Genomic DNA, 54,029 nt, shown 5'->3' on the forward strand with positions numbered 1-54,029 from the left:
GTTGATTTTTGGCACGCTGTTGAGTTCTCAAGGAACGGACGCTTCCTTCGTACTCACCCTCTCGGGCTTTCCTCCGGGCTTTTCCCTTCGGTCTTGCGTTTCCGACTCTATCAGATCTTTCCGATCCGATTTCCTCGGTGCTTTCCGGTCCCATTCGCTTTCGCTCCGGGCCCTTCCGGCGTGTCCACTACTTTAGCCGAATTCCCCGGCGACTCATAATCGAGTCATTCGAATCCGATTTCGGCATGCCGAAATAGGCCCCGTCAGGGTTCGTCGTAGGTAGTGGATGGCCGCTTCGGAGTGCTCTGAACAAGCACGATCCGTCTCAAGCGGCTCGGGCTACGTTAGGCGTCCGCAGCATCCAAGTCAAGTTGAGTCAAGACCTCCTCTGGCGCGGCGCGTGCGCGCGGTACGGACTCACCGTCGGGTCGTCGTCGATCCAGAACCGCCAGGGGTGCGGGGCCCCGTCGCCGCCGACGCCCGTCCGGGGGCCGCTGCGTACCTGGTCGGGAGCGGGCGGGGTGCCGGCGCGCAGGGAGAGGGGTGCCTCGGTGCCGGCGCAGGCGTCGGTGCCGTTCAGGGACAGGCCCACGTCGAGGGCGGTGGCCAGTCGGGCCGGGCCTTTGGCGAGTTCCTTGTCGTAGCGGGCCGAGAGTCGACGGCGGCGTGCCTCGTCGGCGCCGACGAGGATCTCCCCCGCCCGGAGCAACACGCCGCCGGCGTGGCCCTCCGGTCCGCACACCAGGTTGAGGCAGTGCCACATGCCGTAGGTGAAGTAGACGTACGCGTGTCCGGGTGGACCGAACATGACCGCGTTGCGGGCGGTGCGGCCCCGGAAGGCATGGGAGCCGGGGTCGATCGCTCCGGCGTACGCCTCCACCTCCGTGAGGCGCAGCTCGATGCGGCTCGCGCCCGCCGTCCGTACGAGGGTGCGCCCGAGCAGGTCGGGGGCGACCTCCAGGACGGGTCGGTCGAAGAAGGCCCTCGGGAGCGGCGTACGGTCGGGGCTCTCGCTCATGGCGTCCGAGCGTACTGGGGTGCCCGGCGGGCCCGCGGGAACCGGCTACGGTCGTCGCGCGTATGTAGGGGTCAGGACCAATAAGGAGTGCACATGGGATTCAAGAAGCTGCTCGCGAGCCTGGGCGCCGGCGGCGCGTCCGTGGAGACGGTGCTCACCGAGGAGAACGTCGTCCCCGGCGGAGTCGTCCAGGGCGAGGTGCGGATCCAGGGTGGCTCGGTCGACCAGCAGATCGAGGGGCTGTCCGTCGGGCTGCAGGCGCGGGTCGAGGTCGAGGGCAACGACCAGGAACTCAAGCAGGACATCGAGTTCGTCAAGGTCCGGCTCGGCGGCGCCTTCGAGGTGAAGGCCGGTGCGGTGCACGTCGTGCCGTTCGGGCTGGAGATCCCCTGGGAGACCCCGGTCACGGCGATCGCGGGGCAGCAGCTGCGCGGCATGAACATCGGTGTCACCACCGAGCTGGAGATCGCCCGTGCGGTGGACTCCGGCGATCTGGACCCGATCAACGTGCACCCGCTGCCGGCGCAGCAGGCGATCCTGGACGCGTTCATCCAGCTGGGCTTCCGCTTCAAGAGCGCGGACATGGAGCGCGGGCACATCCGCGGGACCCGGCAGCGGCTGCCGTTCTACCAGGAGATCGAGTTCTTCCCGCCGCAGCAGTACCGGGGGCTGAACCAGGTCGAGGTCAGCTTCGTCGCGGACGACCGCGAGATGGACGTCGTGCTGGAGATGGACAAGAAGCCGGGGCTCTTCAGCGAGGGCAGCGACTCGTTCCGCTCGTTCAAGGTGGGTCTGCAGGACTTCCACAACACCGACTGGGCCGCCTACCTGAACCAGTGGCTGGCCGACGTCGGCGGCAAGCGCAACTGGCTGTAGGGATCGCCCGGGCCGGCCGGCGCCGTGGTGTCGGGCCGGCAGGGTGCCCCAGGACACCCCCTAAGGGCTGTCCCGTAATCCCCGGCGGGCGCACGACGCCGGCTACGGCACTCCCCCAGCCTTCGGCCGGGGGTGCCCCCACGCGGCGTTGTCGGATCGCCCGAATACGCCCGGTATGAGGACGACCTTCCGCCTTGCGATGCACCGCATCCGACGCCGTGCGCCGACCCACCGCGGATTACGGGACACCCCCTAGGCTCGCCCCGTACGGAACGTATTCAGTCGATACGGAGGTTCAGACGTGGCCGAGGGGAAGAGGGCGCCGCTCCCTCACGACTTCCATCCGCCGGTGGCGGCGTTCACCGTGGTGAGCGACGACATCGTGCCGGGCGGGGTGCTGAAGGACGCTCAGGTGTACGCGGAGGGGAACCTCTCGCCGCAGCTGAGCTGGGAGGGCTTCCCGGCGGGGACGAAGAGCTTCGCCGTCACCTGCTTCGACCCGGACGCCCCGACGGGCAGCGGTTTCTGGCACTGGGTGTTGTTCGACATCCCTGCGTCGGTCACCGAGTTGCCCGCGGGTGCGGGCTCGGGGTCCTTCGAGGGGCTGCCCGCCGGGGCGGTGCAGGTCCGTAACGACTACGGGTCGAAGGACTTCGGCGGGGCCGCTCCGCCGGCCGGCGAGAACCACCGGTACGTGTTCACGGTGTACGCGGTGGATCAGGAGAAGCTCGGCCCGGACGCGGACGCGTCGGCCGCGGCGGTGGGCTTCAACCTGCGGTTCCATTCGTTGGGGCGGGCCCAGTTGCTCGCCGAGTACACCGCTCCCGCGGGGAGCTGAGCGTTCGTTTGTTGTTTGCCCGCTTCTGGTCTTGGAGAGATCAGAAGCGGGCATCTTTTCGTTCCGCACGGATATTGCGTTGTCCAACCCGGCGCGCCCGGCCAGAGTTGATCCAAGCCCGGAAGCCCTGCCACGGGGGCTGGGCCGCACACGGGAGGTGGGCACAATGCGGGACACGCTGGTTCTGAACGCGAGCTTCGAGCCGCTTTCTACGGTCACACTCAACCGTGCGGTGGTGCTTGTCCTGCAGGACAAGGCCGTCGTCGAGCAGGAGCATCCCGGTCTGCGCATGCGGGGTGCCGCCGTCGATCTGCCGGTGCCCCGCGTGATCAGGCTGTGCCGGTACGTGCGGGTGCCCTTCCGAAGACAGGCTCCGTGGTCGAGGCGGGGTGTCCTGGTACGGGACCAGCACCGGTGCGCGTACTGCGGGAGGCGCGCGACGACCGTGGACCACGTGGTGCCGCGGGCGCAGGGGGGCGGGGACAGCTGGCTGAACACGGTCGCGTCCTGCGCCGAGGACAACCACCGCAAGGCGGACCGGACGCCGGAGCAGGCGGGGATGCCGCTGCTGCACGAGCCGTTCGTGCCGACGCCGGCGGACGCGATGCTGCTGGCGATGCGGGCCGGTGAGCGGTCCGATCTGCCGCAGTGGCTGTCGGCCGCGGCTTCGGCGGCGTAGCCGGCGCGCGGTGCGGTGGAGGTGTGTGGGCCCGCTTCCCTTCGGGGAGACGGGCCCTCGTCGTGCGCGGGCCGGGTGCGGGACGCCTCAGCGGAGCAGGAGTTGCACGATGGCGACGGTGCCGACGGCGACGATGAACCCGCGCAGGGCGGCGGGCGGCAGGCGGCGTCCGACCTTGGCTCCTATCTGGCCGCCGATGGCGGAGCCGACGGCGATGAGGACGACGGCGGTCCAGTCGAATTCGGCGACGAAGAGGAAGAAGAGCGCGGCGATGCTGTTGACGATCGCGGCGAGGACGTTCTTGACGGCGTTCAGGCGCTGGAGGGTGTCCGCGAGGAGCATGCCCATCAGGGAGAGGTAGATGATCCCCTGGGCCGCGGTGAAGTAGCCGCCGTAGACGCTGGCGAGGAGGAGTCCGGTCAGCAGCAGGGGGCCGCCGTCGGGGTCGCCCGTGCTGCCGGTGCGTTCGCGGCGGGCTTGGACGGTTTTGGAGAGCCGTGGTTGGAGGATGACGAGGACCAGGGCGAGGGCGACGAGGACGGGGACGATCGTCTCGAAGGCCCGGGGCGGCAGCATGAGCAGGAGGCCGGCGCCGGCGAGCCCGCCGATCGCGGCGACGCTGCCGAGGCGCAGGATCCGGCGGCGCTGTCCCTTGAGCTCCTCGCGGTAGCCGATGGCGCCGCTGATGGAACCGGGGATCAGGCCGAGGGCGTTGGAGACGGTGGCCGTCACCGGGGGGAGTCCGGTGAGGAGCAGGACGGGGAACGTGATCAGCGTTCCCGATCCGACGATCGTGTTGATGGTGCCGGCTCCGACGCCGGCCGCGAAGACTGCCAGGATCTCCCAGATGGACAACGCCATCTCCTTACATGGTCAGTGAGTCGCCTCCCCGCCCGTGAGGGTCGAGGGGCTCGCACCGATCATGCACGACTGCGTGTATGTGTCAGTCAACGGGGGGCTGTTCGCGGCGTTCGGTCTCGGTGCCGGTGCGGCTGCCGGGTACGGCGCCGGTGTTGAAGCCGGGGGCGCCGCCGCCGAGGTTGCCGAAGGCGCCGGAGAGGCCCTTGAGGGCGTCGCCGATCTCGCTGGGGACGATCCAGAGCTTGTTGGCGTCGCCCTCGGCGATCTTCGGGAGCATCTGGAGGTACTGGTAGGAGAGCAGCTTCTGGTCGGGGTCGCCGGCGTGGATGGCCTCGAAGACCGTGCGGACGGCCTGGGCCTCGCCCTCGGCGCGCAGGGCGGCGGCCTTGGCCTCACCCTCGGCGCGGAGGATCGCGGACTGCTTCTCGCCCTCGGCGGTGAGGATCTGGGACTGGCGGATGCCCTCGGCGGTGAGGATCGCGGCGCGCTTGTCGCGGTCGGCGCGCATCTGCTTCTCCATCGAGTCCTGGATCGAGGTCGGCGGCTCGATCGCCTTGAGCTCGACGCGGTTGACGCGGATGCCCCACTTGCCGGTGGCCTCGTCGAGGACACCGCGCAGGGCGGCGTTGATCTCCTCGCGGGAGGTGAGGGTCCGCTCCAGGTCCATGCCGCCGATGATGTTGCGGAGGGTGGTGACGGTGAGCTGCTCGATGGCCTGGATGTAGCTGGCGACCTCGTAGGTCGCGGCCCGGGCGTCGGTCACCTGGTAGTAGATGACGGTGTCGATGTTGACGACCAGGTTGTCCTGGGTGATCACCGGCTGCGGCGGGAAGGGGACGACCTGTTCACGCAGGTCGATCCGGTTGCGGATCGAGTCGATGAACGGGACGACGATGTTCAGTCCGGCGTTGAGCGTGCGGGTGTAGCGTCCGAAGCGCTCCACGATGGCGGCGCTCGCCTGCGGGATGACCTGGATCGTCTTGATCAGGGCGATGAAGACAAGCACCACCAGAATGATCAGGACGATGATGACTGCTGACATCGTGTTCCCCGTGCCCTTCGCTACCGGTTGACTGCCGGGTTGTTTCCGATGATCGAGTTTCCCAGACCACGCGCCGTCGCGTGGGGGGTTCGGTCACATGACCACGGCGGTCGCCCCGTCGATGTCGACGACGTCGACCTGTTCACCGGCCTCGAAGGCCTGTCCGGCGTCGAGCGTCCGGGCGGACCAGACCTCACCGGCGAGTTTGATGCGGCCGCCGCTGCCGTCGACCCGTTCCAGGACGACGGCCTGACGGCCTTTCAGGGCGTCGATGCCGCTGGCGTGCCGGGGCGGCCCGTTGCGATGGCGGGCCGCGACGGGGCGGACGACCGCGAGGAGCGCCACCGACACCACGACGAAGACGATCACCTGCGCGACGATGCCGAAGCCGAGACCGGCGGTCACGGCTCCGGCGATCGCGCCGACGGAGAACATGCCGAATTCGGGCATCGCGGTCAGGACGAGCGGAATGCCCAGTCCCACCGCGCCGATCAGCCACCAGACCCACGCGTCGATGTCCACGTGGTCATCGTAGGGCGGCGGGAGGGCCGGGGACAGGGCGCGGCGCTGTGCGGGGACGCGACGCCCGGCGCAACCGGCTGTCGGGAGGGGCTACTTGAGCGGGAGACCCTGGGCGGTGTAGCGGTCGCCGACGTGCTCGACGACGAGCGGCAGGCCGAAGCAGAGCGACAGGTTGCGCGAGGTCAGCTCGGTCTCCATCGGTCCGGCGGCGAGCACCTTGCCCTGACGGATCATCAGGACGTGGGTGAAGCCGGGCGCGATCTCCTCGACATGGTGGGTGACCATGATCATGGAGGGCGCGTACGGGTCCCGGGCCAGGCGGCCGAGGCGGCGGACCAGGTCCTCGCGGCCGCCGAGGTCGAGGCCGGCGGCGGGCTCGTCCAGGAGGAGGAGCTCGGGGTCGGTCATCATGGCGCGGGCGATGAGGGTGCGCTTGCGCTCGCCCTCGGAGAGGGTGCCGAACCTGCGGTCGAGGTACTCGGTCATGCCGAGGCGGTCGAGGAAGGCGCGGGCGCGCTCCTCGTCGACGGCGTCGTAGTCCTCGTGCCAGGTGGCGGTCATGCCGTAGGCGGCGGTGAGGACGGTCTCCAGGACGGTCTGGCGCTTGGGGAGCTTCTCCGCCATGGCGATGCCGGCCATGCCGATCCGGGGGCGGAGGTCGAAGACGTCCGTGCCGACGCCGCCGAGCTGCTCGCCGAGGATCCGGGCGGTGCCGGAGGACGGGAAGAGGTAGCTGGAGGCGATGTTGAGCAGGGTGGTCTTGCCGGCGCCGTTGGGGCCGAGGATGACCCAGCGCTCACCCTCCTTGACCGACCAGGAGACCTCGTCCACCAGAGCCCGTCCGTCGCGGACCACGGATACGTCCACCAGCTCCAGTACATCGCTCATGAGCGCGTTGTCTCCCCTTGCGGTCGAGTCGTGTCGTCGCCTTGCGCCTGCGGGCGCGGCGTCCAGGGAAAACCTACGCCACTGACGGAGCGGGGCGGTCCTCAGGTCGTCTCTTGGGTCCGGCGCTCCCCTCTTTTCGGCGCCGGGCACCGCGAAGAGGGTGCGCCCCCGGACGGGCCGGGTCGGGGAGCGGTGTCCGGTGCCGTGGATCGCAAGGCGGAGGAGGGATCCACGGCGGAGCCATGACGGCCGACGACAACGCCGCGAGGCGCGGTGCCGGACACCGCGAGCCCGGCGACGGACGGTGGGGCGGCCTCTAATCTGGGGGCATGCTTTCGGAACCACGCTCAGGACGTCTGGCCGCCTGGGGCAATGCCCTGTCGGCCGGGGCGGTGTCGCCGGACGAGGCGGCGCTGGCCATTGTCGGGGAGGACGCGGTGCACCGCGTCGAGGGGCTGCCGGGCGAGGCGGGGCCGGTCGGGCTGACGCTGGCGCTGGGACGGCTGCGGGTGCTCGGGGTGACCGGGTGGCGGGTGGCGCTGCCCGCGCCGGGGCATCCGCTGGGTCTGAGCGGGCCGCCGGAGTTCAACGCGCGGGCGCTGGAGGCGGAGGAGGCGGCGGTCGGTTTCGGGGCGCCGTACGGTCTGGTGCCGGCGGTCACGGAGGCGGGCCCGGCAGGGGACGTGCACGTGGAGGTCGTGTGGCACTGCCTGCCGGTGCGGGAGGCGCCGCCCGCGGATGTGCCGTCCCTGAGTGAGGCGGAGCGCGAGCTGGCGGAGGCGCTGCGCGACGCGACGGCGGTGCTGACGAAGCTGGACGTGGCGGCCTCCGGTCCGGTGGCGGACGCGGCGCGGGAGGCGTACCGGGCGCGGGCGGAGGCGGGCCGGGAGGTCCTGGCCCCTGGTTATCCGCCGCGTGCGGTGCGGGTCCTGGAGCTGGCGCAGCGGATCGGTCTGCTGGTCGGTCTGGCGTACGGCGGGGGGCACGGGGGCGCGGTGAGCGCTTCGGAGATGGCCGCGCGGGGTGCCGCGCTGCGGCCGGTGGAGCGGGTCGCGCGCCGGGCGCAGGTCGCGGCGTACAACGCGTACGTGGAGGAGCGGGAACGGGATCGGGAGTTCTGAGGCGCGGGGTCGGGGCGGTTCGGTTCCTCGACGGGGAGCGCCGAGGCTCGGTCCCGGGCGGGCCGGTCCCGGCGCGGCGGGCCGCCCGGGTGGCCGGCGCGGTCGTGGGCGGGTACGGCGAAGCCCGGCCTCCGGGGGGATCGTCCGGGGGCCGGGCCGTTTCGGGTGGCGTCAGCCGTTGACGGCGCTGTTGCCGAAGGCCGGGTTGAGCAGGCCGATCACGTTGATCGTGTTGCCGGAGACGTTCACGGGAACGTGGACCGGGACCTGCACCAGGTTGCCGGAGGCGACGCCCGGCGAGTTGAGGGCCTGGCCGTGGGCGTCCGCGTCGGCGGAGGCCACACCCGCACCGGCGGCGACGATGCCGCCGGCGACCATGGTCAGGGCTGCGGCCTTCTTGAGCTTGTTCACTTTCAGGATCCTCCTGGTATTCGCTGCGACCGGGCCGTCGCAGCACGCCATGGAGAACGCCGCCACCCCCGCCGGGTTGCGCCGAACGGGGGACATACACCCGACGGTATGAAGAAGGGAACGGAAGTACCTCTCCCGATCTCCGTTCCCTCCCTGTGGGTCAGGTGGTGTGGCCGTGCCGGACCGCCCACAGCGCGGCCTGGGTCCGGTCCGCCAGATCGAGCTTCATGAGGATGTTCGAGACGTGCGTCTTGACCGTCTTCTCGGAGAGGACGAGGGCGCGCGCGATCTCCCGGTTGGACCTGCCGTCCGCGATCAGGCCGAGCACCTCCCGCTCACGTTCCGTGAGGGTCGACCCGCGGCCGGTACCGCTCGGCGCCTCGTCCTGCGAGAGCAGCGCCCCCGCCACCTCCGGCTGCAGCAGCACGTGCCCGGCGTGCACGGAGCGGATGGCGCCGGCCAGCGCGTCGGGGTCCACGTCCTTGTAGACGTATCCCGAGGCGCCCGCGCGCAGCGCGGGGATCACCGTGCGCTGCTCGGTGAAGCTGGTGACGATCAGCACACGGGCCGGGTTGGCCAGCTCGCGCAGCTTCCGCAGCGCCTCGATGCCGTCCATGCCGGGCATCTTGACGTCCATCAGGACGACATCGGGCCGCAGCTCCTCCGCCCGGGCGACGCCCTCGGCCCCGTCGGCGGCCTCGCCGACGACCTCTATGTCGTCCTGGACCTCCAGGAAGGTCCGCAGGCCGCGGCGGACGACCTGGTGGTCGTCGACCAGCAGGACGCGAATGGTCTTGTCAGCCACCGGGGACCTCCATCTCGATCGTGGTGCCTCGGCCGGGCGCCGATGTCACGGTGAGCCGGCCGCCGACACCGCCGGCCCGGTCCCGCATGGAGACCAGTCCGAGGTGGCGCCCGGCACTGCGGACCGTGCGGGGGTCGAAGCCCTTGCCGTCGTCCCGGACGGTGAGCAGGGCGCCCGGACCCCGCCGGACGAGGGAGACCGTGACGACGGCGGGCTCGGCGTGCCGCAGCGCGTTGTGCAGGGCCTCCTGCGCGACCCGGAGGACGGCCTCCTCCTGGGCGGCGGGCAGGGCGCGCATGCCGGGGCTGTCGAAGGTGACCCGCGCGCTGTGGGCCCGGTCCAGGACCTGGATCTGCGTCCGCAGGGTGTGCACGAGGCCGTCCTCGTCCAGTGCGGCGGGGCGCAGCTCCACGACGGCGGCGCGCAGCTCGTCGGCGGCCTCCGCGGCGAGCTCGGCGACCTGCTGGAGCTCGCCCTTGGCGCGGGCCGGGTCGCGGTCGACGAGGGCGGCGGCGGCCTGGGCGGTGAGCCGGAGCGAGAAGAGCTTCTGGCTGACGGCGTCGTGCAGCTCGTGGGCCAGGCGCGAGCGCTCCTCGGCGATGGTGAGCTCGCGGCTGCGTTCGTACAGGCGGGCGTTGGTCAGGGCGATCGCGGCGTGCTGGGCGAGGATCGAGAGCAGTTCCTCGTCCTCCGCGGTGAAGCCGCACCCGCCGTCGCCCGCGGGGGCGGCCGCGCGGCAGCGCTTGTTCGCCAGGAAGAGGGCGCCGATCGTCTCCTCGCCGTCCTGTACGGGCAGGCCGAGGAAGTCGGACATCTCGGGGTGCGCGGCCGGCCAGCCCTCGAAGCGCGGGTCCTCGCGGACGTCGGCGAGCCGCTCGGGCTCGGCCTTGTGGAGCATGGCGGCGAGGATGCCGTGCTGGCGGGGCAGGGGGCCGATGGCCCGCCACTGCTCGTCGCTGACGCCGTCGACCACGAACTGGGCGAAGCCGCCGTGGTCGTCCGGCACGCCCAGGGCCGCGTACTCGGCGTCGAGCAGCTCGCGCGCGGAGGCGACGATCGTCTTGAGGACGTCGCGCACCTCCAGGTGGCGGCTCATCGCCAGCAGCGCGGTGCTCACGGCGGCGAGGCCGGAGCTCGGTCGGTGACTCATGAACTCACCGTACCGGTGAGGTGTGACGGTGCGTATCCGCCCGGGGACGGCTCCGGCCCCCGACCACCGGCCTAGGTCGAAGTGCCGTGCCCGGTCCGGGCCCGCGGACGAGGCGGCGGGCGGGGGCGCGGCCGGAGGCTGGGGGCATCGAGGCGGAAGCCGGTACCCGAGGGGATGGACGTCATGAGTGTCGCGATCGTTACGGGAGCGTCGAAGGGGCTGGGGCGGGCGCTGGCCGGCGCGCTGGCCGAGCGGGGCTGGGACCTGGTGCTGGACGCCCGGACGGCACGGGTACTGGAGGAGAGCGCCCGGGCCGCTCGGGCGCGGGGAGGCCGGGTGGTGGCGCTGGCCGGGGATGTCACGGACCCGGCGCACCGCCGGGACCTGGTGGCGGCGGCCCGGGAGCTGGGCGGTCTCGACCTGCTGGTGAGCAACGCGAGCGCGCTGGGCGCGGAGCCGCTGGTGCGGCTGGCGGAGCAGCCGCTGGACGGACTGCGGGCGGCGCTGGAGACGAACGTGGTGGCGGCGCTGGGTCTCGTGCAGGAGGGGTTGCCGCTGCTGCGGGCGAGCGGGGCCGGGGCGGTGATCGCGGTCGGTTCGGACGCGGCGGTGGAGGCGTACGAGACGTGGGGCGGGTACGGGGCCTCGAAGGCGGCGTTGGAGCGGCTGGCGGCGGTGCTGGCGGTGGAGGAGCCGGGACTGCGGGTGTGGGCGGTGGACCCGGGGGACATGGCCACGGACCTGTACGCGGCGGCGGTGCCGGACGACACGGACGCGCGGCCGGATCCGGAGTCGGTGGTGCCCGCCCTCCTCTCTCTTCTGGAGCGCAGGCCGCCGAGTGGGCGGTACCTCGCGGGCGAGCCGGTGGGGGTCGCGGAATGAAGGGGGACGTGCTGGAGGCGCTGCGGGTGCCGGCGGAGCTGTCGGCGCGGGTGCCCGCGGAGCAGCGCGGGCCGGGGCGCGGGCGGGAGGACGTGCGGTTGCTGGTGTCGCGCGGCACGGAGGTGTCGCATCACGCCTTCCCCGCGCTGCCGGGGCTGCTGCGGGCCGGGGACGTGCTGGTGGTCAACACCTCGGCCACGCTCGCGGCCGCCGTGACGGGGCGGCTGGGCGGGGACACGGCCGGGCCGCCGGTCGTCGTCCACTTCTCCACCCGGGGCGACGACGGCCGGTGGGTGGTGGAGCTGCGGGACCCGGACGGGCGGGGCAGCAGCACGGCGCGGCCGGGCGGTCCGGCGGGGGCGGCGGTGCGGCTGCCGGGCGGGGCGCGGCTGGTGCTGGAGGAGCCGCTGGTGCCCGGCGCGGCCCGGCTGTGGTGGGGGCGGGCGGACTCGCCCGTGCCGGAGCTGCTCGCGCGGTACGGGCGGCCGATCCGTTACGGGTACACGGAGCGGGACCAGCCGCTGGCCGCGTACCAGACGGTCTTCGCCCTGCCCTCCCCCGACGGCACGGGGTCGGCGGAGATGCCGAGCGCGGGCCGGCCCTTCACGGCGCGGCTGGTGGCGGAGCTGGTGCGCCGGGGGGTGCAGTTCGCGCCGGTCATCCTGCACACGGGGGTGGCGTCGGCGGAGGCCCACGAGCCGCCGTACCCGGAGCGTTTCGAGGTGCCGGCGGCGTCGGCCCGGCTGGTGAACGCGGCGCGGGCGGGCGGGGGCCGTGTCGTGGCGGTCGGTACGACGGCCGTGCGGGCGCTGGAGTCCGCGGCGGACGGGGCGGGGGTGGTGCGGGCGGCGGCGGGGTGGACGGACCTGGTGGTGACCCCGGCGCGCGGGGTGCGGGCGGTGGACGGGCTGCTGACCGGGCTGCACGAGCCGGAGGCCTCGCATCTGCTGATGCTGGAGGCGGTCGCGGGGCGGCCCGCGCTGCGGCGGGCCTACGCCCAGGCGCTGCAAGGGCGCTACCTCTGGCACGAGTTCGGGGACCTGCACCTCCTCCTCCCGGCGGACCCGCTCACCATGCGCGTTGCGCCAGCAACGCCTGGTCAGGTTGTTACCAGGCCGATGTGAGCCCGCACATAGGACCCAGGTCACTTACTAAGGGTCGTAGTGGCTACATAAGGGACAGAACGGGACGGTAAAAACGGGCATTGCAGGGGTTTCGGGGCGTCGGTCCGGCGCCCCTGATCCACTACCCGGGATCGTAGGTCACACCTTTGCCAGGGGATTTTGCTGGCGCTAAGAATTGCAGCCGTCGCCGCCGAGGAAGGCGCAGCGCCGCCCCCGGCCTGAGCGACCCCCTGCTATTCGAAGAGGTAGTCCTGCATGTCTGCGAACACTTCTCGCCGCCGTCTGACCAAGACCCACAAGGCCTCGATCGCCGGTGTCGCCACGCTTGGCGCCGCAGCTCTCGCCTTCTCTCTCGTCCCGGGCAACGCCGCCGCCGAGGTCGAGCCTCAGGCGCTGGCCAACACCCAGCAGGCCGCCTGGGCGTACAACGCCGACAGCACCCAGGCCAAGGCGCTGCACTCGAGCCTTACCGACCAGCACACGACGCTCGGCCTCAAGGCCAAGCAGCAGGCCGAGGCCGCCGCCAAGGCCAAGGCGAACGCCGTCGCCGCCGCGAAGGCCAAGGCCGACGCCGCCGCCAAGGCCAAGGCGAAGGCCGCTGCCGCCGCCGCGAAGGCGAAGGCCGACGCCAAGAAGCGCGCCGCCGTGAAGGCCGCCGCGAGCCGCGCCGCCGCCCGCAAGCCCGTCTTCGCGAACAACCTCGACGGCTGGATCCGCGAGGCGCTGTTCATCATGGACAAGCACAACATTCCGGGCAGCTACAACGGCCTGCACAAGAACATCATGCGTGAGTCCAGCGGTAACCCGCGGGCCATCAACAACTGGGACATCAACGCCATCAACGGCGTCCCGTCCAAGGGTCTGCTGCAGGTCATCTACCCGACCTTCAAGGCCTACCACGTGCCCGGCACCGCGTTCGACCAGTACGACCCGGTCGCCAACATCGTCGCCGCCGCCAACTACGCGGCCGACCGCTACGGCTCGATCGACAACGTCAACAGCGCCTACTGATCGCGCTGAGGCAGCAACGCCGGAGGGCGGCACCCCATGGGGTGCCGCCCTCGGCGTCGTCCGGCGCGCGTGACGCCGGTCGCTTCCGCTACTTCCGCATGACCTCGGGCTCGTGGCGCCGCAGCAGGCGCGCCACGGCGAAGCCGCAGACGATGCCGATGATCAGCAGGACCGAGAGGTTGAAGCCCCACTGGCCGGCCGTGTGGTCCCACAGCGGGTCCAGGTTGGTCGGGTCCTTGTGGTCCCACGGCGGCATGAGGTGCGCGAGGTCGAGGGTCGAACCCGCGGCGGCGATGGCCCAGCGCGAGGGCATCAGCCAGGCGAACTGCTCCAGGCCCGGCGAACCGTACACCTGGAAGAGGATGCCGGTGAAGACGACCTGGACGATCGCGAACATGACGAGCAGCGGCATCGTCTTCTCGGCGGTCTTCACCAGCGAGGAGATGACCAGGCCGAACATCATCGAGGTGAAGCCGAGCGCGATGATCGTGACGCACAGCTCGACGGCCGGCGGCAGGACCAGGCCCTCCGCGGGCAGCTCGCGGGTGGCGAAGCCGATGCCGCAGATGATGACGCCCTGGATGGCGGTGATCACGCCGAGGACGATGACCTTGGACATCAGGTACGCCGAGCGGGACAGGCCGGTGGCCCGCTCCCGTTCGTAGATGACCCGCTCCTTGATCAGCTCACGGACGGAGTTGGCGGCGCCGGAGAAGCACATGCCGACCGCGAGGATCAGCATGATCGTGCCGGCGTCACCGTTGAATCGGGACGGCGGCTTCGGCGGCGCGAGGCCGAAGTCGGCGGGGATGACGACCGAGACCACGCCGAGGACGGCCGGCAGGATCACCATCAGGCCCAGGAAGCCCTTGTCGGACGCGATCACCGACGAGTAGCGGCGGATCAGGGTCCACAGCTGGGAGCCCCAGCCCTGCGGCTTCGGCGGCCGGGCCATCGCCTGCTGCGGCATCTGCACCGGTTGCGCGGCCACGGCGTCGATGTCCGCGGCGTACATCTGGTAGTGCTGCGAGCCCTTCCAGCGGCCCGCCCAGTCGTAGTCGCGGTAGTTCTCGAAGGCGGAGAAGACGTCGGCCCAGGTGCTGTAGCCGAAGAAGTTCAGTGCCTCCTCCGGCGGACCGAAGTACGCCACCGAACCGCCGGGCGCCATCACCAGGAGCTTGTCGCACAGGCCCAGCTCGGCGACGGAGTGGGTGACGACCAGGACGGTGCGGCCGTCGTCGGCGAGGCCGCGGAGCAGCTGCATGACGTCGCGGTCCATGCCCGGGTCGAGACCGGAGGTCGGCTCGTCCAGGAAGATCAGCGACGGCTTGGTGAGGAGCTCCAGGGCGACGGAGACGCGCTTGCGCTGGCCACCGGAGAGGGAGGTGACCTTCTTCTCCTTGTGGATGTCGAGCTTGAGCTCGCGCAGCACCTCGTCGATCCGGGCCTCGCGCTCGGCCGGGGCGGTGTCGCCGGGGAAGCGGAGCTTGGCCGCGTAGCGCAGCGCCTTCTGGACGGTCAGCTCCTTGTGCAGGATGTCGTCCTGCGGGACCAGACCGATGCGCTGGCGCAGCTCGGCGAACTGCTTGTAGAGGCTCCGGTTGTCGTAGAGGACGTCGCCCTCGTTGGCCGGGCGGTAGCCGGTGAGCGCCTTGAGCAGCGTGGACTTTCCGGAACCGGACGGGCCGATGACGCCGATCAGCGACTTCTCCGGGACGCCGAAGGAGACGTCCTTGAGGATCTGCTTGCCGCCGTCGACGGTCACGGTGAGGTGGCGGGCCGAGAAGGAGACCTCGCCGGTGTCGACGAACTCCTCCAGCTGACCGCCGACGATCCGGAAGGTCGAGTGGCCGACGCCGACGATGTCGTTCGGGCCGATGAAGACCGAGCCGCTCTTGGCGATCGGCTGGCCGTTGACGTACGTGCCGTTGTGGGAGCCGAGGTCCTTGATCTGGAAACGCCCGTCGGGCGTCGCGTGGAACTCGGCGTGGTGGCGCGAGACCTGGAGGTCGGAGACGACCAGTTCGTTCTCGAGCGCACGGCCGATCCGCATCACGTGGCCGAGGGCCAGCTGGTAGAACGTCGTGGGGCTGCGGTCCCCGTAGACCGGCGGCGCCCCCGCGGCGCCACCGCCCTGGCCCGGCACGTTCGGTGCCGACTGCGCGGCCTGGCCGCCCTGCTGCTGCGGGAACTGCGGCTGCCCGGCGGGCTGCTGCCAGCCCTGCTGCTGCGGCGGCGGGGCCTGGTGGGTCGCCCAGTCGGCCGGGGCGCCGGCCTGCTGCTGTGCGGGCTGCTGCGCCTGCGCCGCGGCCTGGTGGGCCGGGGCGCCGGTGGCGGCGAGGTTCAGCCGCGGGCCGTCGGTGGCGTTGCCGAGGTTCACGGCGGAGCCGGGGCCGATCTCCATCTGATGGATCCGCTGCCCCTGCACGAACGTGCCGTTGGTGGAGCCGTGGTCCTCGATGACCCAACTCCGGCCGCCCCAGCTGATGGTGGCGTGGCGCCACGAGACCCTGGCGTCGTCGATCACCAGGTCGCCCTGCGGATCACGTCCGAGGGTGTACGACCTGGACGGATCGAGAGTCCAGGTCCTTCCGTTCAATTCCAGTACGAGTTCTGGCACTCCATGCCCCACTACTTGTCCCCCGATGTACCCCCGTCGCAGGGAGTCTAGGGATGGCGAACATCGGGGGGAACTATTTCAGGCCCGGTCCCCGATCCGAAAGTCGGGCGGTGTGAAGACCCGGCGCAGGCGTGCTCCGGGCGCCCTCCGATGCTCCGTGCACGGGCCGTTGACGGAAGGAGAAAACACCCCGGAGAGTGGTAAGCGCCCATGAGTGCGTACGGATCATGCATCAAGGGGACAACTCGGCGCGAATCAGGGGGGTCTGATGGAGGCGAGGGGCGACCGCGGACGCATGTCCCCGACCGATGTGATCCTGGCCTCGGTCGCGGCCGTGGGCTGGGCGCTGGTGGGGATGGCGGGCGCCGCCGCGCTCGGGCTCCATCTCCTCGGCGCGGACGCGGCGGGCGGCCTCGGCCCGATGACGGCGGCCGTGGTGGTGCTGGCCGTGGGCGGGTCGGTGACACCGACGGGTGACGTGTCGGCGTACGGACTGGGGGCCGCGGCGCGGACCGCCGTCGACTTCGCCCCACTCGGGGTCGCCCTGGTGGGGGCGCTGCTCCTCGGGGGCTTCTTCCTGCGCTCGCTGCGGGGCGCCGGGCCGCACCTCCCGGCGCGGGAACTCGCCTTCCGGGTGACGGCCCTGGTGACGGTCTTCGTGGCCGCGGTGGGCGGGCTGGCCTGGGCCGGGCACGACGTGGTGACGATCGACGGCGACACCCTGGGGATCGAGGGAGTGCCGGGTACGGGCGGGGACGGGGGGCTGCGTGTGCCGGGCCTCGGGGATCTCGGGGACCTCGGCGGGCTGCTGCCGGACCGGCTCGGGGACCTGGTGGAGGCGAAGGCGTCGGTGGGCTTCTCGGTGGACACCGTGGACTCGCTGGCGGGCGCGGCACTCTGGGCGTTCGGGGTGGTGCTGCTCGCCCTGCTCGCCTCGCGGCGGGCTCCGCTGCCGCCGGGGCGGTTCGGCGACGGTCTGCGGAGGGTGGTGCGGCCGGCGGCCTCGGCGCTGGTGACGGTGGGGCTGGTGGCGGTGGCCGCCGGATACGCGGCGGCGGGGTACGCGGCCGTCGCCGACGACCGTCCCCGCCGGGTGCTGGGCGCCGCGCTCCTCGGGACGCCGAACGGCGTGGGCGTCGGGGTGCCGCTCGGGCTGTTCGTGCCGTGGCGCGGTGGTGCGCGGGGGTCGCTGACGGAGGTGCTGCCCGATCCGCTGGACGCGCTGCTGGGCGGCGGCGCGATGGACCGGCCGGTGACGGTGGCCCGGCTCGCCGAGCTGGACGGGGCGGTGTGGCTGCTCGCGGTGGCCGCGGCCGCGATGATGCTGGGCGCCGGTGTGCTGGCGGCGTCCCGGACGCCGCGTGACGGGCTCGGGCGGGCGGCGTTCGCCGCGCGGTGCGGGCTGCGGCTCGGAGCCGTGACGGCGCCGGCGCTGGCCCTGGTGGTCGTGCTCGCCGGGGTGTCGGTGGACGCCTCGCTGTCCGTCCTCGGGGTCGACGCCTTCGACGCGGGGGTGGAGCTGCACGGCGACGCGGCGGTCGCGCTGCTGCTGGGGGCGCTGTGGGGCGCGGGTACGGGAGCGGTGGGCGGCCTCCTGGTGGGGGCACGGCGGCGCGCGGGCGCCGGAGCGGGTGATGCGGACGGGGTGACGGCGCCCGGCGGGCGTACGTATGTCGACCTGGCCTATCTGCCGGGGCCGTACATCCCCTCGAAGCCGTACCGGCCACCGGGCGGGGAGACGAACCCCTACGCGGACGGGGACGAGGCCGGCCGGGACGGGCCCGGCGGGTCCGGTCCGGTGGACGGCCGCCGGGGCGAGTCCGCGGGCGGGAGCGGCGCGGGGGACGGCGGGAGCGGTGCCGGCGGCGCGGGGAGCGGGCTGCACGCGGCCCCGACCGTGGCGGGCCCGCTCCGCGGCCCCGGTCCGGGCGGCCGGGGCCGGGGGCCACGGCGTGGCCGCGACCTCGGCCCCGTCGTCCCTCCTCCGCCCGCTCCCCCGCCGGACCCGCCGGGCCCGCCGGACGCGCCGCCCCCGCCCGGTCAGCCGCGCCGGCGCGGCTGACCCGCCGGCGGGCAGGGCCGGCGCCGAAGCGGTGCCGGCACGGCGGCGCGGGGGGCGCCGGTGTCCGGCACTCGGGACGGGGGAGCTGGTGGCACCCGGTGCCCGATACGGTGGAAGCACCATGAGCGCATCGCAGACCTCAGACGTTCCCACTCTTCTCGTCAAGATCTTCGGGAAGGACCGTCCCGGGATCACCGCCGGACTCTTCGACACCCTCGCCGCCTACTCCGTCGACGTCGTGGACATCGAGCAGGTCGTGTCCCGCGGCCGCCTCGTCCTGTGCGCGCTCGTCACCGAGCCGACCGTCGCCTCTCAGGGCGAGCTGCGCGCCACCGTGCACAGCTGGGCGGAGTCGCTGAAGCTCCAGGCCGAGATCATCTCCGGCACCGGCGACAACCGTCCGCGTGGCAGCGGCCGTTCGCACGTCACCGTCCTGGGGCACCCGCTGACCGCCGAGTCGACGGCGGCCATAGCGGCGAAGATCACCGGAACCGGTGGCAACATCGACCGCATCTTCCGCCTCGCGAAGTACCCGGTGACGGCCGTCGAGTTCGCCGTCTCGGGCTGCGAGACCGAACCGCTGCGCACCGCGCTGGCCCCCTCGGCCTCGGAGATCGGCGTCGACGTGGCGGTCGTCTCCGCCGGGCTGCACCGCCGCGCCCAGCGGCTCGTGGTCATGGACGTCGACTCGACGCTCATCCAGGACGAGGTCATCGAGCTGTTCGCCGGCCACGCCGGCTGCGAGCGCGAGGTCGCCGAGGTCACCGCGGCGGCGATGCGCGGCGAGCTGGACTTCGAGCAGTCGCTGCACGCCCGCGTGGCGCTGCTCGCCGGGCTCGACGCCTCCGTGGTGGACAAGGTCCGCGCCGAGGTACGCCTCACTCCCGGCGCCCGCACCCTGATCCGGACCCTGAAGCGGCTCGGCTACCAGGTCGGTGTCGTCTCCGGCGGCTTCACCCAGGTCACGGACGACCTGCAGGAGAAGCTGGGCCTGGACTTCGCCTCGGCCAACACGCTGGAGATCGTCGACGGCAGGCTCACCGGCCGGGTCACCGGCGAGATCGTGGACCGGGCCGGCAAGGCGCGGCTGCTGCGCCGCTTCGCCACCGAGGCGGGGGTGCCGCTGGCCCAGACGGTGGCGATCGGCGACGGCGCCAACGACCTCGACATGCTGAACACCGCCGGGCTCGGCGTGGCCTTCAACGCCAAGCCGGTGGTGCGCGAGGCCGCGCACACCGCGGTGAACGTCCCCTTCCTCGACGCCGTCCTCTATCTGCTCGGGATCACCCGCGAGGAGGTCGAGGCCGCGGACGGCGGCGAGGACCTGCTGCACTGACGGACGTCGAGAAGGCCCGGCCACCGAGAGCGGTGGCCGGGCCTTCTGTCGTGGGTGCGCGGGCGGCTCAGTCGTGCGGGGCCCAGTAGTCGAGCAGCGTGCCCACACCGTGCTCCACCGACTTCCACGAGCCGTTGAAGCCGATGACGGAGAAGGCCGCCGTGGGGAAGCCACCGCGGTTCATCCGGGTCTGCGTGTCGCCCTCGGCCGAGCCCGCGAGGGCGTCGGAGAGCGCGTGCATGCCGGGGTTGTGGCCGATCACGAGCAGGTCGGCCACCTCGTCGGAGGTCTCGTTGAGCAGGGCGATGAGCTCGCCGAGCGAGGCCTCGTAGAGTCGATCCTCGTACACGGTCCTGGGGCGGTGCGGCAGCTCCTGCACAGCCAGTTTCCAGGTCTCACGCGTCCTGGCGGCGGTCGAGCAGAGGGCCAGATCGAAGGTGATCCCGGTCTCGGCGAGCCTGCGGCCGGCCACGGGCGCGTCCGTGCGGCCTCGCTCGGCGAGCGGACGCTCGTGGTCGGACACCTGGGGCCAGTCGGCCTTGGCATGCCGGAGCAGCACGATCCTGCGGGGTGTATCGACGCTCATGGGTTCCAGCTTCGCATGAAACCGACCGTCGGGCGCAGGGTGTTGAGTCAGTGGGGCAGCGTCTGCCGGATCTGCTCCAGGAGCCGGCCGACCCCCGGGTCGCCACCGGCGGCCTGCGCCCCGCCCGGCGCCGTGACGAGCACGAAGAGGGCGACGAAGGCGGCCACCGGAAGGGCGAGCGCCCACCAGGGCAGCCGGGCGTCCACACCCCTGGCGGACGGGGCACCGGCGGACGGAGCAGGGGTCCGGGTGTGCGTGTGGGCCGCCATGGCCGCCTCCGTGGGATGGGTGATCCAGTGCGTGTCTCCAACGTACGGAGCACGGGCCGGCGGGCCCATCCGGAGATCCACCCACTTCACCCTGACACTCGCCCCCTAGGGGTTGCGGGGGCTACCCCCACCCCGGGGCGGCGCGGGTCACCGGGGCGCGGGCCGCCGGTGCGCCGGGGTCACCGGCTCACGGAGAGGCGATCGTGGCGAGGACGGCGATGACGACCGAGATCCCGAGCATCGCGCCGAGCACGAGCAGGAGCTTCTTCTGGCCGTTCTGAGGATTCGGATCGAGCACTGGCATGGCACCAGTCTCGCATCTCAGCATTCGTCCTCGACCGTCCGGTCCCTGCCGGCGAGGGTTCCGACGATCATCTGGGGCACCATCAGTCCCGCCATCAGCGCGATGGGCAGGCCCCAGCCGCCGCTGTGCTGGTAGAGGACGCCGACCAGGAGCGGTCCGGGGATGGAGATGAGGTAGCCGACGCTCTGCGCGAAGGCGGAGAGCCGGACCACGCCGGCACCGGTCCGCGAGCGCATGCCGATCATGGTGAGGGCGAGCGGGAAGGCGCAGTTCGAGACGCCCAGGAGCAGGGCCCAGGCCCAGGCTCCGTCGGCGGGGGCGAAGTAGAGGCCGGTGTAGCCGGCGAGTCCGCAGAGGCCGAGGACGACGGCGATGGGGCCCTGGTTCCGCAGGCGGGTGGCGAGGCGCGGGATGACGAAGGCGAGCGGCACGCCCATCACCATGGTGACGGCGAGGAGCACGCCGGCGGTGCCGGCCGGGACGCCGGCGTCCCGGAAGATCTGCGGCATCCAGCCCATGGTGATGTACGCGCCGGTGGCCTGGAGGCCGAAGAAGCAGCCGAGGGCCCAGGCCGTGCGGCTGCGGGTGATCCGCAGCGGGGCGGCCTGCGGGGCCGCGGCCGCGGCCCCGGCGGGTCCGGCCGCCCCCCGGGCCCCGCGGTCGCGGACCAGCGGGATCCAGGGCAGCACGGCGAGGGCGGCGAGGACGGCCCAGACGCCGAGCCCGGTGCGCCAACTTCCGCCCATGGCCTCGGTCATGGGCACGGTCGCCGCCGCGGCGAGCGAGGTGCCGAGGGCCAGTGCCATGGAGTAGAGGCCGGTCATGGTGCCGATGCGGTCGGGGAAGTACCGCTTGACGATGACGGGCATGAGGACGTTGCTGACGGCGATGCCCATCAGGGCGAGGGCGCTGGCGGCGAGGAAGCCGACGGTGCCGGAGGCGAAGGGCCGTACGGCGAGGCCCGCGAAGATCGCGGCCATGCCGGCGCAGACGACGGCGGCGGGTCCGAAGCGGCGGGCGAGGCGCGGGGCGGTGATGCCGAAGACCGCGAAGCAGAGGGGCGGCACCGAGGTGAGCACGCCGGCCACGCTGCCGCTCATGTGGAGGCCGTCGCGGACCTCCTCGAGGAGGGCGCCCAGGCTCGTGATGGCGGGGCGGAGGTTGAGCGCGGCGAGCACGATCCCGACGACGACGAGCCGGACGACCCAGACGCCGTGGCGGCCCGGTGCGGAAGAATCGGCCGCGAGGGCGCCGGCCGATGCGGCGGTACGGGCACGGGCGGCCGACGGGGCGGCGGGGTCGAGGGTCTGCGGCTCGTCAGGCATGGCGCCATCATAGAATCATGGGATGATTGGTTGTCCAATCCGGAACCAACGAGAAAGGCGGACCATGGCGCTCGGCACTCCCCGGCGTTCCGGGCTCTCCGATCAGGTGATCAGCGAGCTGCGGAACCAGATCACCTCCGGCGAGTGGCCGGTCGGCTCACGGATCCCGACGGAGCCGGAGCTGGTCGAGCAGCTGGGCGTGGCCCGCAACACCGTGCGCGAGGCGGTGCGCGCGCTCGCGCACAACGGCCTGCTCGACATCCGGCAGGGCTCGGGCACGTACGTCCTGGCGACGAGCGAGCTGGCGGGCGTGATGCACCGGCGGTTCGCGCACTCCGACCCCCGGCACGTGGCGGAGCTGCGCTCCACGCTGGAGTCCTCGGCCGCGCGGCTCGCGGCGCTGCGGCGCACCGAGCGGGACCTGAAGCAGCTGGAGACGCTGCTCGACCGGCGCGAGGAGGCGTGGGAGACGGGCGACGCGGAGCGCTTCGTGACCGCGGACGCGGCCTTCCACCACGCGGTGGTGGCGGCCTCCGGGAACGAGGTGCTGACCGAGGTGTACGCGGACCTGGGCGATGTGCTGCGGGACTGGCTGCGCGACGACGTCGGCCAGGAGCTGCGGCCGGAGCACCACATGGACCACGCGCGACTGGTGGACGCGATCCGGGCCGGGGACGCGGAGACGGCGGCGGCCGAGGCGGCCGGCTACCCGTTCCTGTGCCTCAGGAGCCCCGAGGCACCGAAGCCCTGAGCCCCGGACCTCAGGAGCCCTGGACCGACGGGGCGGAGCCGGCCGGCTGGTGGGTGATCCAGGCGGCGCGGACCTCTTTCCAGCAGCGGCCGGTCACCTGGGCGTAGGCGGTCGGGTCGACGTCGACGGGGGCGCTGTCGGTGTCCACGTCCCACCAACGGTCGCATTCGACGTGCAGGCTGACCCGGTCCGTGTCGGGGTAGGGGTTGTGGCAGTAGGCGGTGACGCGGGAGCCCTCGACGACGGTGCGGCAGGAGGCACCGAAGTCCTCGGGCTGTTCGGCGGCGGTGGCCGGGGACGGGACGTCCTCGGCGGGAGCGGGAGCGGCGCGCACCTCGGCGGCGACGGCGATCCCGGCGAAGAGAGCGGCGGTCGAGGCCAGAGCGGCGAACCTGCGGTGGAGCGCACGCATGCCCGTACCTCCTCCCCATCAGTAGCCGGAATGTCACGCTCCGACCAGTCTGGGGTGATTCGCCAGACTTTTCGACTCGGGAGGGTGCCGGTACGGCGAAGGCCGGGCCCCGCCCCTCTCGGGGACGGCCACCCGGCCTTCGCCGTACGGTGCGCGCCGAAGCGCGACCGGCGCGTGCTCAGGCGCCGATCGCGTGCAGACCGCCGTCGACGTGGACGATCTCGCCCGTCGTCTTCGGGAACCAGTCGCTCAGGAGGGCCACGACGCCACGGCCGGCCGGCTCCGGGTCGGCGAGGTTCCACTCCAGCGGGGAACGGCTGTCCCAGACCGCCGCCAGCTCGGAGAAGCCGGGGATGGACTTCGCGGCCATCGAACCGATCGGGCCCGCCGAGATCAGGTTGCAGCGGATGTCGTGCTTGCCCAGGTCACGGGCCATGTAGCGGTTGGTGGCCTCCAGGGCCGCCTTCGCCGGGCCCATCCAGTCGTACTGCGGCCACGCGAACTGCGCGTCGAAGGTCAGGCCGACGACCGAACCGCCCTCCGTCATCAGCGGGAGCAGCGCCATCGTCAGGGACTTCAGCGAGAAGGCCGAGACGTGCATCGCCGTGGCGACGGACTCGAAGGGCGTGTTGAGGAAGTTGCCGCCGAGGGCGTCCTGCGGGGCGAAACCGATCGAGTGCACGACGCCGTCGAGGCGGTCGCCCAGGTGCTCGCGGACCTGGGCCTCCAGGCGGGCGAGGTGCGTGTCGTCGGAGACGTCGAGCTCCAGGACCTTGACCTTCTCGGGCCGGGGCAGCTTCTTGGCGATGCGCTCGGTCAGCGACGGCCGCGGCCAAGCGGTGAGGATGATCTCCGCGCCCTGCTCCTGCGCCAGCTTCGCGGTGTGGAAGGCGATGGAGGACTCCATCAGCACACCGGTGATCAGGATGCGCTTGCCCTCGAGAATTCCGCCAGTGTTAGTCATCGTGCTCAGTGACCCATGCCCAATCCGCCGTCAACCGGGATGACGGCTCCAGTGATGTACGAGGCGTCGTCCGAAGCCAGGAACCGCACCGTGGCGGCGATCTCCTCCGGCTGCGCGTACCGGCCCAGCGGCACCTGGGACACGATGCCCTTGCGCTGCTCCTCGGTGAGCACCTTGGTCATGTCGGTGTCGACAAAACCGGGCGCGACGACATTGAACGTGATGTTGCGCGATCCGAGCTCGCGGGCGAGGGACCGGGCGAAGCCGACCAGGCCGGCCTTGGAGGCGGCGTAGTTGGCCTGACCGGCCGAGCCGAGGAGGCCGACGACGGAGGAGATCAGGACGACGCGGCCCTTCTTGGCCCGCAGCATGCCGCGGTTGGCGCGCTTGACGACCCGGAAGGTGCCCGTGAGGTTGGTGTCGAGGACGGCGGTGAAGTCCTCCTCGGACATCCGCATGAGCAGCTGGTCCTTGGTGACACCGGCGTTGGCGACCAGCACCTCGACGGGACCGTGCTTCTCCTCGATCTCCTTGTACGCCTGCTCCACCTGCTCGGCGTCGGTGATGTCGCACTTGACGGCGAGGAAGCCGGCCGGCGGCTCACCGGACCGGTAGGTGACGGCGACCTTGTCGCCGGCGTCGACGAACGCCTGGGCGATGGCGAGGCCGATGCCCCGGTTTCCTCCGGTGACGAGAACCGAGCGGCTCAACGGATCACCCTTTCGATAGCGGTCTTGGTTACCGAAAACCTATCGGTCCGGTCCCTCGGCCGGGGAATCGACCCCTGACAGTGGCGTACGGATGTCACTGTCGGGTCCCTACAGAAAGACGTGGGCATCGCGGCCGAAAGCGCGACATGATCGGGGCGACCGGTCTCACACGACAGGAGACAGCTGTGCCATCTGGCATCCATACCCTCGACGCAGCCTTCACGGCTCTGCCGCTGCGGGCGCTCGCCGACGCGGCGCTCGCACGCGCGCGGGCGCTCGGCTCCGAGCACGCCGACTTCCGCCTGGAGCGGGTCCGCAGCGCCTCCTGGCGGCTCCGGGACGCCAAGCCCTCCGGCTCCTCGGACACCACGGACCTCGGATACGCGGTGCGGGTGGTGCACGGCGGGGCCTGGGGCTTCGCCTCCGGTGTCGACCTGACCATGGACGGCGCCGCCCGGGTCGCCGCGCAGGCGGTCGCCATGGCCAAGCTGTCCGCGAAGGTCATCGCGGCGGCCGGGTCCGACGAGCGGGTGGAGCTCGCCGACGAACCGGTGCACGCCGACAGGACGTGGATCTCCTCGTACGAGATCAACCCCTTCGACATCCCCGGCGCCGAGAAGAGCGCGCTGCTCGCGGACTGGAGTGCGCGGCTGCTGCGGGCCGAGGGCGTGGCGCACGTGGACGCCTCGCTGATGACCGTCCAGGAGAACAAGTTCTACGCGGACACGGCGGGCACCGTCACCACCCAGCAGCGGGTCCGGCTGCACCCGCAGCTGACCGCCGTCGCCGTCGACGAGACGACCGGTGAGTTCGACTCGATGCGGACGATCGCGCCGCCGGTCGGACGGGGCTGGGAGTACCTGACCGGCACCGGCTGGGACTGGGACGCGGAGCTGGAGCGGATCCCCGGACTGCTGGCCGAGAAGATGCGGGCACCGAGCGTGGAGGCGGGGACGTACGACCTGGTCGTCGACCCGTCGAACCTGTGGCTGACGATCCACGAGTCGATCGGCCACGCCACCGAGCTGGACCGGGCCCTGGGCTACGAGGCCGCGTACGCCGGGACCTCGTTCGCCACCTTCGACCAGCTGGGGAAGCTGACCTACGGGTCGTCGATCATGAACGTGACCGGCGACCGCACCGCCGAGCACGGGCTCGCCACCGTCGGGTACGACGACGAGGGCGTCGAGGGCCAGAGCTGGGACCTGGTGAAGGACGGCACCCTGGTCGGCTACCAGCTGGACCGCCGGATCGCGAAGCTCACCGGGCTCGGCCGGTCCAACGGCTGCGCGTTCGCGGACTCGCCCGGCCACGTGCCGGTGCAGCGGATGGCGAACGTCTCCCTGCAGCCCGACCCGGGCGGCCTCTCGACCGAGGACCTGATCGGCGGCGTGGAGCGCGGCATCTACGTGGTCGGCGACCGGTCCTGGTCGATCGACATGCAGCGCTACAACTTCCAGTTCACCGGTCAGCGCTTCTTCCGCATCGAGAACGGCCGGCTCGCCGGGCAGCTGCGCGACGTCGCGTACCAGGCGACGACCACCGACTTCTGGGGCTCGATGGAGCAGGTCGGCGGCCCGCAGACCTACGTCCTGGGGGGCGCGTTCAACTGCGGCAAGGCCCAGCCGGGCCAGGTCGCGGCGGTCTCCCACGGCTGCCCCTCCGCCCTCTTCCGGGGCGTCAACATCCTCAACACGACGCAGGAGGCCGGTCGATGAGCCGCGTCAGCAAGCCGTACGAGATCGTCGAGCGGGCCCTGGAGCTGTCCCGTGCGGACGGGTGCGTCGTCCTCGCCGACGAGGAGTCCTCGGCCAACCTGCGCTGGGCCGGCAACGCGCTGACCACGAACGGCGTCACCCGCGGCCGGACCCTCACCATCATCGCGACCGTCGACGGCGCGCAGGGCACCGCCTCCGGTGTCGTCTCGCGGTCCGCGGTGACCGCCGACGACCTGGAGCCGCTGGTCCGGGCCGCCGAGGAGGCCGCCCGGGCCGCCGGCCCGGCCGAGGACGCGCAGCCGCTGGTCGAGGGCATCGACCCCTCCCCCGACTTCACGGACGCCCCCGCCGAGACCTCGTCCGCCGTCTTCACGGACTTCGCGCCGGCGCTCGGCGAGGCCTTCGCCCGCGCCCGGGCCGGCGGGCGGGAGCTGTACGGGTTCGCCCACCACCAGCTGACCTCGACGTACCTCGGCACGTCCACGGGCCTGCGGCTGCGGCACGACCAGCCCACCGGCACGCTGGAGCTGAACGCCAAGTCGCCCGACCGCTCCCGCTCCGCGTGGGCCGGACGTTCCACCCGCGACTTCAAGGACGTCGACCCGGCGGCGCTGGACGCCGACCTGGCCCGGCGGCTGGGCTGGGCAGAGCGGCGGATCGACCTGCCCGCGGGGCGCTACGAGACGCTGCTGCCGCCGACCGCCGTGGCCGACCTGCTGATCTACCAGCTGTGGTCGTCGGCCGCCCGGGACGCGGCGGAGGGCCGGACGGTCTTCTCCAAGCCGGGCGGCGGGACGCGGCTGGGCGAGACGCTCTCCCCCCTGCCGCTGACCCTGCGCAGCGACCCGAACGAGCCGGGCCTGGAGTCCGCCCCGTTCGTCGTCGCGCACTCCTCGGGCGACGACTCGTCGGTCTTCGACAACGGCCTGCCGCTGCCCCCGGTCGACTGGATGCGGGAGGGCAGGCTGGAGCACCTGGTCACCACCCGGCACACCGCGGCGCTCACGCGCCTGCCGGTGGCGCCCGCGGCGGGGAACCTGATCCTGGACGCCGGCGGCGAGCGCTCGCTGGAGGAGATGGTGGCGTCCACGCGGCGCGGCCTGCTGCTGACGTGCCTCTGGTACATCCGCGAGGTCGACCCGGCGACCCTGCTGCTGACCGGGCTGACCCGGGACGGCGTCTACCTCGTCGAGGACGGCGAGGTGGTCGGCGAGGTGAACAACTTCCGGTTCAACGAGTCCCCGGTGGACCTGCTGTCGCGGGCGTCCGAGGCGGGGCGGACCGAGAAGACGCTGCCGCGCGAGTGGAGCGACTGGTTCACCAGGGCCGCGATGCCCGCGCTGCGGGTGCCGGACTTCAACATGAGCTCGGTCAGCAAGGGCGTGTGACCCGCCTAGACTGAGGGACGGCGTGACGACCATCGATCAAGGAGACCGGACACCGTGACGGACATCGTCGACGAGCTGAAGTGGCGGGGACTCTTCTCCCAGTCCACCGACGAGGACGCCTTGCGCAAGGCTCTCGCGGACGGTCCCGTCACGTTCTATTGCGGCTTCGACCCGACCGCGGCCAGTCTCCACGTCGGTCACCTGGTCCAGGTGCTCACCGTCCGCCGGCTCCAGCAGGCCGGGCACCGGCCGCTGGCGCTGGTCGGCGGGGCCACCGGTCAGATCGGCGACCCGCGCCCGACCGCCGAGCGCACCCTGAACGACCCGGAGACGGTCGCGAACTGGGTGAACCGGCTGCGGACGCAGATCGAGCCGTTCCTCTCCTTCGAGGGGGAGAACGCGGCGGTCATGGTGAACAACCTGGACTGGACCGCGGGCCTGTCGGCGATCGAGTTCCTGCGTGACATCGGCAAGCACTTCCGGGTCAACAAGATGCTGACCAAGGACTCGGTGGCCCGGCGGCTGGAGTCCGAGCAGGGCATCAGCTACACGGAGTTCAGCTACCAGCTCCTGCAGGGCATGGACTTCCTGGAGCTGTACCGCCGCCACGGCTGCACGCTCCAGCAGGGCGGTTCCGACCAGTGGGGCAACCTGGTGGCCGGTCTCGACCTGATCCACCGCCTGGAGCCGGGCGCGGAGGTGCACGCGCTGGCGACACCGCTGATGGTCAAGGCGGACGGCACGAAGTTCGGCAAGACCGAGAGCGGGGCCGTCTGGCTCGACCCCGAGATGACCACGCCGTACGCGTTCTACCAGTTCTGGCTGAACGTCGACGACCGGGACATCTCGACGTACCTGCGGATCCTCTCCTTCAGGTCCCGCGAGGAGCTGGAGGAGCTGGAGCGGCAGACCGCCGAGCGGCCGCAGGCCCGCGCAGCCCAGCGGGCGCTGGCGGAGGAGCTGACGACCCTGGTGCACGGCGCCGACCAGTGCGCGGCGGTCGTCGCCGCCTCGAAGGCGCTGTTCGGCCAGGGCGACCTGACGGAGCTGGACGCGGCCACGCTGGCGGCGTCGCTCACCGAGCTGCCGCACGCCCGTGTGCGAGAGCTCGGCCAGGTCGTGGACCTGTTCACCGAGGTCGGTCTCGCGCCGAGCAAGTCGGCCGCGCGCCGCACCGTGAAGGAGGGCGGGGCCTACGTGAACAACGTGAAGGTCACCGCCGAGGACGCCGCGGTGTCGGCGGACGAGCTGCTGCACGGCCGCTGGCTGGTGCTGCGCCGGGGCAAGAAGAACCTCGCGGCGATCGAGTTCGACGCGGCGGGCTGACCCTCCCGGTCCCGAATCACCCGGGGCGGGACACGCCGGAGGCCCGGGGCGCGCACGACGCGCACCCCGGGCCTCCGGCGTGTCCGGCGCTGTTCACGCCCGCTGTCGGTCGCCCTTGATCGAGGCCCACAGCATGTCGCCCACGCCGACCACAGCGATCGCGCCGATGAGTTGGAGCAGGTGGCGGGTCCAGTCGATGCCCTTGGTGTCGTTGACCCCGATCCAGGTCGCGACGGCATTGCCGAGAACACTGCCGAGAATTCCGAATACGGTCGTCAGCCACAGCGGGATTTGCTGCTTCCCCGGCAGGATCGCTTTGGCGATCAGGCCGAGCACAAATCCCACGATGATTGCCCACAACCAACTCATGGTCGCCTCCTCATGCGGCGCGATCTGCGCATGTGGGCTCAGTCTCGGCCCATCAGCCATACGACGCATGTCGGACGGCTCCGTACGTGCCCCGGTCTCGTCCGGCTCGGACGTCGGGCGTACCGTGGAAGGAGGTCCGGACCAGGGAGGGTCCGGCGGCGACACCGGGTGGTGGAACGTGATGCGGAAGCAGGGCACGACCGAGGTCTTCCGGATCACCGGAGCCCGGCAGGGTCTCAGTGACGACGTCCGCGGCCGGCAGCGGCGGTACGTGATCTCGATGACGGTGCGGACGCTGTCCGTCATCGCCGCGGCGGTGCTGTGGAACGTCGAGCGGCATGTGGCCGTCGTGGCGCTCGCCCTGGGCCTGCTGCTCCCCTATGTCGCCGTGGTCATCGCGAACGCGGGACGCGAGAACGCCCCGTCCCTCCCCTCCACGTTCGTACCGCCGCCCGTACGCCCGACCCTGGGTGCCGGCGACGACCCGGCAGGGGAGCGCACGGAGGCGCGCACGGAAGCACCTCCGGAAGCACACACGGGGGATTCGTAGAGGTGTCGACAGCGGCGTACGCAAGCCCCACGGCGATCACCAACGGTTTTCAAAAGCTCAAGAAAAGCTCAGATCAATCATGAAGTTCCGGTGCACCACACCCCATTCCCCGTGACATACTTCCTACGCGCTCCGCATCCCCCGTCGGAGCGACGGACCGATGCCGGGCAGCTCCCCCCGTGGCTGCTCGGCATCGCCATTGTTGGACAATGATCCGGTGATCAATCCGGTGAGCGAAGAGTCCCCGATCTGTTCCGCCAAGGGCTGCCGCGCCGACGCGGTCTGGGTCCTCGCCTGGAACAACCCCAAGCTGCACACGCCCGAGCGCCGTAAGACGTGGCTCGCCTGCGAGGAGCACCGCGAGCACCTGTCGCAGTTCCTCGGGGTCCGCGGCTTCCTCAAGGACGTCGTGCCGCTGGCGGACTGGGAGGAGTCAGCCGCCGATCGCTGACATCGGGCGCTCCGGCTGCAGGAAGGCCGGGTCGTCCAGCCCCGAACCGGCCTTCTTGCCCCACATCGCGACCTTCCAGATCCGGGCGATCTCCTCGTCCGGCGCCTCGGAGCGCAGCGCGGCGCGCAGGTCGGTCTCCTCGGTGGCGAACAGGCAGGTGCGCACCTGGCCGTCGGCGGTCAGCCTGGTCCGGTCGCAGGCCCGGCAGAACGGGCGGGTGACGGAGGCGATGACACCGACCGTGTGAGGCCCGCCGTCGACGACCCAGCGCTCGGCGGGTGCCGAGCCGCGCTCCTCGTCGCCCTCGGGGGTGAGGGTGAAGCGGGTGCGCAGCGATTCGAGGATGTCCCCGGCGGTGATCATGCCGTCGCGCTTCCAGCCGTGCTGGGCGTCGAGGGGCATCTGCTCGATGAAGCGGAGCTCGTACGCGTTCTCCACGGCCCAGGCCAGCAGGTCGGGGGCCTCGTCGTCGTTGAGTCCGGGCATCAGGACCGCGTTGACCTTGACGGGGGTGAGGCCGGCGTCGCGGGCGGCGGCCATGCCGTCCAGGACGTCGTGGTGACGGTCGCGGCGGGTCAGGGTCTTGAAGACCTCGGGCCGCAGGGTGTCGAGGGAGACGTTGACCCGGTCCAGGCCGGCGGCCTTCAGGGCGGCGGCCGTCCGCTTGAGTCCGATGCCGTTGGTGGTCAGGGACATCCGGGGGCGGGGCTCCAGGGCCGCGCACCGCTCGACGATGCCCACCAGGCCGGGGCGGAGCAGCGGCTCGCCGCCGGTGAAGCGGACCTCGGTGACGCCGAGCTCGGTGACCGCGATCCGGACCAGCCGGACGATCTCGTCGTCGGTCAGCAGATCAGGCTTGGCGAGCCACTGCAGACCTTCTTCCGGCATGCAGTACGTGCACCGCAGGTTGCACCGGTCCGTGAGTGAAACACGCAGGTCAGTGGCCACTCGGCCGTACGTGTCGATGAGCACTGCGGGCCTCCTCCCCGTCGTCCGGATCCCTCTGCTGCGAGCCTACGCGAGCGGGCCGGGTCCGGGCACGGCCCGATTGTCACGAGGACGCGGGCGGTCCCGTCGTAGAACTCTACGACGGGACCGCCGGGCGACTGCGCGCCGTATACGATTCAGTGCGCTCCGACACCGGTGAGCGACTTGACCTCCAGTTCCGCGTACTTGCCCTTGTCCGGCTCCTCCTTGGAGAGCAGCGAGCCGAGCCAGCCGAGCAGGAAGCCGAGCGGGATCGAGACGAGGCCCGGGTTCTCCAGCGGGAACCAGTAGAAGTCGACGGTCTTGAACATCGAGGTGGGCTTGCCGGAGACGACCGGCGAGAAGAGCACCAGGACGACCGAGGAGACCAGGCCGCCGTAGATCGACCAGAGCGCGCCCTGGGTCGTGAACCTCTTCCAGAACAGGCTGTAGAGGATCGTCGGCAGGTTGGCCGAGGCGGCGACGGCGAAGGCGAGGGCCACCAGGCCGGCGACGTTGAGGTCGCGGGCGAGCGCGCCGAGGGCGATCGAGACGATGCCGATGAGGACGGTCGCCCAGCGGGCCGCGCGGACCTCCTCCTTCTCGGTGGCCTTGCCGCGCCGAATGACGTTGGCGTAGATGTCGTGCGCGAACGAGGACGACGAGGCCAGGGTCAGTCCGGCGACCACGGCGAGGATGGTGGCGAAGGCGACGGCCGAGATCACCGCGAGCAGGATCGCGCCGCCGGTCGAGCCGGCGCCGCCGCCGATCTCCAGGGCCGCGAGCGGCGCGGCCGTGTTGCCGGCCTTGTTGGAGGCGATGATGTCGCTGTTCTTGAGCAGGGCCGCGGCGCCGAAGCCGAGCACGATCGTCATCAGGTAGAAGGCGCCGATGATGCCGATGGCCCAGTTCACGGACTTACGGGCGGCCTTGGCGGTCGGCACCGTGTAGAAGCGGATCAGGATGTGCGGCAGGCCTGCGGTGCCCAGGACGAGCGCGATGCCGAGCGAGATGAAGTCGAGCTTCGAGACGCCGGTGGCGCCGTACTTGAGGCCGGGCTCCAGGAACGCCGAGCCCTTGCCGCTGTTGGTGGCGGCGGCGCCGAGCAGGTCGGAGAGGTTGAAGTCGAACTTCAGCAGGATGAGGAAGGTGATCAGGAGCGTGCCGGCGATGAGCAGGACCGCCTTGACCATCTGCACCCAGGTGGTGCCCTTCATGCCGCCGATGGTGACGTACACGATCATGAGCACGCCGACCAGGGCGACGATCGCGACCTTGCCGCCGTCGCTGGTGATGCCGAGCAGCAGCGAGACGAGCACGCCCGCGCCGGCCATCTGCGCCAGCAGGTAGAAGATCGAGACGACGATGGTGGAGGTGCCGGCGGCGGTACGGACGGGGCGCTGGCGCATCCGGTAGGCGAGGACGTCGCCCATGGTGAAGCGGCCGGAGTTGCGCAGCGGCTCGGCGACCAGGAGCAGGGCGACCAGCCAGGCGACCAGGAAGCCGATGGAGTAGAGGAAGCCGTCGTAGCCGAAGAGGGCGATGGCGCCGGCGATGCCGAGGAAGGACGCGGCCGACATGTAGTCGCCGGAGATCGCGAGGCCGTTCTGGAAGCCGGTGAACTGGCGGCCGCCGGCGTAGAAGTCGGCGGCGCTCTTGGTCTGGCGGCCCGCCCACACGGTGATGACGAGCGTGGCGACGACGAAGACGCCGAAGAGGCTGATGATCAGCGTCCGGTGCTCGCTGGTGGCGTTCTCGGCCGCCAGCTGGACGGCCTGGAAGGTGCTGCTCACGCGTCGGCCTCCATACGGGACTTGATGGCCTCGGCCTTCGGGTCGAGGCGCTCGGCCGCGTGCCGCGAGTAGAGCCAGGCGATGAGGAAGGTGGTGAGGAACTGGCCCAGGCCGAGGACGAGGGCGACGTTGATGTTGCCGAAGAGCTTGGTTCCCATGAAGCCGCCCGCGTAGTTGGACAGCAGCACGTAGAGCAGGTACCAGGCGATGAAGCCGACGGTCAGCGGGAAGGCGAAGGAGCGGTAGGTGCGGCGCAGTTCGCCGAATTCCGCACTCTCCTGCACCTCGACGAAGGCCTCCGTCGTGGGCTGGACGGGGCCGGGGGCGGCTTCCGTGCCGCTCTGGGGCGGCGGCGGTGCTTCGGTGGCCACGGAATCTCCTCGGGACGCGGGGGCGGTGGGCATGGACAAGGGGGCCTCACTGAGGGGTGGGGAAGGGGACTCCGGGCGGAGTCCCACCCCTGCACAACGGCACGGCGGACGAGGCGACGCGGTTCACCGCGGACGTTTTTCTTCTGTGGGATCTCCATCAAGTCGTCTCAACTCATTGATGGGTCGGCAAGATCAGCGATAGCTTCACTCGTCATGCACCTGACTGCGCGCAAACCGGCGCGCGGTCAGTACATACGGATGATGTGGAGAACCCATGGCTCATCTGGGATCGAGACGCGGCCGAGTACTCGCTCTGCCCGCCGGACTCGCGCTCACGGCATCGCTCGGCTTCCTGCCCGCAGGCGCCGCCAACGCTGCGGAGCTGAGCGACGCGCCGTCCGCGTCCGTCGTCTCGACCGACGGCCCGAAGCTGTCGTACGTCGTCAACGTCGAGGGTGGCCGCTGGACGGCCGCTTCGGTGAAGAAGGCGATCGCGGCGGCCGGCGGCACGGTGGTCATCTCCTATGACCAGATAGGCGTGATAGTCGTCCACTCGCAGAACCCCGAGTTCGCGAAGACGATCCGCAAGGCCCGCGGTGTGGTGTCGGCCGGTTCGACGCGCACCGCCCCCCTCTCCGTCCAGTCGGATAACGCCGTCGGCGAGGGCGACCAGGCGCTGAGCCCCGCCGAGGCCGCCGCGGCGGCGGCGCGGGCCACCGACGAGCAGGACGCGCTGGAGCCCCTGCAGTGGGACCTGCCGGCCATCAAGGCGGACAAGGCCCACCGCAAGACCCTCGGCAGCAGCCGGGTGACCGTCGGCGTCATCGACACCGGCGTCGACGACACCCACCCGGACCTGGCGCCGAACTTCGACACCAAGGCCTCGGCGAACTGCGTGTCCGGCGTCCCGGACACCACCCCCGGCTCGTGGCGCCCCAACCCGGGCGAGAGCGACCACGGCACGCACGTCGCCGGCACCATCGCCGCCGCCAAGAACGGCATCGGCGTCACCGGTGTCGCCCCGGGCGTGAAGGTCTCGGGCATCAAGGTCTCCACCCCGGACGGCTTCTTCTACACGGAGGCCGTGGTCTGCGGCTTCGTGTGGGCGGCCGAGCACGGCGTCGACATCACGAACAACAGCTACTACACCGACCCGTGGATGTTCGCCTGCAAGAACGACGAGGACCAGAAGGCCCTCATCGAGGCGGTCTCCCGCGCGACCCGTTACGCGGAGCACCGCGGCACGGTCAACGTCGCGGCGGCCGGCAACTCGAAGTTCGACCTGGCGGCGGACTCGATCCTGGACAACAGCAGCCCGAACGACACCACTCCGGGCGACCGCGTCATCGACCCGAAGGTCTGCCTCGACTACCCGGCGATGCTGCCGGGCGTGGTCACGGTCTCCGCGACCGGCGCCAAGGGCCTGAAGGCCTCGTACTCCAACTACGGTCTCGGCGTCATCGACGTCTCCGCCCCCGGCGGCGACCGCACCGAGTACCAGACCCCGGACGCCCCGGCGGTCAACGGCCGCATCCTGTCGACCACGGTCAACGGCGGCTACAACTACAAGGCCGGCACGTCGATGGCCTCGCCGCACACGGCGGGCGTGCTCGCGCTCCTGAAGTCGACCCACCCGCACGCGAGCCCGGCGGCGCTCAAGGCCCTGCTGTACGCGCAGGCCGACGACCGCGCCTGCACGAACCCCTACGACATCGAGGGCGACGGCACCGTCGACGCGGTGTGCGAGGGCGGCAAGAGCAAGAACGGCTTCTACGGCGCCGGACTGGTCGACGCCCTGGACGCGGTGCGCAAGTAGTTCACCGAGGGCCCCGGTGTGGTGATCCACACCGGGGCCCTTCGCGTGGCACCGAGTGCCATCATGCGTTCATGGACGGATACGTGGACAGCACGGTGCACGGTGCTACGGAGTCGTTGTGGTCGGCCCTGGGCGGTGACCCCGCCCTGCTCGACCGGGTGTCGTACGGCGGGCCCTCCGGACTCCTGGCCGCCGGACTGCCGGTGATGGACCTGGCGCGCGCGACGGTCGCGGTCGCGGGCCTCGCCGCGGTGGAGCGGGAGGGCGGGGCAACACGCGTGCGGGTGGACGACGGGGCCGTCGCCACCGCCTTCGTGAGTGAGCGTCATCTCCGGGTCGACGGACGGGCGCCGGTCTCCTTCGCGCCGCTGTCCCGCTTCTGGCGCGCCGCGGACGGCTGGGTCCGCACACACGCCAACTATCCGCACCACCGGGCGGCGCTCCTCACCGCGCTCGGGGTGGACGGGGAGACGGAGGAGGCCGTGGCGGCGGCGATCGCCGAGCGGCCGGCGGTCGAGGTCGAGACGGCGGTGTACGCCGCCGGGGGCCTGGCCGTGGCCCTGCGCACCCCGCGGGAGTGGGCGGCGCACCCCCAGGGGCGGGAGGTGGCCGCACGGCCGTTGCTGACGGCCGAGCGCCTGGACGACGCGGCGCCCCGCCGGGACCGGCGGGACGGGCGACCGCTGCGGGTGCTGGACCTGACCCGGGTCATCGCGGGACCGGTGGCCACCCGGACGCTCGCCCTGCTCGGCGCGGACGTGCTGCGGATCGACCCGCCGCACCGCCCCGAGCTGCCGGACCAGCACACGGACACCGACATCGGGAAGCGGACGGCGGCACTGGACCTGGCGCGCCCGTCGGACCGCCGCACCCTGGACGAACTCCTCGACTCCGCGGACGTCCTGGTCACCGGCTACCGGCCGGGCGCGCTGGAGCGCTTCGGTCTGCAGCGCCCCGGTCTCGTCGTCGCCCGGCTCTCGGCATGGGGCGACTACGGCCCCTGGGGCGAGCGGCGCGGCTTCGACAGCCTCGTCCAGGTGGCGAGCGGGATCGCGGTCACGGAGGGGTCGGCGGAGCGGCCGGGCGCCCTGCCGGCGCAGGCCCTGGACCACGGATCGGGCTATCTCCTGGCGGCGGCGGTGCTCCGCTCGCTGACCGAGCAGGACCGGGACGGCGGCACCCGCCTCGTGCGGCTGGCGCTGGCGCAGACGGGCCACTGGCTGTCGACGGCGCTCCCCCGCTACGAGCCGGAGCGCCACCTCGCCGAACGGGACAGCCCGCTGGGGCGGCTGCGGTACGCGCTGTCCCCGGTGACGTACGACGGAGGCCCGGCGGACTGGTCGCGTCCGCCGGGCCTCGCGGGGGCCGACGCACCGGAGTGGCTCGGGGCCTGATCCGGTGCCGCCGGGGCGGCTTCGCGGCCCGTGCCGCGACCACGGCGGTCGCCGCGACCACGGCTACGGCTTGACGAGGACCTTGAGGGCCGTGCGCTCGTCCATCGCCTTGTAGCCGCCGGGGACGCCGTCGAGGCCGACGGTCAGGTCGAAGACCGGCGACGGGTCGATCGTGCCGTCGAGGACGTCGGGGAGCAGCTCCGGGATGTACGCGCGGACCGGGGCGACTCCGCCGCGCAGCGCGATGTTCCGGTCGAACATGACGGACAGGTCCAGGCCGGTGCCGCTCCCGTGCGGGACGCCGACGTAGCCGACGGAACCGCCGTCACGGGCGATCGCCACGGCGGTGCGCATCGACTGCTCGGTGCCGACCGCCTCGATCACGGCGTGGGCGCCCTGTCCGCCGGTGAGCTCGCGGACGGCGGCCTCGGCGGCCTCGCCGCGCTCGGCGACGACGTCCGTGGCGCCGAAGGTGCGGGCGATGTCGGTGCGGGCGGTGTGGCGGCCGAGCGCGATGATGCGCTCGGCGCCGAGGCGCTTGGCGGCGAGCACGCCGCACAGGCCGACCGCGCCGTCACCCACGACCGCGACGGTCGAGCCGGGCTTCACGCCGGCGCCGAGGGCGGCGTGGTGGCCGGTGCCGAGGACGTCGGAGAGCGCGAGGAGGGCGGTCAGCAGCCGGTCGTCGGACGCGGCCTCGGCGGGGAGGCGGACGAGCGTGCCGTCGGCGAAGGGGACGCGGACCGCCTCGCCCTGACCGCCGTCGGAGCCCACGGAGCCCCAGAACCCGCCCTGCGGGCAGGAGGTCTGCAGGCCCTCGGCGCAGTACGCGCAGCTGCCGTCGGACCAGACGAAGGGGGCCACGACCAGGTCGCCGGGCGCGAAGCCGGTGACGTCCGCGCCGGCCTCCTCCACGACACCGAGGAACTCGTGGCCGATCCGCTGGCCGGGCTGCCGGGCGGACTCGCCCCGGTAGGCCCACAGGTCGCTGCCGCAGATGCAGGCGCGCAGCACCCGCAGGACGACGTCCGTGGAGTCCCTGATCACCGGGTCGGGCACCTCCTCCACTCGCATGTCGAACGGAGCGTGAATGGTGGTGGCGCGCATGGGGGGCGGTCCTCGCTGTCAGACGGTCGTACGACGTTCACCGTACTCCGCTCGCGCCGGGCCCGCCGCCGACGGGCCCGGAAGCGGGGCGGGCGGGGGCCGGACCGCGTGATCGGACGTCCCCCGCTACACCCCCGCCGCACCCAGCAGGGAGCCCGCCGCGTACGTCACCGCCATCGCCAGCGCTCCTCCTCCCATGTTCCGCAGCACCGCGCGGCCCGCCGGGGCCGCGCCGAGGCGGGCGCTCCACCAGCCGGCGAGGGCGAGTGCGGCCAGGACCGAGAGGACGGTGACCCAGAGCCGGAGCGAGGCCGGGGGAAGGACCATCGCCAGCAGCGGGAGCAGGGCGCCGACGGTGAAGGCGAGGAAGCTGGCGCCCGCCGCGTGCCACGGGTTGGTGAGCTGGTCGGGGTCGATGCCCAGCTCCACGCGCGCGTGGGCGCGCAGTGCGTCGCGGGCGGTGAGCTGCTCGGCGGCCTCACGGGCGACCTCCGGGGAGAGGCCCCGGTCCGACAGCATCCCGGTCAGTTCGTCGAGTTCCGCCTCGGGCCGCTCCCGCAGTTCGCGCTTCTCCTGGGCCAGGGCCGCCCGCTCCGAGTCGCGCTGGGTCGAGACCGAGACGTACTCCCCCGCCGCCATCGACATCGATCCGGCCAGCAGGCCGGCGAGTCCGGCGGTCAGGAGCGCGGACCGGGAGGCCGTCGCGCCGGCGACGCCCACGACGAGGCCCGCGGTGGAGACGACTCCGTCGTTGGCTCCGAGCACGGCGGCCCGGAGCCAGTTGAGACGGGTGCCGAGGCCGCCGCCGTGGGCTTCGTCGTGGTCGGTCTCACGGGTCTCGTCGGTCACACCGGGGAGTATTCCCGCGGTTCCTCACCACACGCGGACCGACCCGCCCGGGGCGAAGGCGGGACTGGTGGCGCCCGCCGGGATCTCCGCGAGGGGCTCGGCGATCTCGGCCACCGTCGGTCCGTGGAGCGCGGCCAGGGGTTCCAGCACGGCCGGGTCGAAGCCGTAGACCCGGGCCGCGTTGCCGCCCACCATCGCCGCGACCTCCTCGCGCGGCAGCCCGGCGTAGGCGATCCGGAGCCCTTCGCGGGAGTACGGCGTGGTGCCCTCGTCGTGCGGGTAGTCGCTCCCCCACATGATCTTGTCGAGGCCGATCCGGTCACGCAGCGGGACCTCGTGGGGGCGCATGAAGCTGGCGCCCACGAAGCAGTTGTCGCGCCAGACCTCGCTGGGGCCCTTGCCCATGGACGCGGCCAGCCCCGCGCCGAACCTGGACTCGGCCGTCACGGCACGGGAGGCCGCGGCGACCAGACGGGCGTGGTAGTAGTCCAGCATCTCGACGACCCCGGGGATCCAGCCCGAGCCCTGCTCGGTCAGGACGAGCCTGAGCTCCGGGTGGCGGCGGAACGCGCCGCCGAACACCAGGTGCCACAGGGCCCGGTGCGAGAACCAGGTCGTCTCGACCATGAACACCGCGCGCGCCGCCGGCTCGTCGCCGAGCGGCGGCGAGGCCGAGCCGCCGTGGTGGTTGACGGGCACGTCCAGTTCCGCGCAGACCGCCCAGATCGGGTCGTAGGCCGACGAGTAGAGCTCCGGGATCCCGCTGCCGGGCGGCGTGCCGGGCAGCAGGATGCCGCCGGTGAGGCCCGCCTCCTTGGCGCGGCGGATCTCCCGCACGGCCTCGTCGACGTCGTTGAGGAGGATCTGCGCTACCCCCGCCCGGCGGCCCGGCGCGTCCGCGCAGAAGTCGGCGAGCCAGCGGTTGTGGGCCCGCAGGCCCGCCCAGCGCTGCTCGTACTCCTGCCGGGTCGGCGCCGGGGCCATCAGCGAGGCGGAGGGGAAGAACGGCGGGATGGTGTTGGGGAAGACGACCTCCGCGACGATGCCGTCGGCCTCCAGCTCGCGCAGCCGGCGCGCGGAGTTCCAGTTGCGGTCGGCGGTGTCGGCCAGCAGGTCCTCGTACGGGTTGACGTAGCCGGCCGCCCAGGCGTCGAAGTCGTCGTGGTACCGCTTCTCCAGGTAGGGCCGGTAGTCGAGCAGGTCGGCGCCCGCGTGGCAGTCGGCCGAGATGACGGTGTACCGGTCCTCGCTCACGGCGTCACCCCCAGCGCGGGGAAGTCGTGGTCCGTCAGCCAGTGACGGCCGACCTCGCGGGAACGGGCCCAGGAGGCCTCCACCGCCGTCTGGTCGGCCGGCTGCCCGAGTTCGGCCGGGGTGGGCCCGATCCGGCGGGCGATCGGTTCCAGTCGCGCGACGTCGAAGCCGAAGACCTCGGCCGCGGCCAGGCCCAGCATCCGGCGGGTCTCGGTCACCGGGATGTCGTGGAAGGTCTGCCGGAGCCATGCGCGGGTGGCCGGCCAGGTCCCCTCCGGGTGCGGGAAGTCGGAGCCCCACAGGATGTTGTCGACGCCGATCTCGTACCGCTGGGCCAGTTCGCGCCGCTTGGTGTTGGTGGCGCAGACGAAGACCTGGCGGTCCAGGTACTCGCTCGGGGGGCGCCGCAGCTCGGCGAACGGGGACAGCTTCTTGCCGCCGTGGGCGCCCAGGTAGAGCCGGTCCATGAACCACAGCAGGTTCGGCAGCCACCAGCAGCCGGACTCGGCGACGCCGAACCGGAGCCCGGGGTGCCGCTCGAAGACCCCGGACCAGAGCAGGAACCAGAGCGGCCGTGCGGGCCACCAGGTGACCTCGCTGACGTAGATGCCGAGGTGGTCGCCGTACTCCTCGCGGGGCGCCGCGCCGGAGTGTGTGACCAGCGGCATCCCGGTCTCGGCCGCCGCCGCCCACACCGGGTCGTAACGCCGGTCGTGGTAGGGCTCCTTGTCCACCCACATCGAGGGGATCATGAGCGCGCCGAGCCCCGACTCCTTGGCGCGGTGGATCTCGGCGACGACCTTGTCGGTGTCGGCGGTCACCGGCAGCAGCGCCACCCCGCAGTGGCGTTCGGGATTCTGCCCGACGAACTCCGCCAGCCAGCGGTTGTGCGCCTGCGCGCCCGCCATGCCGAGCTCCGGGTCCTGGTCCCCGGAGAGACCGAGGCCGACGCCGAAGGGGGCGGCCGTCCCGCTGTCCACGGCGTCCGCGTCGGGGAAGACGACCTCGGCCGCGACGCCGTCGCCGTCGAGTTCCTTGAGCCGCTGGGCGGCGTCCCAGCCGCCACGCAGCCCTTCCTCGTTGTCGCTGAACCACTTGTTCGCGAAGGTCTCGTTGCGCACGCCGAGCCGGGTCATGGCCTCGCGGCGGGCGTCCCGGCCGGCGAGGAAGTCGTCGAAGGCGCGGTGGAACCGGGAGTCGAGGTAGGGCCGGTACCGCTCGGTCGGCAGCCCGGCGTGGCAGTCGGAGGAGATGATCAGATAAGGATCCTCATAGCTCATGGCGAAGCCCCTCAGTCGAGGATGAAGCTCTCCAGATAGGTCGGGTTGGCGCGGTCGAGCATGGACTGCGAGCGCGCTCTGATCTGGCGGTCGCTGTGCTCGCCGGCCGGCAGCATCCAGAAGCGGTCGGCGCGGATGCCGTCGACGACGTGTCCGGCCACCTCCTCGACGGGGGTGAAGGCGACCTCGTGCCCGGCCTCCTTCATCGCCGTCTCCCACTGGTCGAGGCTGCGGTACGGGGTCCGGCGCGGGCGCTGCTTGGCGTACCGCTCGGGCCGGTTGCGGTGCGACTCCCACAGGCCGGTGCGCAGCATGTGCGGGCCGGGGAAGAGCACGGAGGCGCCCACGGGCGCGCGCCGGGCCCTCAACTGCGCGTACAGCGACTCGGTGAGGGTGACCACCGCCGACTTCGTGACGGCGTAGACGGAGGCCGTGGGCAGCGGGGCGATCCCGCCGTCCCCGGAGGAGGTGTTGACGACGTGCCCGGGGCCGCCGCCCGCGATCATGCGCGGGACGAAGGCCTGGATGCCGTGGAAGACCCCCCACACGTTGACGGCGAAGGCCCATTTCCAGTCGTTGGGCTCGTGCTCCCACATCGGGCCCTCGGCGCCCGAGCCGACGCCCGCGTTGTTGCAGAGCACGTGCACCGCGCCGAAGGTGTCGTACGCGGCGTCCGCGAGGGCCGCCACGGACGCGGGGTCCGTGACGTCGACCGTGTGGGCGAGGACCCGGGCGCCGTCCTCGGACAGCTCCGCGGCCGCCCGGCCGAGGGCGGGCTCCTCCACGTCCCCGAGGACCACGGCCAGTCCCTCGGCGGCGAAGCGGCGCGCCATGGCGAGCCCGATGCCGCTCGCCGCCCCGGTGACGACGGCGACCTGTCCCGCGCGCAGTTCCATCACACGCTCCCCTCGGGCGGTCCGTCGAGGACCTGCTGCGGATCGTCGTAGCGCTGGTGGATGTACGGCGCGAGGCTCCCGGCGCTCACCCGCTCGGCCACCCGGCCCTTCTGGTCGGTGGTCTTCTCGCCGACGGTGATCTCGACGATCCGGCGGACGGGGAGGTCCGCGACCGGGTCGTACATGGACTCGCGCAGGACGACGTCGCCGGTGACGCGTTCCAGCCTGCGGACCTTCTCGTGTCGGACGCAGTGGACGAGGACGGGATCGTCCTCGAAGCCGGAACCGTCCACCGCGGGGAGGAACTTGAAGTAGAAGTCGGTCTTCTCCACGGGCTCGGGCAGGGGCAGCGGGCCGGACACCGCGCCGCGCACCTCGACGAAGGCGATGCCGTGCCGGGCGAGTGCGGCCCGTACGACCATCCCCTCCCGCTCGACCGTCACCTCGCCGAGCTTCTTGGGCTCGCCGAAGACCTCGCGGCCGCCGACCAGGGCGCGCTCGTGGGTCATCGGCATGACCAGGGGGTACCAGCCCTCCCGGTCGCCGTGGGCGGCGGCGACGGCTACCGAGCCGGCCCCGAGGGGGTAGCCGGGCAGGTCGACCCGGGAGATGTTGGCCCGGACGAGGGGGCGTCCGACGGGTTTCAGCGGAGGCGGCAGGACGGCCGCGACCACGTCGGGGTCGGTCTCCCAGACGGCGACCACGCCGGTGGACCAGATGTCGGGGAGCGAGGAGCTCTTCGCGCGGGCCGCCGCGATCTCGGCGTCGGTGCGCGCGCCGTACCGTACTCGTGCCATGAGGTACCGCCCTTCGGGGAACCGTCAGCGTGTAACACAGTTACACCCGGCGCGATGAAGGGTAAATACCCGTGCAGACACCCGACTTGGGGAGACCATGGCTCGCTCCGCGCTGACCCGTGAGGAGGTCCTGCGCGCCGCCGCGGCGCTGGTCAGGCAGCACGGTCCGGACGCGCTCACGATGCGCAGGCTCGCGGCCGAGCTGGGCACCGCGGTCACCTCGATCTACTGGCACGTGGGCAACCGCGAGTCCCTGCTGGACGCGCTCGTCGAGCGGACCGTGGCCGATCTCGCCGCGATCACCCCGCGCGGCCGCACCCCCGTCGACCGGATCGTGTCCGTGGCCGGCACGCTCCGCCGCGACCTGCGCGAGCGGCCGCACCTGGTGGCGATGGTGCACGAGCGGGGCCTGACGGAGCGGATGTTCCTGCCCGCCCAGCGCGCCCTGGCCGCCGAGGTGCACGCGGCGGGGCTGCGGGGCGCGCGGGCCGCGCAGGTGGTCCGGGCCGTGCAGTTCCACGTCGTCGGCCACGTCCTGGTGGAGCGCAACCGGGAACGGGCGCCGGTCCAGTCGCCGGGCGAGGAGGACCTCTGGGACGCCGAGGGCGAGGCGGCTCCCGACCCGGCCCTGGCCCGTGCGCTGACCCGCCCGGTGGACACCGGGCGCCTCTTCGCCGTGTCCGTGCGGGCCCTGGTGGAGGGACTGTTGGCGGTTCCCGGCCGGCCGGGGGACCCGGCCGGCTGACCCGGCGTCCCGTCCGCGCGGCCGGTACGCCGTGCCCCGCACGCGTCGGCGGGATGGCCGGATCCGGGCACCCGGATCCGGCACCGGGCACCACGGTGTCGGCGGCGGCCCGTATTCTCAGTGACCATGCTCGACGACCGTACGACAGCAGCGACGTGGCCGACCGCCTACCCACAGGGGTACGCGGTCGTCGACGTGGAGACCACCGGCCTCGCCCGCGACGACCGGATAGTGTCGGCTGCCGTCTACCGGCTGGACGCCCAGGGAAACGTCGAGGACCACTGGTACACGCTCGTCAATCCGGAGCGGGATCCGGGGCCGGTCTGGATCCACGGACTGACCAGCGACGTCCTGGAGGGCGCGCCCCTCTTCCCGGAGATCGCCGCAGAGTTCTCCGCGCGGCTCGACGGCCGGGTCCTGGTGGCGCACAACGCCATGTTCGACTGGTCGATGATCGCCCGGGAGTACGCGCGCGCCGAGCGGACCGCGCCGGTGCGTCAGCGGCTCTGCACCATCGCGCTCTCCAAGGAGCTCTCGCTCCCCCTGCCCAACCACAAGCTGGAGTCGCTGGCCGCGCACTACGGCGTGGTGCAGCAGCGCGCGCACAACGCCCTGGACGACGCACGCGTCCTCGCCGAGGCGTTCCGGCCGAGTCTGCACACGGCGGCGGAGCGGGGCGTACGACTGCCGCTGCTGGAGTGCCGGCCGCTGACGGAGTGGGCCGCCTCCCCGGTCGCGCCGCGGATCGGCCACCAGGCCGCGTACCACGCGAACAGCTGGCGCCCCTCGCGGAAGCGCCCGGCGTGCCCGTACCCGAACCCCGGACGTTACGAAACGGATAAACCGCTCAAGCAGGGTATGCGGGTGGCGTTCTCCGGCGACACCTCGATCGACCGCGAGCTCCTGGAGGACCGCGCGACCGACGCCGGGCTGCACGTCGCGAGCAGCGTGTCCCGCCTGACGAGCCTGCTGGTGACGAACGATCCGGACGCGGCCACGTCCAAGACGGTGAAGGCGAAGTCCTTCGGCACCCCGATCGTCGACGAGGCCGCCTTCACCCAACTGCTGCGGGACGTCGACGCGGCAGACGGGTGACGTGCCGGGCGTGCGTCCCACGCTTCCGCGGCCGGGAGCCCCACCCTGTGGCGCATGGCACGTTGTGAGGTCTGCGGAAACGACTACGGCATGTCCTTCGAGGTGCACGCGCAGGGCGCGGTGCACGTCTTCGACTGCTTCTCCTGCGCCATTCACCGCATGGCGCCCATCTGTGACCACTGTCGGGTCCAGATCATCGGCCAGGGCGTCGAGGTGGAGGGCAGCTGGTACTGCGGCGCCCACTGCGCCCGCTCGGAGGGGAAGGTGGGCATCGTCGACAAAGTCTGAGAGCCGGGCCGGCCCGGGCGACCGGAGCCCCCGTGCGTGCACCCCATGACCACGGTTGTACCGTCATGGGGTGTACCGCTTCCTGTTGTCCCGGCAGTGGGTGATCCTCACCCTCGTCGCCCTCGTCCTCATGCCGACGATGATCGAGCTGGGCTTCTGGCAGTTCCACCGGCACGAGCGCCGCGTCGCCCAGAACTCCCTGATCGCGGACAACCTCCGGGCGGAGCCGGTCCCGGTGGAGGAGCTGACCTCCGTCGGGCACACCGTTCCGCGCGCCGACTACTGGCGCCGGGTCACCGCCACCGGCACCTTCGACACCGCGCACGAGGTCGTCGTGCGCCGCCGGACCTCCGCGGACGACCGGGTGGGCATGCACGTGCTGACCCCGCTGGTGCTCCGGGACGGCCGGACCGTCGTGGTCAACCGCGGCTGGATCCCGGCCGCCGCCGATCAGAAGGCCTTCCCCGACGTCCCGCCCGCCCCCAAGGGCGAGGTCACGGTCACCGGACGGCTCAAGGCCGACGAGACGACCGGCGCGAGCGGCATCAAGGACCTCCGCGGACTGCCGGACCGTCAGGTGATGCTGATCAACAGCGGCCAGCAGGCGAAGCTGCTCGGCCGCGAGGTGCTCGGCGGCTATGTCGAGCAGACGGCCCCCGAACCCGCCGGGTCCGGCCCCGAGCAGATCGCCGAGCCCGACCACGACTCGATCGGCGCCCACATGGCGTACGCCGTCCAGTGGTGGCTCTTCACCGCCGGTGTGCCGGTCGGCTGGGTGATCCTGGTGCGCCGCGAGAAGCGCGACCGGGAGGCCGCGGCCCGTACCGACGACGGTTCCGGGACCCCCGAGCCCGCCCCCGCCGCCGTCTGAGTGAGCCCTTCGGAAGAAGCCCCGGAGGCCGGATCGGCCGACGGGCGTTCCCCGGGTCCCATGCGGACTCCCCCGCCCCGCTGATTGACCGTCGCCGCTTTCGGGAACACGCCAAAGCGTGACGCAACGTATCGACGACTACGCCCTCATCGGCGATCTGCAGACCGCCGCGCTCGTCGGACGCGACGGATCGATCGACTGGCTGTGCCTGCCGCGCTTCGACTCGGCCGCCTGCTTCGCCGCGATCCTCGGAGACGAGGACAACGGGCACTGGCGGATCGCGCCCAAGGGCGCCAAGAACTGCTCCCGGCGGGGCTACGCCGGGGACACCCTGGTCCTGGAGACCTACTGGGAGACGCGGACCGGCACCGTCAAGGTCGTGGACTTCATGCCGCAGCGGGACACGATGCCCGATGTCATGCGGATCGTGGAGGGCGTCAGCGGCTCGGTCGAGATGAGCTCCGTGCTGCGGCTGCGCTTCGACTACGGCTCGATCGTGCCGTGGGTGCGGCGGGCCGACGGCCACCGGGTGGCCGTCGCGGGGCCCGACTCGGTCTGGCTGCGCAGCGAGCCCGAGGTGAAGACCTGGGGCCAGCAGTTCTCCACCTGCTCCTCGTTCACGGTCGACGCCGGCCAGAAGGTGGCCTTCGTCCTGACCTGGCACCCCTCGCACCAGCCGCGCCCGGACCTGATCGACCCGTTCACGGCCCTCGAACAGTGCCTGATCGACTGGCGGGACTGGTCCTCGCGGTGCACCTACGAGGGGCCGTACCGCCGTGCCGTGCTGCGTTCGCTCATCACCCTGAAGGCCCTGACCTACGCCCCGACGGGCGGCATCGTCGCCGCCCCCACCACCTCCCTGCCGGAGGAGCTCGGCGGCGTGCGGAACTGGGACTACCGCTCCTGCTGGCTGCGCGACTCGACCCTCACCCTCGGCGCGCTCCTCACCGCCGGCTACGTCGAGGAGGCGGCGGCCTGGCGGGACTGGCTGCTGCGTGCGGTGGCGGGCGATCCGGCCGACCTGCAGATCATGTACGGCCCGGGCGGCGAACGCAGGCTCCCCGAGATGACCCTGCCCTGGCTGCGCGGCCACGCGGACTCAGCGCCGGTGCGGATCGGGAACGCGGCCGTGGACCAGTTCCAGCTGGACGTGTACGGGGAGGTCATGGACTCGCTGTTCCGGGCCCGGGAGTCGGGCATCCCGGCGGAACGGCACGCCTGGAACCTCCAGCTCAGCCTGCTCGGCTTCCTGGAGTCGACCTGGCGGCAGCCGGACGAGGGCCTCTGGGAGGTACGCGGCCGCCGCCGCCACTTCGTGCACTCGAAGGTGATGGCGTGGGTGGCCGCCGACCGCGCCGTGCGCATGCTGGAGGCCGACCCCTCGCTGCACGGGGATCCGGCGCGCTGGCGGGCGATGCGGGAGGAGATCCACGCCGAGGTCTGCGACAAGGGCTTCGACCCCGAGCGCAACACCTTCACCCAGTCGTACGGCTCGCGCGAGCTGGACGCGGCGACGCTGCTGATCCCCCAGGTCGGTTTCCTCCCGCCGGACGACCCCCGCGTCGTGGGCACCGTCGAGGCGGTCCAGGCGGAGCTGCTGCACGAGGGCTACGTGCTCCGCTACAGCACCGCCGGCGAATCGGTCGACGGACTGCCGGGGCAGGAGGGGACCTTCCTGGTCTGCTCCTTCTGGCTGGCGGACGCGCTGCGCCTGATCGGGCGGACGGAGGAGGCGCGGAAGCTGTTCGAGCGGCTGGTGGCGCTGCGCAACGACGTGGGTCTGCTCGCGGAGGAGTACGACCCGGTGACGGGGCGGCAGCTGGGCAACTTCCCGCAGGCCTTCAGCCACATCGGCCTGGTGAACACCGCCCTCGCCCTGCCGTGGGAGGAGACGGCAGGATAGGGCCATGGATCTTGGACTGAAGGACCGTGTGTACGTGGTGACCGGCGCGACGCGGGGGCTCGGCCGGGCATCGGCCGAGGCGTTGCTCGCCGAGGGCGCGAAGGTGGTGGTCACCGGGCGCGAGGAGAAGTCGGTGGCCGAGGCGGTCGCCGAACTCGGGGCGGACGCGGTCGGCGTCGCCGCCGACAACGCCGACCCGGAGGCCGCCGAGCGGCTGATCGCGGAGGCGCGGTCCCGCTTCGGGCGCTTCGACGGCATCCTCATCAGCGTGGGAGGGCCCGCGCCGGGCTTCGGCGCGGACAACACCGACGAGCAGTGGGCCTCGGCCTTCGACACGGTCTTCCTGGGCGCGGTGCGGATGGCCCGGGCCGCCGCCGAGACGCTGACCGAGGGCGGCGTCATCGGCTTCGTCCTGTCGGGCTCGGTCCACGAACCGATCCAGGGCCTGACGATCTCGAACGGTCTGCGTCCCGGGCTCGCCGGCTTCGCCAAGTCGCTCGCCGCCGACCTGGGCCCCCGGGGCATCCGGGTCGTCGGCCTGCTGCCGAGCCGGATCGACACCGACCGGGTGCGCTCCCTGGACGCCCTGTCGGGCGACGCGGACGCGGCCCGCGCGGCCAACGAGTCCCGCATCCCGCTGCGCCGCTACGGCACGCCGGAGGAGTTCGGCAACACCGCCGCCTTCCTGCTGTCGCCGGCGGCCTCGTACCTCACCGGGGTCATGCTGCCGGTGGACGGCGGCGCCCGGCACGGCTTCTGACCGGAGCGCGGCACCGGGCTCCGGGCGCGAGGCCCGGGGCCCGGGGCCCGGGGCCCGGGGCCCGGCGGGGTCAGTTCACCCGGCTCGCGCGGTGCTTGACCGCGCGGAGGCGGGCCTCCGCCGGCAGGGACGCGAGTCCGGTCGAGGCGCGGGCGTGCGCGAGGGCCTCGTGGGTGAGGGCGTGCAGGGTCTCGCCCGGTGCGGCCTGCGGCTCCAGCCGCAGGGCGACCCGGGCGCGGGGTGCGGTGCGACGGCCCGTCAGGGCGATGCGGACGTCGGCCACGCCGTGCTGCGCCGCGGCGTCCGCGACCAGGACGCTCGTCAGGGCCCGGCCCCTGATCACGGCGGCGTCCCCGTCGCCCGTGTCGATCACGACCTCTCGCAGCCGGGCCCGGCGGAACTGCGCCAGCAGCCACCACAGGAACAGCAGGACGAGGATGCCGAGCGCGGCGATGACCACCGGCCACCACCAGCCCTCGTCGCGCCACCGCTGCCGGTCGGCCCGGCTCAGCAGGACGTCGGACGGGCCCGACCACGGCCACCAGGACGGCACGGGGAGGTCGAGGCCGGCCGCGAGCACCGCCCCGCCGACGACGAGGAGCAGCAGGCCCACGAGGGCGAGCAGGATCCGGTTGACGCGCCGGAGGACGACCGTCATCCCTCATCCCTTCTTCGGCGGGCGCGCCACCCGGACGGTCGGCGCGGGCGGGTGGGCGAGCCCCAGTTCATCGATGGCGGTGGCCGTGACGGCGTCCAGGTCGGTCCGGACGTCGTCCAGTTCGCGGAAGTGCGAGACGGCCCGCACCTTCACCTTGCGCCGCCCCGCCCGGACCCGGACCGACTGCACGCCCGAGACCTCCATGGCGCGGTCCCGCAGGATCAGGGCCGCGGCGTCGCGGTCGAGCCCGGCCCGCACGTCGGCGTGCCGGCGCCGCATCGGCAGGACCGCCCGCAGGCCGGGCGTGAGGGCCAGGACGAGGAGCCAGAGGCCGAGCACCACGGCGACGGCCGCGCCGGCCAGCACCCAGGCGTTGTCGAGGGGCCGGGTGGCCAGTTCGTCGGCGAGGTCGCGCCGCCACTGCATGGCCGTGCGGTCGGCCCGTACCGCCGCGACGTCGTAGAGCAGCAGGCCGGTGCCACCGAGCAGGACGAGCGCGACCAGGGCGGCCGGGATGCGCCGTACGGCCCAGAACCGGCGGGCCGGGGCCGCGTCCGACCGGTCCTCCGGCACCGGTGCGGGCGGGGACGCGGTCTCGGGTTCGGTGCTCATCGCAGCCTCCCCCGGGCGGACCCGCGCGCCGTGCGCGCGGAGTGCAGGCGTTCCACGTGGACGGACACCTCCGGCACCTCCAGTCCGACCAGTTCCTTGACCCGTCGCATCACCCGGCTGCGGACCGCGCCGCACTGGCGGCCCAGGTCGGCCGGGTAGTCGAGTTCCAGGCTCACCGAGACGCGGGCCGAGTCACGGTGCACGACGACCGAGGCGTGCGGCGCCGACCCCTCCGCGGGCACGGAGACGAGTGCCTCGCGTGCCGCCTGCGCGGCGATCTTCGCGACCACCTTGTCGGCGATGGTCGTCGCCCCGCGGCCGGCGGCTCCGACCGGGCCGGCTGTCACCCCCGGTCACCGCCGCCGGTCGCCGCGTTCGCGACCCCGGAAGAAGTCGCCGGGTTCGAGGTCTCCCTCGAGGAAGCGCCCGACGACGAACCCGATCGCGCCCAAGGCCGCGACCAGGACGAACGCCCCGAACCCGCCGAAGTATCCGGCGAATCCGAGGGCCATGCCGGCCACCAGGCCGACCAAAGCCATGCTCATGCCGATCCCCTTCCGCCCGGCCGCAGCGGCTACTGGAGCCGCTGCTCCGGCTCTTCGTCCTCTTCGTCGGGCAGCTTCACATCACTGACGGCGATGTTGACCTCGACGACCTCCAGACCGGTCATCCGCTCCACGGCCGCGACGACGTTCTCGCGGACCTCCGCGGCCACACCGGCGATCGAGACTCCGTACTCGACGACGATCTCCAGGTCGAGAGCCGTCTGGACCTCACCGACCTCGGCCTTCACGCCCCGGGTGGCACTGGACTTGGCGCCGCCGCCGGGCACCCGGTCGCGCACGGCGCCGAGCGTGCGGGAGAACCCGCTGCCCATGGCGTGGACGCCGACGACGTCGCGCGCGGCCATGCCGGCGATCTTCTCGACGACGCCGTCGGCGATCGTGGTACGGCCGCGGGTGGCGGGGGCGCCGCCGCCCCGCTTGGTCACGGACGGTCCGTCGGAGTGTGTGCTCTCGCTCATCGCCGTTCGCCCCTTCCGAGAAGGTGTGGGAAATACGAGTCACATTCGGACCCTTTGCCCACATTAAGTGCGCTTCCCCGGTCGCGCGCCGGGGATGCGGCAGTCTGGGGTGATGACGACGAGTGCGGAAGCGGGACGGGCGGCGACGATGCGCGGGCGGCTGGGGCCGGGACTGCTCCTGCCGCTGGGTGACGCGGCGGACGGCGCGTGGCTGGCCGAGAGCGCGGCGCGGGCCGTGCTGCTGCGGGCCGCCGGGCGGGTGCCCGGGGTGGCGCCGGGGCCGCTGCGGGTGGGGCTCCTGGAAGGGGAGCCGGCGAAGGAGGCGCCGCTGCCCGTGCCGCCGGGCGGCCTGGCTCCGGGGCCGCTGCGGATCGCGGCGGACTTCGCGGCGGCGGGCGACCGGCCGCTGCCGGGGGTGTCGGACGAGCTGCGCGCCGCCCTGTTCGCCGCGGCGCGGGCGGAGCTGGGACTCAGGGCCGTTCGGGTCGATCTCCGGGTGACGGAGCTGCTGGACGACGGCGCGACGGTCTCCGCCGCTCCGGAGTCCCCCGCCTCGCCCGGCCCCACCTCGCCCGGCGTGACGGACCCGCTGGCGACGGTGGTGCGGGCCGTGGCGGGGGTGGCGGCGTTGACGGACGTCGTGGGCCCGCCGGTCGACCGCGCGCCGGGGCGGCTGCGGGTGGAGGTGGCGGTGACCGCGGGTCGCCGCCCGCTGGACGTGGCCAGGGCCGTGCGCGCGACCGTGACCGCGGTCGCCCCGGAGGGGACCGCGGTCACGGTGCTGGTGTCGGATCTGCGCTGACGGCGCGGTCGCGCGTCAGTCGCCGAGGCCCGCCAGGTCGCGGAGACGGCGTGCCTGCGCGGCCCGCTCGGCGACGCGCTGCTCCTCGTAGGAGCGGCCGGAGACGCCCTGGAGCAGCGCCTTGGTCTCGATCACGGCGTCGCGCGGGGCGCCCAGCAGGGCGGCGCTCAGGTCCCGTACGGCCGCGTCGAGTTCGGCGGCGGGCACGGCGATGTTGGCGAGGCCGATGCGCTCGGCCTCGTCGGCGTGGACGAAGCGGCCCGTGGCGCAGATCTCGAGCGCGCGGGCGTAACCGACGAGCGAGACGAGCGGGTGCGTGCCGGTGAGGTCCGGGACGAGGCCCAGGCTGGTCTCGCGCATGGCGAACTGCACGTCCTCGGCGACGACCCGCAGGTCGCAGGCGAGGGCGAGCTGGAACCCGGCGCCGATGGCATGCCCCTGGACGGCCGCGATCGACACGATGTCGCTGCGGCGCCACCAGGTGAACGCCTCCTGGTACTCGGCGATGACCGCGTCGAGGTCCCCGTCGGAACCGCGCGCCAGGTCGAGGAAGGACGGCTCCCCGTCGAAGCCCTCGGGCGTGAACGCCTGCCGGTCGAGGCCCGCGGAGAAGGACTGGCCCTCACCGCGCAGGACCACCACCCGCACGCTGCCCGGCAACGACCGGCCGGCTTCCACCAACGCCCGCCACAGAGCGGGAGACTGGGCGTTGCGCTTCGCCGGATTGGTCAGGGTCACCGTGGCAACGGCGTCCTCGACGGTGAGCCGTACACCGTCCTTGTCGAACACGAGCACAGAGTCGAGCGAAGTCATGGGGCGCCTCCGGTTCCGGTGCAGCACTGCAGCGATCGCTCAGTGACCTCTTCGGCCACTAAGTGACTGCACAGTAACCACCCGGTCGACCGCTCGGCCGACCGGGTGGCCACCCCGAGAACCGGTGGACCCGACGAACCGCGCCCCGAGTCAGGCCGAGGCCGTCTTCTTGCCTCGTGTCGCTCCGCCGCGTCCACGCAGCGTGACTCCGGATTCACTGAGCATCCGATGGACGAATCCGTAGGAGCGACCGGTTTCCTCGGCCAGCGCCCGGATGCTCGCACCGGAGTCGTACTTCTTCTTCAGGTCTGCCGCGAGCTTGTCGCGCGCGGCGCCGGTCACCCGGCTGCCCTTCTTCAGAGTCTCGGCCACCCGTGCCTCCTCATGGGAAGTGCGCTCTGGACTTCTCATGATCACCCCTTCCGGACGTCCTGGCCACCCATTCGACAAGGTCCGTGCCGCCGGGTTCCCTCCCGGACAAGGTGCCGCCACGACCGGAATGCAAGATTCCGCAGGGTGCCGGACCTGCCGGGAAGCCGCCACGGAAGGGAAGTGCCAGGTCAGCGCCGTCCTGCCGGTACGAGGACGGCGCGGCCCTGACGGAAGGATTCCGCAGGGTGCCGCGCCGGGGGTATGAGACGCACTCACTCAGATGAAGGATCACCCATGAGCCGAATGATCCATACGGGGATGATCAGAAGCCGCGCCGGCCCGCCGGCGCGGACGCCGTGCCCGTCGTCCGGCCACCGGGCCCGATCGCCTCGCCCGCTGGTCAGGCCAGGGCCACGAGGTCCTTGTAGTCCGGCCCCCACAGGTCCTCGACGCCGTCCGGCAGCAGGATGATCCGCTCCGGTTCCAGGGCGTCGACGGCGCCCTCGTCGTGGGTGACCAGCACGACCGCGCCCTTGTACGTGCGCAGCGCGCCGAGGATCTCCTCGCGGCTGGCCGGGTCCAGGTTGTTGGTCGGCTCGTCCAGGAGCAGCACGTTCGCGGACGAGACGACGAGGGTGGCGAGCGCCAGACGGGTCTTCTCCCCGCCGGAGAGCACCCCGGCCGGCTTGTCGACGTCGTCACCGGAGAACAGGAAGGAGCCGAGCGTCTTGCGCACCTCGACGAGGTCGAGGTCGGGCGCGGAGGAGCGCATGTTCTCCAGGACCGTGCGCTCCGGGTCGAGGGTCTCGTGCTCCTGGGCGTAGTAGCCGAGCTTGAGACCGTGGCCCGGCGTGACCTCGCCGGTGTCCGCCGACTCGGCGCCCGCGAGCAGGCGCAGCAGCGTGGTCTTGCCCGCGCCGTTCAGGCCGAGGATGACGACGCGCGAACCCTTGTCGATGGCCAGGTTCACATCGGTGAAGATTTCGAGGGAGCCGTACGACTTGGACAGACCCTCGGCCGTGAGCGGGGTCTTGCCGCACGGGGCGGGCTCCGGGAAGCGCAGCTTGGCGACCTTGTCGGAGACGCGGACCGCGTCCAGACCCGACAGCAGCCGCTCGGCGCGCTTGGCCATGTTCTGCGCGGCGACGGTCTTGGTGGCCTTGGCGCGCATCTTGTCGGCCTGCGAGTTGAGGG

The 54,029-nt window shown here is 72.4% G+C and carries 58 protein-coding genes (1 of these 58 running past the window's edge); 24 read left to right on the forward strand and 34 right to left on the reverse strand.

From position 1 onward, the window contains the following. Nucleotides 1-376: 376 nt before the first annotated feature. Nucleotides 377-1,018: a DNA-3-methyladenine glycosylase gene (locus ACGFZF_RS00005; protein ID WP_393549970.1), complete on the reverse strand. Its 642-nt coding sequence runs from the start codon at nt 1,016-1,018 to the stop codon at nt 377-379. Between the two features lie 93 nt (nt 1,019-1,111). On the opposite strand from ACGFZF_RS00005, the gene ACGFZF_RS00010 reads away from it, so the two are divergent. The 3 genes from ACGFZF_RS00010 to ACGFZF_RS00020 all read left to right on the forward strand — a co-directional run bounded on the left by ACGFZF_RS00010 (nt 1,112) and on the right by ACGFZF_RS00020 (nt 3,411). Beyond that, nucleotides 1,112-1,894: a sporulation protein gene (locus ACGFZF_RS00010; protein ID WP_393549973.1), complete on the forward strand. Its 783-nt coding sequence runs from the start codon at nt 1,112-1,114 to the stop codon at nt 1,892-1,894. 301 nt (nt 1,895-2,195) lie between these two features. Further along, the gene (locus ACGFZF_RS00015) at nt 2,196-2,732 is read left to right on the forward strand and encodes a YbhB/YbcL family Raf kinase inhibitor-like protein (protein ID WP_393549975.1); all 537 of its coding nucleotides are present in this window, start codon (nt 2,196-2,198) and stop codon (nt 2,730-2,732) included. A gap of 166 nt (nt 2,733-2,898) precedes the next feature. Further along, nucleotides 2,899-3,411 carry an HNH endonuclease gene (locus ACGFZF_RS00020; protein ID WP_393549977.1) on the forward strand — a complete coding sequence of 171 codons (513 nt, stop codon included), beginning with the start codon at nt 2,899-2,901 and terminating at the stop codon, nt 3,409-3,411. A gap of 87 nt (nt 3,412-3,498) precedes the next feature. Here the strand turns inward: ACGFZF_RS00020 and ACGFZF_RS00025 are convergent, their stop codons facing one another. From ACGFZF_RS00025 to ACGFZF_RS00040, 4 genes are all read right to left on the reverse strand, one after another. Continuing rightward, nucleotides 3,499-4,272: a sulfite exporter TauE/SafE family protein gene (locus ACGFZF_RS00025; RefSeq protein WP_393549979.1), complete on the reverse strand. Its 774-nt coding sequence runs from the start codon at nt 4,270-4,272 to the stop codon at nt 3,499-3,501. A gap of 82 nt (nt 4,273-4,354) precedes the next feature. After that, a complete protein-coding gene (locus ACGFZF_RS00030; protein ID WP_147977372.1) occupies nt 4,355-5,314 on the reverse strand; it encodes an SPFH domain-containing protein in 960 nt (319 codons plus the stop codon). 93 nt (nt 5,315-5,407) lie between these two features. Then, complete coding sequence (locus tag ACGFZF_RS00035; protein WP_393549982.1) at nt 5,408-5,836, reverse strand: NfeD family protein; 429 nt, start codon at nt 5,834-5,836, stop codon at nt 5,408-5,410. Between the two features lie 90 nt (nt 5,837-5,926). Next, nucleotides 5,927-6,724 carry an ABC transporter ATP-binding protein gene (locus ACGFZF_RS00040; RefSeq protein ID WP_393549984.1) on the reverse strand — a complete coding sequence of 266 codons (798 nt, stop codon included), beginning with the start codon at nt 6,722-6,724 and terminating at the stop codon, nt 5,927-5,929. 329 nt (nt 6,725-7,053) lie between these two features. On the opposite strand from ACGFZF_RS00040, the gene ACGFZF_RS00045 reads away from it, so the two are divergent. Further along, complete coding sequence (locus ACGFZF_RS00045) at nt 7,054-7,845, forward strand: hypothetical protein (protein ID WP_393549986.1); 792 nt, start codon at nt 7,054-7,056, stop codon at nt 7,843-7,845. A gap of 171 nt (nt 7,846-8,016) precedes the next feature. Here the strand turns inward: ACGFZF_RS00045 and ACGFZF_RS00050 are convergent, their stop codons facing one another. The 3 genes from ACGFZF_RS00050 to ACGFZF_RS00060 form a co-directional block, all read right to left on the reverse strand. Next, complete coding sequence (locus tag ACGFZF_RS00050) at nt 8,017-8,256, reverse strand: chaplin (protein ID WP_356605494.1); 240 nt, start codon at nt 8,254-8,256, stop codon at nt 8,017-8,019. A gap of 160 nt (nt 8,257-8,416) precedes the next feature. Beyond that, nucleotides 8,417-9,061, reverse strand: coding sequence for a response regulator (locus tag ACGFZF_RS00055; RefSeq protein WP_393549989.1), 645 nt, complete (start codon nt 9,059-9,061; stop codon nt 8,417-8,419). Further along, entirely contained in the window at nt 9,054-10,211 is a 1,158-nt protein-coding gene (locus ACGFZF_RS00060) for a GAF domain-containing protein (RefSeq protein WP_393549991.1), read from the reverse strand. Before ACGFZF_RS00060 ends, ACGFZF_RS00055 begins: the two co-directional genes overlap by 8 nt. A 183-nt stretch (nt 10,212-10,394) precedes the next feature. On the opposite strand from ACGFZF_RS00060, the gene ACGFZF_RS00065 reads away from it, so the two are divergent. From ACGFZF_RS00065 to ACGFZF_RS00075, 3 genes are all read left to right on the forward strand, one after another. Continuing rightward, entirely contained in the window at nt 10,395-11,093 is a 699-nt protein-coding gene (locus tag ACGFZF_RS00065) for an SDR family NAD(P)-dependent oxidoreductase (RefSeq protein ID WP_393549993.1), read from the forward strand. Then, the gene (locus ACGFZF_RS00070; RefSeq protein ID WP_393549995.1) at nt 11,090-12,217 is read left to right on the forward strand and encodes an S-adenosylmethionine:tRNA ribosyltransferase-isomerase; all 1,128 of its coding nucleotides are present in this window, start codon (nt 11,090-11,092) and stop codon (nt 12,215-12,217) included. Before ACGFZF_RS00065 ends, ACGFZF_RS00070 begins: the two co-directional genes overlap by 4 nt. A 255-nt stretch (nt 12,218-12,472) precedes the next feature. Continuing rightward, nucleotides 12,473-13,228 carry a transglycosylase SLT domain-containing protein gene (locus ACGFZF_RS00075; RefSeq protein ID WP_393549997.1) on the forward strand — a complete coding sequence of 252 codons (756 nt, stop codon included), beginning with the start codon at nt 12,473-12,475 and terminating at the stop codon, nt 13,226-13,228. A gap of 88 nt (nt 13,229-13,316) precedes the next feature. Here ACGFZF_RS00075 and ACGFZF_RS00080 read toward each other — a convergent pair whose 3' ends face one another. Beyond that, the gene (locus ACGFZF_RS00080) at nt 13,317-15,860 is read right to left on the reverse strand and encodes an FHA domain-containing protein (RefSeq protein ID WP_393549999.1); all 2,544 of its coding nucleotides are present in this window, start codon (nt 15,858-15,860) and stop codon (nt 13,317-13,319) included. Between the two features lie 283 nt (nt 15,861-16,143). Here ACGFZF_RS00080 and ACGFZF_RS00085 point away from each other — a divergent pair, with 283 nt between their 5' ends. Continuing rightward, nucleotides 16,144-17,910, forward strand: a complete 1,767-nt coding sequence (locus ACGFZF_RS00085; protein ID WP_393550001.1) for a streptophobe family protein — start codon at nt 16,144-16,146, stop codon at nt 17,908-17,910. Nucleotides 17,911-18,031: 121 nt separating this feature from the next. After that, nucleotides 18,032-19,246, forward strand: a complete 1,215-nt coding sequence (serB, locus tag ACGFZF_RS00090) for a phosphoserine phosphatase SerB (RefSeq protein ID WP_147977381.1) — start codon at nt 18,032-18,034, stop codon at nt 19,244-19,246. A 67-nt stretch (nt 19,247-19,313) separates the two neighbouring features. On the opposite strand, the gene ACGFZF_RS00095 is transcribed toward serB, so the two are convergent. From ACGFZF_RS00095 to ACGFZF_RS00110, 4 genes are all read right to left on the reverse strand, one after another. Beyond that, the gene (locus ACGFZF_RS00095; RefSeq protein WP_356605510.1) at nt 19,314-19,832 is read right to left on the reverse strand and encodes a histidine phosphatase family protein; all 519 of its coding nucleotides are present in this window, start codon (nt 19,830-19,832) and stop codon (nt 19,314-19,316) included. 47 nt (nt 19,833-19,879) lie between these two features. Continuing rightward, on the reverse strand, nt 19,880-20,101 hold the full coding sequence (locus ACGFZF_RS00100) for a hypothetical protein (RefSeq protein ID WP_393550005.1): 222 nt from the start codon (nt 20,099-20,101) through the stop codon (nt 19,880-19,882). Nucleotides 20,102-20,288: 187 nt separating this feature from the next. Continuing rightward, nucleotides 20,289-20,405, reverse strand: coding sequence for an SGM_5486 family transporter-associated protein (locus ACGFZF_RS00105; protein WP_356605514.1), 117 nt, complete (start codon nt 20,403-20,405; stop codon nt 20,289-20,291). Between the two features lie 17 nt (nt 20,406-20,422). Beyond that, nucleotides 20,423-21,730: a CynX/NimT family MFS transporter gene (locus tag ACGFZF_RS00110; protein ID WP_393550008.1), complete on the reverse strand. Its 1,308-nt coding sequence runs from the start codon at nt 21,728-21,730 to the stop codon at nt 20,423-20,425. A 64-nt stretch (nt 21,731-21,794) separates the two neighbouring features. Between ACGFZF_RS00110 and ACGFZF_RS00115 the strand changes: the two genes are divergently transcribed. Beyond that, a complete protein-coding gene (locus ACGFZF_RS00115; protein ID WP_393550010.1) occupies nt 21,795-22,481 on the forward strand; it encodes a FadR/GntR family transcriptional regulator in 687 nt (228 codons plus the stop codon). A gap of 10 nt (nt 22,482-22,491) precedes the next feature. Here the strand turns inward: ACGFZF_RS00115 and ACGFZF_RS00120 are convergent, their stop codons facing one another. The 3 genes from ACGFZF_RS00120 to fabG all read right to left on the reverse strand — a co-directional run bounded on the left by ACGFZF_RS00120 (nt 22,492) and on the right by fabG (nt 24,567). Then, nucleotides 22,492-22,893 (reverse strand): hypothetical protein, encoded by a 402-nt coding sequence (locus ACGFZF_RS00120; protein WP_393550012.1) that lies wholly within the window; start codon nt 22,891-22,893, stop codon nt 22,492-22,494. A gap of 178 nt (nt 22,894-23,071) precedes the next feature. Next, nucleotides 23,072-23,857, reverse strand: coding sequence for an enoyl-ACP reductase FabI (fabI, locus tag ACGFZF_RS00125; RefSeq protein ID WP_393550014.1), 786 nt, complete (start codon nt 23,855-23,857; stop codon nt 23,072-23,074). A gap of 5 nt (nt 23,858-23,862) precedes the next feature. Further along, nucleotides 23,863-24,567: a 3-oxoacyl-[acyl-carrier-protein] reductase gene (gene fabG, locus ACGFZF_RS00130; protein ID WP_147977387.1), complete on the reverse strand. Its 705-nt coding sequence runs from the start codon at nt 24,565-24,567 to the stop codon at nt 23,863-23,865. A gap of 197 nt (nt 24,568-24,764) precedes the next feature. Here fabG and ACGFZF_RS00135 point away from each other — a divergent pair, with 197 nt between their 5' ends. From ACGFZF_RS00135 to tyrS, 3 genes are read left to right on the forward strand one after another with little or no spacing between them, the layout of a single operon-like run. Next, nucleotides 24,765-26,285, forward strand: a complete 1,521-nt coding sequence (locus ACGFZF_RS00135) for a TldD/PmbA family protein (RefSeq protein WP_356605700.1) — start codon at nt 24,765-24,767, stop codon at nt 26,283-26,285. Beyond that, the gene (locus ACGFZF_RS00140; protein ID WP_393550017.1) at nt 26,282-27,673 is read left to right on the forward strand and encodes a metallopeptidase TldD-related protein; all 1,392 of its coding nucleotides are present in this window, start codon (nt 26,282-26,284) and stop codon (nt 27,671-27,673) included. The genes ACGFZF_RS00135 and ACGFZF_RS00140 overlap by 4 nt, the downstream gene beginning before the upstream one ends. A gap of 54 nt (nt 27,674-27,727) precedes the next feature. Next, the gene (tyrS, locus tag ACGFZF_RS00145; RefSeq protein ID WP_393550019.1) at nt 27,728-28,999 is read left to right on the forward strand and encodes a tyrosine--tRNA ligase; all 1,272 of its coding nucleotides are present in this window, start codon (nt 27,728-27,730) and stop codon (nt 28,997-28,999) included. A 93-nt stretch (nt 29,000-29,092) separates the two neighbouring features. Here the strand turns inward: tyrS and ACGFZF_RS00150 are convergent, their stop codons facing one another. Beyond that, nucleotides 29,093-29,368: a GlsB/YeaQ/YmgE family stress response membrane protein gene (locus tag ACGFZF_RS00150; protein WP_393550021.1), complete on the reverse strand. Its 276-nt coding sequence runs from the start codon at nt 29,366-29,368 to the stop codon at nt 29,093-29,095. Between the two features lie 181 nt (nt 29,369-29,549). Here ACGFZF_RS00150 and ACGFZF_RS00155 point away from each other — a divergent pair, with 181 nt between their 5' ends. Then, on the forward strand, nt 29,550-29,918 hold the full coding sequence (locus ACGFZF_RS00155; RefSeq protein ID WP_356605528.1) for a DUF3099 domain-containing protein: 369 nt from the start codon (nt 29,550-29,552) through the stop codon (nt 29,916-29,918). Between the two features lie 217 nt (nt 29,919-30,135). Continuing rightward, nucleotides 30,136-30,369, forward strand: coding sequence for a hypothetical protein (locus ACGFZF_RS00160; RefSeq protein ID WP_261992079.1), 234 nt, complete (start codon nt 30,136-30,138; stop codon nt 30,367-30,369). Here ACGFZF_RS00160 and moaA read toward each other — a convergent pair. The 3 genes from moaA to ACGFZF_RS00175 all read right to left on the reverse strand — a co-directional run bounded on the left by moaA (nt 30,352) and on the right by ACGFZF_RS00175 (nt 33,499). Then, nucleotides 30,352-31,341 carry a GTP 3',8-cyclase MoaA gene (moaA, locus tag ACGFZF_RS00165; RefSeq protein WP_356605531.1) on the reverse strand — a complete coding sequence of 330 codons (990 nt, stop codon included), beginning with the start codon at nt 31,339-31,341 and terminating at the stop codon, nt 30,352-30,354. The genes ACGFZF_RS00160 and moaA overlap by 18 nt on opposite strands. Before the next feature lie 152 nt (nt 31,342-31,493). Then, a complete protein-coding gene (locus tag ACGFZF_RS00170) occupies nt 31,494-33,128 on the reverse strand; it encodes a cation acetate symporter (protein ID WP_393550025.1) in 1,635 nt (544 codons plus the stop codon). Next, nucleotides 33,125-33,499, reverse strand: a complete 375-nt coding sequence (locus ACGFZF_RS00175) for a DUF485 domain-containing protein (protein WP_356605535.1) — start codon at nt 33,497-33,499, stop codon at nt 33,125-33,127. Before ACGFZF_RS00175 ends, ACGFZF_RS00170 begins: the two co-directional genes overlap by 4 nt. 274 nt (nt 33,500-33,773) lie before the next feature. On the opposite strand from ACGFZF_RS00175, the gene ACGFZF_RS00180 reads away from it, so the two are divergent. Both ACGFZF_RS00180 and ACGFZF_RS00185 read left to right on the forward strand, forming a co-directional pair. Beyond that, nucleotides 33,774-35,315 (forward strand): S8 family serine peptidase, encoded by a 1,542-nt coding sequence (locus ACGFZF_RS00180; protein WP_393550028.1) that lies wholly within the window; start codon nt 33,774-33,776, stop codon nt 35,313-35,315. A 71-nt stretch (nt 35,316-35,386) separates the two neighbouring features. Then, nucleotides 35,387-36,709: a CoA transferase gene (locus tag ACGFZF_RS00185; RefSeq protein ID WP_393550031.1), complete on the forward strand. Its 1,323-nt coding sequence runs from the start codon at nt 35,387-35,389 to the stop codon at nt 36,707-36,709. A gap of 63 nt (nt 36,710-36,772) precedes the next feature. On the opposite strand, the gene ACGFZF_RS00190 is transcribed toward ACGFZF_RS00185, so the two are convergent. The 6 genes from ACGFZF_RS00190 to ACGFZF_RS00215 form a co-directional block, all read right to left on the reverse strand. After that, entirely contained in the window at nt 36,773-37,816 is a 1,044-nt protein-coding gene (locus tag ACGFZF_RS00190) for a zinc-dependent alcohol dehydrogenase family protein (protein WP_393550033.1), read from the reverse strand. Nucleotides 37,817-37,942: 126 nt separating this feature from the next. After that, entirely contained in the window at nt 37,943-38,665 is a 723-nt protein-coding gene (locus tag ACGFZF_RS00195) for a VIT family protein (protein ID WP_393550035.1), read from the reverse strand. A gap of 24 nt (nt 38,666-38,689) precedes the next feature. Then, nucleotides 38,690-39,919 (reverse strand): amidohydrolase family protein, encoded by a 1,230-nt coding sequence (locus tag ACGFZF_RS00200; protein WP_356778940.1) that lies wholly within the window; start codon nt 39,917-39,919, stop codon nt 38,690-38,692. Beyond that, nucleotides 39,916-41,199, reverse strand: a complete 1,284-nt coding sequence (locus tag ACGFZF_RS00205) for an amidohydrolase family protein (protein ID WP_393550038.1) — start codon at nt 41,197-41,199, stop codon at nt 39,916-39,918. The genes ACGFZF_RS00200 and ACGFZF_RS00205 overlap by 4 nt, the downstream gene beginning before the upstream one ends. Before the next feature lie 11 nt (nt 41,200-41,210). Continuing rightward, the gene (locus tag ACGFZF_RS00210) at nt 41,211-42,095 is read right to left on the reverse strand and encodes an SDR family NAD(P)-dependent oxidoreductase (protein WP_393550040.1); all 885 of its coding nucleotides are present in this window, start codon (nt 42,093-42,095) and stop codon (nt 41,211-41,213) included. Continuing rightward, a complete protein-coding gene (locus ACGFZF_RS00215) occupies nt 42,095-42,892 on the reverse strand; it encodes an acetoacetate decarboxylase family protein (protein ID WP_393550042.1) in 798 nt (265 codons plus the stop codon). Before ACGFZF_RS00215 ends, ACGFZF_RS00210 begins: the two co-directional genes overlap by 1 nt. A 97-nt stretch (nt 42,893-42,989) precedes the next feature. On the opposite strand from ACGFZF_RS00215, the gene ACGFZF_RS00220 reads away from it, so the two are divergent. The 6 genes from ACGFZF_RS00220 (at nt 42,990) to ACGFZF_RS00245 (ending at nt 48,554) form a co-directional block, all read left to right on the forward strand. Beyond that, complete coding sequence (locus ACGFZF_RS00220) at nt 42,990-43,637, forward strand: TetR/AcrR family transcriptional regulator (protein ID WP_393550044.1); 648 nt, start codon at nt 42,990-42,992, stop codon at nt 43,635-43,637. A 120-nt stretch (nt 43,638-43,757) separates the two neighbouring features. Beyond that, nucleotides 43,758-44,732, forward strand: a complete 975-nt coding sequence (locus tag ACGFZF_RS00225; protein ID WP_393550046.1) for a DEDDh family exonuclease — start codon at nt 43,758-43,760, stop codon at nt 44,730-44,732. Nucleotides 44,733-44,786: 54 nt separating this feature from the next. After that, the gene (locus ACGFZF_RS00230) at nt 44,787-45,020 is read left to right on the forward strand and encodes a hypothetical protein (RefSeq protein ID WP_356778947.1); all 234 of its coding nucleotides are present in this window, start codon (nt 44,787-44,789) and stop codon (nt 45,018-45,020) included. Between the two features lie 70 nt (nt 45,021-45,090). Continuing rightward, nucleotides 45,091-45,891, forward strand: a complete 801-nt coding sequence (locus ACGFZF_RS00235) for an SURF1 family protein (protein ID WP_393550049.1) — start codon at nt 45,091-45,093, stop codon at nt 45,889-45,891. Nucleotides 45,892-46,009: 118 nt separating this feature from the next. Further along, nucleotides 46,010-47,794, forward strand: a complete 1,785-nt coding sequence (locus tag ACGFZF_RS00240) for a glycoside hydrolase family 15 protein (RefSeq protein WP_393550051.1) — start codon at nt 46,010-46,012, stop codon at nt 47,792-47,794. A gap of 4 nt (nt 47,795-47,798) precedes the next feature. Next, nucleotides 47,799-48,554, forward strand: a complete 756-nt coding sequence (locus ACGFZF_RS00245; protein ID WP_393550053.1) for an SDR family oxidoreductase — start codon at nt 47,799-47,801, stop codon at nt 48,552-48,554. A gap of 70 nt (nt 48,555-48,624) precedes the next feature. On the opposite strand, the gene amaP is transcribed toward ACGFZF_RS00245, so the two are convergent. From amaP to ACGFZF_RS00270, 5 genes are read right to left on the reverse strand one after another with little or no spacing between them, the layout of a single operon-like run. Beyond that, nucleotides 48,625-49,212, reverse strand: coding sequence for an alkaline shock response membrane anchor protein AmaP (amaP, locus tag ACGFZF_RS00250; RefSeq protein WP_393550056.1), 588 nt, complete (start codon nt 49,210-49,212; stop codon nt 48,625-48,627). A gap of 3 nt (nt 49,213-49,215) precedes the next feature. Continuing rightward, nucleotides 49,216-49,824: a DUF6286 domain-containing protein gene (locus ACGFZF_RS00255; RefSeq protein ID WP_393550058.1), complete on the reverse strand. Its 609-nt coding sequence runs from the start codon at nt 49,822-49,824 to the stop codon at nt 49,216-49,218. Further along, nucleotides 49,821-50,171, reverse strand: coding sequence for a hypothetical protein (locus ACGFZF_RS00260; RefSeq protein ID WP_356778952.1), 351 nt, complete (start codon nt 50,169-50,171; stop codon nt 49,821-49,823). Before ACGFZF_RS00260 ends, ACGFZF_RS00255 begins: the two co-directional genes overlap by 4 nt. A 6-nt stretch (nt 50,172-50,177) precedes the next feature. Continuing rightward, nucleotides 50,178-50,369 (reverse strand): hypothetical protein, encoded by a 192-nt coding sequence (locus ACGFZF_RS00265; protein ID WP_147977412.1) that lies wholly within the window; start codon nt 50,367-50,369, stop codon nt 50,178-50,180. A 29-nt stretch (nt 50,370-50,398) separates the two neighbouring features. Beyond that, nucleotides 50,399-50,848, reverse strand: a complete 450-nt coding sequence (locus tag ACGFZF_RS00270; RefSeq protein ID WP_393550062.1) for an Asp23/Gls24 family envelope stress response protein — start codon at nt 50,846-50,848, stop codon at nt 50,399-50,401. Nucleotides 50,849-50,960: 112 nt separating this feature from the next. Here ACGFZF_RS00270 and ACGFZF_RS00275 point away from each other — a divergent pair, with 112 nt between their 5' ends. Continuing rightward, nucleotides 50,961-51,650: a hypothetical protein gene (locus tag ACGFZF_RS00275; RefSeq protein ID WP_393550064.1), complete on the forward strand. Its 690-nt coding sequence runs from the start codon at nt 50,961-50,963 to the stop codon at nt 51,648-51,650. Nucleotides 51,651-51,665: 15 nt separating this feature from the next. Here ACGFZF_RS00275 and ACGFZF_RS00280 read toward each other — a convergent pair whose 3' ends face one another. From ACGFZF_RS00280 to ACGFZF_RS00290, 3 genes are all read right to left on the reverse strand, one after another. After that, nucleotides 51,666-52,463, reverse strand: a complete 798-nt coding sequence (locus ACGFZF_RS00280) for an enoyl-CoA hydratase/isomerase family protein (protein WP_393550066.1) — start codon at nt 52,461-52,463, stop codon at nt 51,666-51,668. Nucleotides 52,464-52,613: 150 nt separating this feature from the next. Continuing rightward, complete coding sequence (locus ACGFZF_RS00285; RefSeq protein ID WP_005477683.1) at nt 52,614-52,835, reverse strand: helix-turn-helix domain-containing protein; 222 nt, start codon at nt 52,833-52,835, stop codon at nt 52,614-52,616. A gap of 400 nt (nt 52,836-53,235) precedes the next feature. Beyond that, nucleotides 53,236-54,029, reverse strand: the 3' end of a protein-coding gene (locus ACGFZF_RS00290) for an ABC-F family ATP-binding cassette domain-containing protein (protein WP_393550069.1). 805 nt of this gene lie beyond the right edge of the window; only the last 794 of its 1,599 coding nucleotides appear in the window; the start codon falls outside the window, past its right edge; it ends in the stop codon at nt 53,236-53,238.

Origin of the sequence: Streptomyces sp. NPDC048338 (assembly GCF_043201055.1) — a bacterium.
Lineage (GTDB): Bacteria > Actinomycetota > Actinomycetes > Streptomycetales > Streptomycetaceae > Streptomyces.

What these genes read in the sequence shown, in the direction of transcription:
- ACGFZF_RS00005 (WP_393549970.1), bottom strand. Translation starts at nt 1,018, where the DNA reads ATGAGCGAGAGCCCCGACCGTACGCCGCTCCCGAGGGCCTTCTTCGAC.
- ACGFZF_RS00010 (WP_393549973.1), top strand. Translation starts at nt 1,112, where the DNA reads ATGGGATTCAAGAAGCTGCTCGCGAGCCTGGGCGCCGGCGGCGCGTCC.
- ACGFZF_RS00020 (WP_393549977.1), top strand. Translation starts at nt 2,899, where the DNA reads ATGCGGGACACGCTGGTTCTGAACGCGAGCTTCGAGCCGCTTTCTACG.
- ACGFZF_RS00025 (WP_393549979.1), bottom strand. Translation starts at nt 4,272, where the DNA reads ATGGCGTTGTCCATCTGGGAGATCCTGGCAGTCTTCGCGGCCGGCGTC.
- ACGFZF_RS00030 (WP_147977372.1), bottom strand. Translation starts at nt 5,314, where the DNA reads ATGTCAGCAGTCATCATCGTCCTGATCATTCTGGTGGTGCTTGTCTTC.
- ACGFZF_RS00040 (WP_393549984.1), bottom strand. Translation starts at nt 6,724, where the DNA reads ATGAGCGATGTACTGGAGCTGGTGGACGTATCCGTGGTCCGCGACGGA.
- ACGFZF_RS00045 (WP_393549986.1), top strand. Translation starts at nt 7,054, where the DNA reads ATGCTTTCGGAACCACGCTCAGGACGTCTGGCCGCCTGGGGCAATGCC.
- ACGFZF_RS00060 (WP_393549991.1), bottom strand. Translation starts at nt 10,211, where the DNA reads ATGAGTCACCGACCGAGCTCCGGCCTCGCCGCCGTGAGCACCGCGCTG.
- ACGFZF_RS00065 (WP_393549993.1), top strand. Translation starts at nt 10,395, where the DNA reads ATGAGTGTCGCGATCGTTACGGGAGCGTCGAAGGGGCTGGGGCGGGCG.
- ACGFZF_RS00070 (WP_393549995.1), top strand. Translation starts at nt 11,090, where the DNA reads ATGAAGGGGGACGTGCTGGAGGCGCTGCGGGTGCCGGCGGAGCTGTCG.
- ACGFZF_RS00075 (WP_393549997.1), top strand. Translation starts at nt 12,473, where the DNA reads ATGTCTGCGAACACTTCTCGCCGCCGTCTGACCAAGACCCACAAGGCC.
- ACGFZF_RS00085 (WP_393550001.1), top strand. Translation starts at nt 16,144, where the DNA reads ATGTCCCCGACCGATGTGATCCTGGCCTCGGTCGCGGCCGTGGGCTGG.
- serB (WP_147977381.1), top strand. Translation starts at nt 18,032, where the DNA reads ATGAGCGCATCGCAGACCTCAGACGTTCCCACTCTTCTCGTCAAGATC.
- ACGFZF_RS00095 (WP_356605510.1), bottom strand. Translation starts at nt 19,832, where the DNA reads ATGAGCGTCGATACACCCCGCAGGATCGTGCTGCTCCGGCATGCCAAG.
- ACGFZF_RS00100 (WP_393550005.1), bottom strand. Translation starts at nt 20,101, where the DNA reads ATGGCGGCCCACACGCACACCCGGACCCCTGCTCCGTCCGCCGGTGCC.
- ACGFZF_RS00105 (WP_356605514.1), bottom strand. Translation starts at nt 20,405, where the DNA reads ATGCCAGTGCTCGATCCGAATCCTCAGAACGGCCAGAAGAAGCTCCTG.
- ACGFZF_RS00110 (WP_393550008.1), bottom strand. Translation starts at nt 21,730, where the DNA reads ATGCCTGACGAGCCGCAGACCCTCGACCCCGCCGCCCCGTCGGCCGCC.
- ACGFZF_RS00115 (WP_393550010.1), top strand. Translation starts at nt 21,795, where the DNA reads ATGGCGCTCGGCACTCCCCGGCGTTCCGGGCTCTCCGATCAGGTGATC.
- ACGFZF_RS00120 (WP_393550012.1), bottom strand. Translation starts at nt 22,893, where the DNA reads ATGCGTGCGCTCCACCGCAGGTTCGCCGCTCTGGCCTCGACCGCCGCT.
- fabI (WP_393550014.1), bottom strand. Translation starts at nt 23,857, where the DNA reads ATGACTAACACTGGCGGAATTCTCGAGGGCAAGCGCATCCTGATCACC.
- ACGFZF_RS00140 (WP_393550017.1), top strand. Translation starts at nt 26,282, where the DNA reads ATGAGCCGCGTCAGCAAGCCGTACGAGATCGTCGAGCGGGCCCTGGAG.
- ACGFZF_RS00150 (WP_393550021.1), bottom strand. Translation starts at nt 29,368, where the DNA reads ATGAGTTGGTTGTGGGCAATCATCGTGGGATTTGTGCTCGGCCTGATC.
- ACGFZF_RS00155 (WP_356605528.1), top strand. Translation starts at nt 29,550, where the DNA reads ATGCGGAAGCAGGGCACGACCGAGGTCTTCCGGATCACCGGAGCCCGG.
- ACGFZF_RS00180 (WP_393550028.1), top strand. Translation starts at nt 33,774, where the DNA reads ATGGCTCATCTGGGATCGAGACGCGGCCGAGTACTCGCTCTGCCCGCC.
- ACGFZF_RS00185 (WP_393550031.1), top strand. Translation starts at nt 35,387, where the DNA reads ATGGACGGATACGTGGACAGCACGGTGCACGGTGCTACGGAGTCGTTG.
- ACGFZF_RS00190 (WP_393550033.1), bottom strand. Translation starts at nt 37,816, where the DNA reads ATGCGCGCCACCACCATTCACGCTCCGTTCGACATGCGAGTGGAGGAG.
- ACGFZF_RS00205 (WP_393550038.1), bottom strand. Translation starts at nt 41,199, where the DNA reads ATGAGCTATGAGGATCCTTATCTGATCATCTCCTCCGACTGCCACGCC.
- ACGFZF_RS00210 (WP_393550040.1), bottom strand. Translation starts at nt 42,095, where the DNA reads ATGGAACTGCGCGCGGGACAGGTCGCCGTCGTCACCGGGGCGGCGAGC.
- ACGFZF_RS00215 (WP_393550042.1), bottom strand. Translation starts at nt 42,892, where the DNA reads ATGGCACGAGTACGGTACGGCGCGCGCACCGACGCCGAGATCGCGGCG.
- ACGFZF_RS00220 (WP_393550044.1), top strand. Translation starts at nt 42,990, where the DNA reads ATGGCTCGCTCCGCGCTGACCCGTGAGGAGGTCCTGCGCGCCGCCGCG.
- ACGFZF_RS00230 (WP_356778947.1), top strand. Translation starts at nt 44,787, where the DNA reads ATGGCACGTTGTGAGGTCTGCGGAAACGACTACGGCATGTCCTTCGAG.
- ACGFZF_RS00245 (WP_393550053.1), top strand. Translation starts at nt 47,799, where the DNA reads ATGGATCTTGGACTGAAGGACCGTGTGTACGTGGTGACCGGCGCGACG.
- amaP (WP_393550056.1), bottom strand. Translation starts at nt 49,212, where the DNA reads ATGACGGTCGTCCTCCGGCGCGTCAACCGGATCCTGCTCGCCCTCGTG.
- ACGFZF_RS00255 (WP_393550058.1), bottom strand. Translation starts at nt 49,824, where the DNA reads ATGAGCACCGAACCCGAGACCGCGTCCCCGCCCGCACCGGTGCCGGAG.
- ACGFZF_RS00265 (WP_147977412.1), bottom strand. Translation starts at nt 50,369, where the DNA reads ATGAGCATGGCTTTGGTCGGCCTGGTGGCCGGCATGGCCCTCGGATTC.
- ACGFZF_RS00270 (WP_393550062.1), bottom strand. Translation starts at nt 50,848, where the DNA reads ATGAGCGAGAGCACACACTCCGACGGACCGTCCGTGACCAAGCGGGGC.
- ACGFZF_RS00275 (WP_393550064.1), top strand. Translation starts at nt 50,961, where the DNA reads ATGACGACGAGTGCGGAAGCGGGACGGGCGGCGACGATGCGCGGGCGG.
- ACGFZF_RS00280 (WP_393550066.1), bottom strand. Translation starts at nt 52,463, where the DNA reads ATGACTTCGCTCGACTCTGTGCTCGTGTTCGACAAGGACGGTGTACGG.